The organism is Actinopolyspora mzabensis (assembly GCF_900101095.1).
GTDB lineage: Bacteria > Actinomycetota > Actinomycetes > Mycobacteriales > Pseudonocardiaceae > Actinopolyspora > Actinopolyspora mzabensis.
This window is the reverse complement of sequence record NZ_FNFM01000010.1, coordinates 1-57093: the sequence shown is the minus strand read 5'-3', so window position 1 is coordinate 57093 and position 57093 is coordinate 1. Positions and strand designations below refer to the sequence as shown.

At 68.8% G+C, this 57093-nt stretch carries 55 protein-coding genes and 1 rRNA gene (1 of these 56 only partly in view); 25 read left to right on the top strand and 31 right to left on the bottom strand.

The genetic code is table 11. The features are described 5' to 3' along the window. Positions 1-2617, top strand: partial view of an ABC transporter ATP-binding protein gene (locus BLR41_RS16995; RefSeq protein WP_092629803.1) — the 3' portion only. Its footprint begins 1292 nt before the window's first position; the window shows 2617 of its 3909 coding nt (coding positions 1293-3909); the start codon falls outside the window, past its left edge; its stop codon occupies positions 2615-2617. Positions 2618-3155: 538 nt separating this feature from the next. Next, positions 3156-6971, top strand: a complete 3816-nt coding sequence (locus tag BLR41_RS16990) for a multifunctional oxoglutarate decarboxylase/oxoglutarate dehydrogenase thiamine pyrophosphate-binding subunit/dihydrolipoyllysine-residue succinyltransferase subunit (RefSeq protein WP_092629800.1) — start codon at positions 3156-3158, stop codon at positions 6969-6971. A gap of 308 nt (positions 6972-7279) precedes the next feature. On the opposite strand, the gene BLR41_RS16985 is transcribed toward BLR41_RS16990, so the two are convergent. Beyond that, positions 7280-7723: a type II toxin-antitoxin system VapC family toxin gene (locus BLR41_RS16985; RefSeq protein WP_218120204.1), complete on the bottom strand. Its 444-nt coding sequence runs from the start codon at positions 7721-7723 to the stop codon at positions 7280-7282. Further along, entirely contained in the window at positions 7720-8007 is a 288-nt protein-coding gene (locus BLR41_RS16980; protein ID WP_092629796.1) for a FitA-like ribbon-helix-helix domain-containing protein, read from the bottom strand. Before BLR41_RS16980 ends, BLR41_RS16985 begins: the two co-directional genes overlap by 4 nt. A 261-nt stretch (positions 8008-8268) precedes the next feature. Between BLR41_RS16980 and BLR41_RS16975 the strand changes: the two genes are divergently transcribed. From BLR41_RS16975 to BLR41_RS16950, 6 genes are all read left to right on the top strand, one after another. Beyond that, positions 8269-8484 (top strand): DUF6104 family protein, encoded by a 216-nt coding sequence (locus tag BLR41_RS16975; protein WP_092629793.1) that lies wholly within the window; start codon positions 8269-8271, stop codon positions 8482-8484. A gap of 196 nt (positions 8485-8680) precedes the next feature. Further along, positions 8681-9712, top strand: a complete 1032-nt coding sequence (tdh, locus tag BLR41_RS16970; RefSeq protein ID WP_092629791.1) for an L-threonine 3-dehydrogenase — start codon at positions 8681-8683, stop codon at positions 9710-9712. A gap of 3 nt (positions 9713-9715) precedes the next feature. After that, positions 9716-10918, top strand: coding sequence for a glycine C-acetyltransferase (locus BLR41_RS16965; protein WP_092629789.1), 1203 nt, complete (start codon positions 9716-9718; stop codon positions 10916-10918). Beyond that, complete coding sequence (locus BLR41_RS16960; protein ID WP_092629788.1) at positions 10915-11823, top strand: LysR family transcriptional regulator; 909 nt, start codon at positions 10915-10917, stop codon at positions 11821-11823. Before BLR41_RS16965 ends, BLR41_RS16960 begins: the two co-directional genes overlap by 4 nt. Before the next feature lie 215 nt (positions 11824-12038). Then, the gene (locus BLR41_RS16955) at positions 12039-12512 is read left to right on the top strand and encodes an Asp23/Gls24 family envelope stress response protein (protein ID WP_092629786.1); all 474 of its coding nucleotides are present in this window, start codon (positions 12039-12041) and stop codon (positions 12510-12512) included. Positions 12513-12647: 135 nt separating this feature from the next. After that, positions 12648-14111 (top strand): aldehyde dehydrogenase family protein, encoded by a 1464-nt coding sequence (locus tag BLR41_RS16950; protein ID WP_092629785.1) that lies wholly within the window; start codon positions 12648-12650, stop codon positions 14109-14111. 49 nt (positions 14112-14160) lie between these two features. On the opposite strand, the gene hutI is transcribed toward BLR41_RS16950, so the two are convergent. The 5 genes from hutI to hutH form a co-directional block, all read right to left on the bottom strand. Then, positions 14161-15321 (bottom strand): imidazolonepropionase, encoded by a 1161-nt coding sequence (gene hutI / locus BLR41_RS16945; RefSeq protein WP_092629784.1) that lies wholly within the window; start codon positions 15319-15321, stop codon positions 14161-14163. Positions 15322-15367: 46 nt separating this feature from the next. After that, complete coding sequence (locus BLR41_RS16940) at positions 15368-16690, bottom strand: formimidoylglutamate deiminase (RefSeq protein ID WP_092630327.1); 1323 nt, start codon at positions 16688-16690, stop codon at positions 15368-15370. A gap of 85 nt (positions 16691-16775) precedes the next feature. After that, positions 16776-17990, bottom strand: coding sequence for an allantoate amidohydrolase (locus BLR41_RS16935; protein ID WP_092629782.1), 1215 nt, complete (start codon positions 17988-17990; stop codon positions 16776-16778). Between the two features lie 145 nt (positions 17991-18135). After that, complete coding sequence (hutU, locus tag BLR41_RS16930) at positions 18136-19791, bottom strand: urocanate hydratase (RefSeq protein ID WP_092629780.1); 1656 nt, start codon at positions 19789-19791, stop codon at positions 18136-18138. Further along, positions 19788-21395 (bottom strand): histidine ammonia-lyase, encoded by a 1608-nt coding sequence (gene hutH / locus BLR41_RS16925; RefSeq protein WP_092629777.1) that lies wholly within the window; start codon positions 21393-21395, stop codon positions 19788-19790. The genes hutU and hutH overlap by 4 nt, the downstream gene beginning before the upstream one ends. A 177-nt stretch (positions 21396-21572) precedes the next feature. Here hutH and BLR41_RS16920 point away from each other — a divergent pair, with 177 nt between their 5' ends. Continuing rightward, positions 21573-22400 (top strand): IclR family transcriptional regulator, encoded by an 828-nt coding sequence (locus BLR41_RS16920; protein WP_092630324.1) that lies wholly within the window; start codon positions 21573-21575, stop codon positions 22398-22400. 84 nt (positions 22401-22484) lie between these two features. Here BLR41_RS16920 and BLR41_RS16915 read toward each other — a convergent pair whose 3' ends face one another. The 5 genes from BLR41_RS16915 to BLR41_RS24035 form a co-directional block, all read right to left on the bottom strand. After that, complete coding sequence (locus tag BLR41_RS16915; protein WP_143013111.1) at positions 22485-22823, bottom strand: hypothetical protein; 339 nt, start codon at positions 22821-22823, stop codon at positions 22485-22487. Beyond that, positions 22820-23191 (bottom strand): hypothetical protein, encoded by a 372-nt coding sequence (locus tag BLR41_RS16910; protein ID WP_245694395.1) that lies wholly within the window; start codon positions 23189-23191, stop codon positions 22820-22822. Before BLR41_RS16910 ends, BLR41_RS16915 begins: the two co-directional genes overlap by 4 nt. Before the next feature lie 153 nt (positions 23192-23344). Further along, complete coding sequence (locus BLR41_RS16905; RefSeq protein WP_092629768.1) at positions 23345-23707, bottom strand: hypothetical protein; 363 nt, start codon at positions 23705-23707, stop codon at positions 23345-23347. 337 nt (positions 23708-24044) lie between these two features. Next, complete coding sequence (locus BLR41_RS16900) at positions 24045-24386, bottom strand: hypothetical protein (protein ID WP_092629765.1); 342 nt, start codon at positions 24384-24386, stop codon at positions 24045-24047. Further along, on the bottom strand, positions 24386-25021 hold the full coding sequence (locus BLR41_RS24035) for an MFS transporter (protein ID WP_092629762.1): 636 nt from the start codon (positions 25019-25021) through the stop codon (positions 24386-24388). Before BLR41_RS24035 ends, BLR41_RS16900 begins: the two co-directional genes overlap by 1 nt. A gap of 63 nt (positions 25022-25084) precedes the next feature. Here BLR41_RS24035 and BLR41_RS22930 point away from each other — a divergent pair, with 63 nt between their 5' ends. Further along, positions 25085-25255, top strand: a complete 171-nt coding sequence (locus BLR41_RS22930; RefSeq protein ID WP_218120203.1) for a hypothetical protein — start codon at positions 25085-25087, stop codon at positions 25253-25255. A gap of 193 nt (positions 25256-25448) precedes the next feature. Next, the gene (locus BLR41_RS16885; protein ID WP_092629756.1) at positions 25449-26300 is read left to right on the top strand and encodes a class I SAM-dependent methyltransferase; all 852 of its coding nucleotides are present in this window, start codon (positions 25449-25451) and stop codon (positions 26298-26300) included. A 141-nt stretch (positions 26301-26441) separates the two neighbouring features. On the opposite strand, the gene BLR41_RS16880 is transcribed toward BLR41_RS16885, so the two are convergent. Genes BLR41_RS16880 through BLR41_RS16865 form a run of 4 tightly spaced genes read right to left on the bottom strand, consistent with a single transcriptional unit; the run spans position 26442 to position 29795 of the window. After that, positions 26442-27323: an ABC transporter substrate-binding protein gene (locus BLR41_RS16880; protein WP_092629753.1), complete on the bottom strand. Its 882-nt coding sequence runs from the start codon at positions 27321-27323 to the stop codon at positions 26442-26444. Continuing rightward, positions 27320-28018: an ABC transporter permease gene (locus BLR41_RS16875; RefSeq protein ID WP_092629752.1), complete on the bottom strand. Its 699-nt coding sequence runs from the start codon at positions 28016-28018 to the stop codon at positions 27320-27322. The genes BLR41_RS16880 and BLR41_RS16875 overlap by 4 nt, the downstream gene beginning before the upstream one ends. Further along, positions 28015-28683, bottom strand: coding sequence for an ABC transporter permease (locus BLR41_RS16870; protein WP_176798045.1), 669 nt, complete (start codon positions 28681-28683; stop codon positions 28015-28017). Before BLR41_RS16870 ends, BLR41_RS16875 begins: the two co-directional genes overlap by 4 nt. Beyond that, positions 28683-29795 (bottom strand): ABC transporter ATP-binding protein, encoded by a 1113-nt coding sequence (locus BLR41_RS16865; protein WP_092630317.1) that lies wholly within the window; start codon positions 29793-29795, stop codon positions 28683-28685. The genes BLR41_RS16870 and BLR41_RS16865 overlap by 1 nt, the downstream gene beginning before the upstream one ends. A 285-nt stretch (positions 29796-30080) precedes the next feature. On the opposite strand from BLR41_RS16865, the gene BLR41_RS16860 reads away from it, so the two are divergent. Continuing rightward, positions 30081-31628, top strand: a complete 1548-nt coding sequence (locus BLR41_RS16860; protein WP_092629747.1) for a bis-aminopropyl spermidine synthase family protein — start codon at positions 30081-30083, stop codon at positions 31626-31628. 336 nt (positions 31629-31964) lie between these two features. Here the strand turns inward: BLR41_RS16860 and BLR41_RS16855 are convergent, their stop codons facing one another. After that, on the bottom strand, positions 31965-34502 hold the full coding sequence (locus tag BLR41_RS16855; RefSeq protein WP_092629746.1) for an EAL domain-containing protein: 2538 nt from the start codon (positions 34500-34502) through the stop codon (positions 31965-31967). 402 nt (positions 34503-34904) lie between these two features. Continuing rightward, entirely contained in the window at positions 34905-36128 is a 1224-nt protein-coding gene (locus BLR41_RS16850) for an NAD(P)-dependent malic enzyme (RefSeq protein WP_092629744.1), read from the bottom strand. A 365-nt stretch (positions 36129-36493) separates the two neighbouring features. On the opposite strand from BLR41_RS16850, the gene BLR41_RS16845 reads away from it, so the two are divergent. Further along, entirely contained in the window at positions 36494-37108 is a 615-nt protein-coding gene (locus BLR41_RS16845) for a dTDP-4-dehydrorhamnose 3,5-epimerase family protein (protein ID WP_218120202.1), read from the top strand. A 144-nt stretch (positions 37109-37252) separates the two neighbouring features. Here the strand turns inward: BLR41_RS16845 and sodX are convergent, their stop codons facing one another. Then, entirely contained in the window at positions 37253-37567 is a 315-nt protein-coding gene (gene sodX / locus BLR41_RS16840) for a nickel-type superoxide dismutase maturation protease (protein ID WP_092629740.1), read from the bottom strand. A gap of 84 nt (positions 37568-37651) precedes the next feature. Here sodX and sodN point away from each other — a divergent pair, with 84 nt between their 5' ends. Then, on the top strand, positions 37652-38059 hold the full coding sequence (gene sodN / locus BLR41_RS16835) for a superoxide dismutase, Ni (RefSeq protein WP_043576769.1): 408 nt from the start codon (positions 37652-37654) through the stop codon (positions 38057-38059). A gap of 178 nt (positions 38060-38237) precedes the next feature. Here the strand turns inward: sodN and BLR41_RS16830 are convergent, their stop codons facing one another. Both BLR41_RS16830 and BLR41_RS22605 read right to left on the bottom strand, forming a co-directional pair. After that, positions 38238-39215 (bottom strand): SRPBCC family protein, encoded by a 978-nt coding sequence (locus tag BLR41_RS16830; RefSeq protein WP_218120201.1) that lies wholly within the window; start codon positions 39213-39215, stop codon positions 38238-38240. After that, entirely contained in the window at positions 39208-39876 is a 669-nt protein-coding gene (locus BLR41_RS22605; RefSeq protein ID WP_143013110.1) for a hypothetical protein, read from the bottom strand. Before BLR41_RS22605 ends, BLR41_RS16830 begins: the two co-directional genes overlap by 8 nt. Before the next feature lie 450 nt (positions 39877-40326). On the opposite strand from BLR41_RS22605, the gene BLR41_RS22925 reads away from it, so the two are divergent. The 5 genes from BLR41_RS22925 (at position 40327) to BLR41_RS16795 (ending at position 43519) form a co-directional block, all read left to right on the top strand. Next, complete coding sequence (locus BLR41_RS22925; protein ID WP_176798029.1) at positions 40327-41301, top strand: hypothetical protein; 975 nt, start codon at positions 40327-40329, stop codon at positions 41299-41301. Beyond that, a complete protein-coding gene (locus tag BLR41_RS16815; RefSeq protein WP_092629734.1) occupies positions 41298-41573 on the top strand; it encodes a hypothetical protein in 276 nt (91 codons plus the stop codon). Before BLR41_RS22925 ends, BLR41_RS16815 begins: the two co-directional genes overlap by 4 nt. A 447-nt stretch (positions 41574-42020) precedes the next feature. Then, positions 42021-42524, top strand: a complete 504-nt coding sequence (locus tag BLR41_RS16805; RefSeq protein WP_092629729.1) for a GNAT family N-acetyltransferase — start codon at positions 42021-42023, stop codon at positions 42522-42524. Between the two features lie 81 nt (positions 42525-42605). After that, positions 42606-43115, top strand: coding sequence for a GNAT family N-acetyltransferase (locus tag BLR41_RS16800; protein ID WP_092629726.1), 510 nt, complete (start codon positions 42606-42608; stop codon positions 43113-43115). 71 nt (positions 43116-43186) lie between these two features. Then, complete coding sequence (locus BLR41_RS16795; RefSeq protein ID WP_092629723.1) at positions 43187-43519, top strand: hypothetical protein; 333 nt, start codon at positions 43187-43189, stop codon at positions 43517-43519. A gap of 132 nt (positions 43520-43651) precedes the next feature. On the opposite strand, the gene BLR41_RS16790 is transcribed toward BLR41_RS16795, so the two are convergent. Beyond that, positions 43652-44092: a hypothetical protein gene (locus tag BLR41_RS16790; protein WP_245694384.1), complete on the bottom strand. Its 441-nt coding sequence runs from the start codon at positions 44090-44092 to the stop codon at positions 43652-43654. Between the two features lie 364 nt (positions 44093-44456). On the opposite strand from BLR41_RS16790, the gene BLR41_RS16785 reads away from it, so the two are divergent. Then, positions 44457-45383 (top strand): diacylglycerol/lipid kinase family protein, encoded by a 927-nt coding sequence (locus BLR41_RS16785; protein ID WP_092629720.1) that lies wholly within the window; start codon positions 44457-44459, stop codon positions 45381-45383. 236 nt (positions 45384-45619) lie between these two features. Then, positions 45620-45877, top strand: a complete 258-nt coding sequence (locus tag BLR41_RS16780) for a WhiB family transcriptional regulator (protein ID WP_092629718.1) — start codon at positions 45620-45622, stop codon at positions 45875-45877. 267 nt (positions 45878-46144) lie between these two features. Here BLR41_RS16780 and BLR41_RS16775 read toward each other — a convergent pair whose 3' ends face one another. Together BLR41_RS16775 and BLR41_RS16770 are read right to left on the bottom strand one after the other, a co-directional pair. After that, positions 46145-47635, bottom strand: coding sequence for a sensor histidine kinase (locus BLR41_RS16775; protein WP_092630311.1), 1491 nt, complete (start codon positions 47633-47635; stop codon positions 46145-46147). A gap of 112 nt (positions 47636-47747) precedes the next feature. Continuing rightward, entirely contained in the window at positions 47748-47972 is a 225-nt protein-coding gene (locus tag BLR41_RS16770; RefSeq protein ID WP_092629715.1) for a biotin/lipoyl-binding carrier protein, read from the bottom strand. A gap of 140 nt (positions 47973-48112) precedes the next feature. Here BLR41_RS16770 and BLR41_RS24030 point away from each other — a divergent pair, with 140 nt between their 5' ends. Beyond that, entirely contained in the window at positions 48113-48193 is an 81-nt protein-coding gene (locus BLR41_RS24030; protein WP_033374540.1) for a 50S ribosomal protein bL37, read from the top strand. A 162-nt stretch (positions 48194-48355) separates the two neighbouring features. Here the strand turns inward: BLR41_RS24030 and rsrA are convergent, their stop codons facing one another. From rsrA to BLR41_RS16750, 4 genes are all read right to left on the bottom strand, one after another. Then, on the bottom strand, positions 48356-48691 hold the full coding sequence (gene rsrA, locus BLR41_RS16765) for a mycothiol system anti-sigma-R factor (protein WP_092629712.1): 336 nt from the start codon (positions 48689-48691) through the stop codon (positions 48356-48358). Further along, positions 48688-49389 (bottom strand): sigma-70 family RNA polymerase sigma factor, encoded by a 702-nt coding sequence (locus tag BLR41_RS16760; protein ID WP_092629709.1) that lies wholly within the window; start codon positions 49387-49389, stop codon positions 48688-48690. Before BLR41_RS16760 ends, rsrA begins: the two co-directional genes overlap by 4 nt. Positions 49390-49886: 497 nt before the next feature. Then, positions 49887-50498 (bottom strand): alpha/beta hydrolase family protein, encoded by a 612-nt coding sequence (locus BLR41_RS16755; RefSeq protein WP_092629707.1) that lies wholly within the window; start codon positions 50496-50498, stop codon positions 49887-49889. Beyond that, positions 50495-51238, bottom strand: coding sequence for an SOS response-associated peptidase (locus BLR41_RS16750; protein WP_092629705.1), 744 nt, complete (start codon positions 51236-51238; stop codon positions 50495-50497). The genes BLR41_RS16755 and BLR41_RS16750 overlap by 4 nt, the downstream gene beginning before the upstream one ends. 189 nt (positions 51239-51427) lie before the next feature. Between BLR41_RS16750 and aroA the strand changes: the two genes are divergently transcribed. Together aroA and rsgA are read left to right on the top strand one after the other, a co-directional pair. Next, entirely contained in the window at positions 51428-52696 is a 1269-nt protein-coding gene (gene aroA / locus BLR41_RS16745; RefSeq protein ID WP_092630308.1) for a 3-phosphoshikimate 1-carboxyvinyltransferase, read from the top strand. A gap of 16 nt (positions 52697-52712) precedes the next feature. Beyond that, entirely contained in the window at positions 52713-53723 is a 1011-nt protein-coding gene (rsgA, locus tag BLR41_RS16740; protein ID WP_092630305.1) for a ribosome small subunit-dependent GTPase A, read from the top strand. A 63-nt stretch (positions 53724-53786) separates the two neighbouring features. Here rsgA and BLR41_RS16735 read toward each other — a convergent pair whose 3' ends face one another. Both BLR41_RS16735 and BLR41_RS16730 read right to left on the bottom strand, forming a co-directional pair. After that, entirely contained in the window at positions 53787-54308 is a 522-nt protein-coding gene (locus BLR41_RS16735; protein WP_092629703.1) for a DUF6912 family protein, read from the bottom strand. Then, a complete protein-coding gene (locus BLR41_RS16730) occupies positions 54305-55726 on the bottom strand; it encodes a WS/DGAT/MGAT family O-acyltransferase (RefSeq protein WP_092629700.1) in 1422 nt (473 codons plus the stop codon). The genes BLR41_RS16735 and BLR41_RS16730 overlap by 4 nt, the downstream gene beginning before the upstream one ends. Before the next feature lie 154 nt (positions 55727-55880). Between BLR41_RS16730 and BLR41_RS16725 the strand changes: the two genes are divergently transcribed. Further along, positions 55881-56639 carry a TrmH family RNA methyltransferase gene (locus tag BLR41_RS16725; protein ID WP_092629699.1) on the top strand — a complete coding sequence of 253 codons (759 nt, stop codon included), beginning with the start codon at positions 55881-55883 and terminating at the stop codon, positions 56637-56639. A gap of 142 nt (positions 56640-56781) precedes the next feature. Here BLR41_RS16725 and rrf read toward each other — a convergent pair. Further along, positions 56782-56899: ribosomal RNA gene (gene rrf / locus BLR41_RS16720) — 5S ribosomal RNA — on the bottom strand. Positions 56900-57093: the final 194 nt, after the last annotated feature.

Genomic DNA, 57093 nt, shown 5'->3' with positions numbered 1-57093 from the left:
GGGGGTGGTGTTCGAGGAGGCGTTCCTGTTCTCCGACACCGTGCGCGGCAACATCGCCTACGGGCATCCGAACGCCTCGGAGGACGAGATCGTCGCCGCCGCCCGCGCCGCCGAGGCCCACGAGTTCATCACCGAGCTCTCGCAGGGCTACGACACCCTGGTGGGCGAACGCGGCCTCACCCTCTCGGGGGGCCAGCGACAGCGGATCGCGCTGGCCCGCGCGCTGCTGACCGACCCCCGCATCTTGGTGCTGGACGACGCCACCTCGGCGGTGGATCCGGCCACCGAGGCCGCCATCCACGCCACGCTGGACTCGGTCACCGCCGAGCGGACCACGCTGCTGGTGGCGCACCGCCGCTCCACGCTCGCCCTCGCGGACCGGGTCGCGCTGCTGGACGAGGGCGAGGTGGTCGACATCGGCACCCAGCGGGAGCTGGAGCGGCGCTCCGAGCTGTTCCGCGAACTGCTGCCGGACACCTCCGGGACGTCCGAGCAGTCCAGGCACCCGGTGTGCGAACCCGGCGAGGAACCCACCCCGCAGCTGTGGCCGGGTGAGGAGCGCGGACAGCGGCACGGCTACTGGACCGGGACCGCGACGAGCACCGAGAACTCGTTCGCGGCCGTGGGGGCGGCGAGCCGGGGCGCGGGCCCGGCGAAACCGGCTGCCGGAGCCCCGAGCGCGGGTGCGGGGCGCCCGAAGGGCTCGACCGTGGCCGCCACCCCGCCGAGCGAGGAGCTGAGCACCGCGATCGATCGGCTACCGCCCGCCCGGGACGAACCCGAGCTCAACGGGACCGATCCCACCGCACCGGATCCCGGCTTCCGGTTGGCGAAGCTGTTCCGCCCGATCCGGTGGGGCGTGGCGCTGACGGTGCTGCTGGTCGCGGCCACCGCGGCCGTGTCGGTGAGCATGCCGTCGCTGATCCGCTGGGGCGTGGACGGCGGGGTGGGAGCCGGCGATCCGGACGCGCTGTTCACCGCCACCGCCGTGGGGGCGGGCCTGGTGCTGATCGGCTGGGTGACCATGCGCTGGCAGACGGTGATCGCCGCGCGCACGGGCGAGACGCTGCTGTACCTGCTGCGGCTGCGCAGCTTCGCCCAGCTGCAGCGGCTGGGGCTGGACTACTACGAGCGCGAACGCGCGGGCCGGATCATGACCCGGATGACCACCGATGTGGACGCGCTGTCCTCGTTCCTGCAGACGGGGTTGGCCACGGCGGTGGTCAGCGTCTCCACCATCATCGGCGTGGCGGTGGCGCTGCTGATCACCGACCTGTCGCTGGCGCTGGTGGCGCTGTCGATGACGCCGCTGCTGGTGGTGGCGACGATGATCTTCCGCAGGGTCTCGTCGAGCGCCTACGCCGAGGCCAGGGAGCGGGTCAGCACCGTCAACGCCGAGATGCAGGAGAACGTCTCCGGGCTGCGCGTGGCGCAGGCCAACCGCAGGGAACAGCTGGCGGCCGAGAAGTTCGCGGCGCGCAGCGACGCCTACCGGCGTTCCAGGCTGCGGGCGCAGCGCTACATCGCGACCTACTTCCCGTTCGTGGCGCTGCTGTCCGAAGTGGCGCAGGCGGTGGTGCTCGGCGTCGGAGCGATGCGGGTGGCTCAGGGCGAGCTGACCGCGGGCGTGCTGGCGGCGTTCCTGCTGTACCTGGGGCTGTTCTTCAGCCCGGTGCAGCAGCTCTCCGGGGTGTTCGACGCCTACCAGCAGGCCAGGGTCGGGCTGCGCCGGATCGGGGAGCTGCTGCGTACCCGCACCTCGGTGCCGGAGACCGAGCGACCGGCCACGGTGCCGAGCGAGCTCGACGGCGAGGTGGAGCTGCGCTCGGTGTCGTTCAGCTACCCGGCCACCGACGAGCCCGCCCTGTCCGAGGTGTCGCTGCGCGTCGCTCCGGGCGAGACGGTCGCCCTGGTGGGCGCCACCGGCGCGGGCAAGTCGACCCTGGTCAAACTGCTGGCGCGGTTCTACGACGTCTCGGGTGGCTGCGTGCTGGTGGACGGGGTGGACGTGCGCGACTACCCGCTGGCCGAGTACCACTCCCATCTGGCCGTGGTTCCGCAGGAGGGGCACCTGTTCGCGGGTGACGTGGCGGACAACATCGCCTACGGCAGCCCGGGCGCCGGTCCGGCCGAGATCGAGCGCGCCGCACGCCGGGTGGGCGCGCTGCCCGGCATAGCGGCGCTGCCGGACGGATTCCGGCAGCAAACCGGCGAGGGCGGCAAGTCGCTGTCGGCCGGGCAGCGGCAGCTGGTGGCGCTGGCCCGCGCGGAGCTGGTGGACCCGGACGTCCTGCTGCTGGACGAGGCCACCGCCGCGCTGGACCCGGCGACCGAGGCGATGGTGGCCGCGGCACACGCCGAGCTGGCCCGGGACCGGACGACGTTCGTGGTGGCGCACCGGCTGGCCACGGCCGCCCGCGCGGACCGGATCGTGGTGCTGGGTGGCGGCAGGATCGTCGAACAGGGCGAGCACGGGGAACTGCTGGCCGCGGGCGGGGTGTACGCGCGGCTCTGGGCCAACGGTGGTTCCGCCGACGACGCGGACGTGGCTGTGCCCGGCGCGGGTGAGCTCGGGGCCGGGCAAGAGGAGCCCGACTCGGCTCCGGCCAACCGCTGAGCGGGTCGCCACGGCGGCGGGAGTGTTCGCGGTCGCAGGACTTCGCGAGGGCGCGGCCGAGGTCCCCTGTTTCGTCGTTCACCGGCTCGGTACCGGCCGCGCTCGCACCACATCCGCACGCCACTCGGAGCAGCGTCCGGCGACTCGGAGTAAAGTCGAGTTGTAACCGGGCTGACAACGGTGTGGGGCGCGTTGCTCGGGCACCGCGGAATTTCCCGTGATGTGGTCCGGTCGGCTCAGGATACGGGATCGTTCACTTTTGCGTGAAACCTCACATTCGGGTTCCGTTCCGACATCCCGAACCACCGGGGAAGCAAGATCACAAAAACCAAAACCCCACATACTACCGGAAACCGTGGAGATCTTCCGCCCGAAAACACGCCGGGAAAACAGCCGCGTTGCCGACCTGATCGATTCGGAACAGCACGGAACTCGATCGGAATGCACGGGACACACCCAACCGAACACCCCGGAAGCGTTAGCCTGGGTTGCGAGCGTTGAAAAACCACGAGCAGATGGATCGAGGCGAACGCCAGCCGTGTCCAGCAGCAGCCCTGCGTCACAGTTCGGCCCCAACGAGTGGTTGATCGAGGAAATGTACGAGCAGTACCTCAACGACCCCTCATCGGTAGACTCCGCCTGGCACGAGTTCTTCGCGGACTACCGTCCCTCGGGGCACTCGGCAACCGAGTCCGCCGCTGCGGCGACAGGCGCAACAACAGGCCAACAAACCGCGACCGCCACCAAGTCCGGTGAGCGAAATGGTCAGGTGCACGACGAGGGTGCCCGTACGACCACGACTCCACCGGCGAGTGAGGCGCAGCAGACCGGCACCCGACAGGGTGCGGACGGAGCCCAGCAGCGCACCACTCCCGGGAAGGCGGGAACGCAGCAGGACGGAGGCGGCCGTTCGGCCACTTCACAACCGTCCGGGTCGCAGCAGTCCGCCAAACCCTCCCCGCAGGAGGCCGCCAAGGCCGCTCCCGTCAAGGAGGAGTCCGGCGGCGAGGAGACCAAGACGCTGCGCGGGCCGGCCGCGGCGATCGCCAAGAACATGGAGCAGTCGCTGACCGTGCCGACCGCCACCAGCGTGCGCGCGGTCCCGGCCAAGCTGCTGTTCGACAACCGCATCGTGATCAACAATCACCTGAAGCGGAACAAGGGCGGCAAGATCTCGTTCACCCACCTGATCGGGTACGCCCTCGTTCGGGCACTGCGGGACTTCCCCGGCATGAACCGCCACTACGGCGAGGACGCCAAGGGCAAGCCCGCCGTGGTGACGCCGGAGCACGTCAACCTCGGGCTGGCCATCGACCTGCCCGGCAAGGACGGCTCCCGCAACCTGGTGGTCGCCTCCATCAAGGCCTGCGAGAACATGAACTTCTACCAGTTCTGGCAGGCCTACGAGGACATAATCCGCAAGGCGCGCAACAACGCGCTCACCGCCGAGGACTTCGCGGGCACCACGATCTCGCTGACCAACCCCGGCCCCAGCGGAACGAACCACTCGGTGCCGCGACTCACCCAGGGGCAGAGCGCCATCATCGGCGTCGGGGCGATGGAGTACCCGGCCGAGTTCCAGGGGGCCAGCGAGAAGGCCCTGACCGAGATGGGCATCAGCAAGATCGTCACGCTGACCTCCACCTACGACCACCGGGTCATCCAGGGCGCGGAGTCCGGCGAGTTCCTGCGCAAGGTGCACCAGCTGCTGCTGGGCGAGGACAACTTCTTCGACGACATCTTCTCCTCGCTGCGCATCCCCTACGAGCCGGTCCGCTGGTCGACCGACATCCCGGAGGGCGCGGTCGACAAGACCGCCCGGGTGCTGGAGCTCATCGACGCCTACCGCACCCGCGGTCACCTGATGGCCGACATCGACCCGCTGAACTACCGGCAGCGGCGCCACGAGGACCTCGACGTCCTCTCGCACAGCCTCACGCTGTGGGACCTGGACCGGGAGTTCCCGGTCGGCGGTTTCGCGGGCCAGGAGCACATGTCGCTGCGCGACGTGCTCGGAGTGCTGCGGGACTCCTACTGCCGCACGGTCGGCGTGGAGTACATGCACATCCTCGAACCGGACGAGCGCGAATGGCTGCAGCACCGGGTCGAGAAACCGCACGAGAAGCCGGACCAGTCCGAGCAGAAGTACATCCTGTCCAAGCTCAACGCCGCCGAGGCGTTCGAGACCTTCCTGCAGACCAAGTACGTCGGCCAGAAGCGGTTCTCGCTGGAGGGCGCCGAGACGGTGGTGCCGCTGCTGGACGCGGTGCTGGACTCCTCGGCGACCTCCGAGCTGGACGAGGTCGTCATCGGCATGCCGCACCGCGGCAGGCTCAACGTGCTGGCCAACATCGTCGGCAAACCGATCGCGCAGATCTTCCAGGAGTTCGAGGGCAATCTCGACCCGGGCCAGGCGCACGGCTCCGGTGACGTGAAGTACCACCTCGGTGCCGAGGGCAAGTACTTCCGCATGTTCGGCGACGGCGAGACCAGAGTGTCGCTGACCTCCAACCCCTCCCACCTGGAGGCGGTGGACCCGGTCCTGGAGGGCATCGTCCGCGCCAAGCAGGACATCCTGGACAAGGGCCAGGAGGGCTTCACCGTGCTGCCGGTGCTGCTGCACGGCGACGCCGCGTTCGCCGGGCAGGGCGTGGTCGCCGAAACGCTGAACCTGTCGCAACTGCGCGGCTACCGCACCGGCGGCACCGTGCACGTCGTCATCAACAACCAGGTCGGCTACACCACCACCCCCGAGTCGGGACGGTCGAGCAAGTACTCCACCGACGTGGCGAAGATGACCGGATCACCGGTGTTCCACGTCAACGGCGACGACCCCGAGGCGTGCGTGTGGGTCGCCAAGCTGGCCGTGGAGTACCGCAACACCTTCGGCAAGGACGTGGTCATCGACATGGTGTGCTACCGCCGCCGCGGGCACAACGAGGGTGACGACCCGTCGATGACGCAGCCGGAGATGTACGACGCGATCGACAAGATGCGCAGCGTCCGCAAGACCTACACCGAGTCGCTGATCGGGCGCGGCGACATCACCGTCGACGAGGCGGAGAAGGCGCTCAAGGACTACGCCAACCAGCTGGAGCACGTGTTCAACGAGGTGCGCGAGCTGGAGAACCACCCGCCCGAGCCGAGCCCCTCGGTGGAGTCGGAGCAGCAGATCCCGGCCAAGCTGGAAACCGGCATCTCCGAGGACGAGCTGCGCAGGATCGCCGACGCGCAGATCGACCTGCCGGAGGGCTTCACCCCCCACTCGCGCGTGAAGCCGGTGCTGGAACGGCGCGCCAAGATGGGCAAGGAAGGCGGCATCGACTGGGCGTTCGGCGAGCTGCTGGCGCTGGGCTCGCTGACCACCTCGGGCTACCCGGTGCGACTGACCGGGCAGGACACCAGGCGCGGAACGTTCGGCCAGCGGCACGCGGTGGTCATCGACCGCAAGACCGGTGCGGAGTACACCCCGCTGCAGCAGCTCTCCTCCGACCAGGCCAAGTTCCTGACCTACGACTCGGCGCTGTCCGAGTTCGCGGCGGTGGGCTTCGAGTACGGCTACTCGGTGGCGAACCAGGACGCCATGGTGCTGTGGGAGGCGCAGTTCGGCGACTTCTTCAACGGCGCCCAGTCGATCATCGACGAGTTCATCTCCTCCGGCGAGGCCAAGTGGGGCCAGCGCTCCGACGTGGTGATGCTGCTGCCGCACGGCCACGAGGGGCAGGGCCCGGACCACAGCTCGGCCCGCATCGAGCGGTGGCTGCAGTTGTGCGCCGAGGGCTCGATGACGGTGGCGATGCCCTCCACACCCGCGAACTACTTCCACCTGCTGCGCAGGCACGCGATGGACGGCATCGACCGGCCGCTGGTGGTGTTCACGCCCAAGTCGATGCTGCGGCTCAAGGAGGCCACCAGCCCGATCGAGCACTTCACCAACGGCAAGTTCGCCTCGGTGATCGACGATCCGACCGAGCCGGACCCGTCCGGGGTTCGCAAGCTCGTGTTGTGCACCGGCAAGCTGTACTACGAGCTGGCGGCAGAGCAGGCCAAGCGGGAGACGAAGGACACGGCCGTGGTCCGGCTGGAGCAGCTCTACCCGCTGCCGCACCGCAAGCTCGGCAGGCTGCTGGAGCGCTACCCCAACGTCGAGGAGATCCGCTGGACCCAGGAGGAGCCGCGCAACCAGGGTGCGTGGCCGTTCCTCGGGCTGGCGCTGCCGCGCGAGTTCGGCCCCGAGTTCGCGAGCAAGCTCAAGGTCGTCGGGCGCCGCCCGATGGCCGCACCGGCCACCGGGTTGAAGAAGGTGCACGACGTGGAGCAGGCGGAGGTGATCACCAACGCCTTCGCCGACTGACCGGGCGTTCCCGGTCGGGTTTCTCGGGTAGTCGCTTGGCGGAACCTCTCGCACGGCTCTCGCTGCGGGGGCCCCGACATCGGGTAGGTACTACACAACGTCGGGCCCGTCCTCGCGAGAGCCGCACGGGAGAACCCGCGGCGGTGCCGGTTGCGGGCGTGGTAGGAGTTCGGCTCGCGCGCCGAAGGGCCACAGCGACCGGTTTCGCAGCAGGTTTCCGCGGGCCGTCGATTCGTACGCGGATCGGCGGCCCGTTCTCCGTTCGCGCGAAGTCCGCAGCCACGGACCTGTGGAAGGAGCAGTGATGTTCAGCGGACGGAGAGTCCCTTCTCGGTCGCGACAGCGGCCTGCCCGGTGTCGCGCGTGACCATCACGAGATCGTCGCCCGCGGCCAGCGGAGCGGCCTGTTCGAGAGCCGCCGCGAGATGTATCGCATCCAGCGTGCGGATCGCGTAGCCGATCACCAGTTCCCTGGCTCTGGGCAGCAGCAGGGCCGAGTTCAGCCGCAGCGGGGTTATGGCTCCTTCCTCACCGCAGTCCCGGTCGAAGCGGTCGATCAAGTGCGCGGAGATCTCGACACGGTTGCCGCGCAGTGCGGCGGAGACGGCGGAAGCGAATTCGACCCTGGTCAACTCGCTGGTGACCACGGGGAGCTCGCCTTCCAGCAGCAGTTCACGGAATTCGGCGTGCTCGGCCTCGTCGGCGAGGTAGGCACGTATAAGACTGCTGGTATCGGCGTACAGCAGGGTCACCAATCCCCCCGATCGGCTTCCAGCGCCTCGCTTGCGCTACGACCGAGGCCCCGGGTCGCCGCTTCCAGTTCGTCCAGGCTCAACACGTTCTCGGGCGGCTGAACTTCCGCCAGCAGGCCGGAAGCACGAGCCCGCCGGCGTACCGTCCGATGGCCGGCCGGCCCGTCCACGACTTGCGAGAGCGCCTCCGTGACCAGCTCGTTCATACTGCGGTTCTCGCTGGCCGCTTTCGCTTTCAGCTGCCCGTGCAGCTCGTCGTCTATCCGCGTTATCAGCTGCCGCATGCAGTTATGATAGCAAAAAAGAAAGGTTTGATAGCACGGACTTCGAGGCGATATGCCGGGCACTCGTTCCGATCGGCGGCCCGTTCTCGTTACCGGTACCGCACACCGACAGGGCCGCTCACTCTCGCGGCGGGTGGGCCTTCCCCCTTCCGGCGGAATCCGTACGACCCCCGAGTGCCCCGTGGGGCCGAACCACATCGGGTTGCCTACGCTGCCGGAGAACCCCGAAATCGGGAACGCGAAGCGGTTAGGAGAGACGACGTGTATTTCACCGATCGTGGTCTCGAGGAGCTGGAGGAACAGCGCGGCGACGAGCGGGTGAACCTGGCATGGCTCGCCGACCGGATGCGCGCCTTCGTCGACACGAACCCGGAGTTCGAGGACGCGGTGGACCGGCTGGCCACCTTCCTCGCCAGGGACGAGGGCGACGAGGCCGATTCGGAGGAGGAAGAGGTCAGCGAGGCCGTGGAGAGCTGATCCCGCCTCACCTCCCGAACAGCGCTGTGCAGCCCCGCTTATCAGCCTGTGCGGAAAGTCCTGCTGGACCGCCGCCGAACACGGGGAGACAATCCGGATCGGCGATCCCGATGCGCTCACCGGCGCTTCGGCGGCAGACCGCGGCAAACCACGGGCCAAGAGCCCCCGCCGGATCGCCAGCGGAATTGGAGGAACCGTGCGAGCACTGGTGAAACCCACCGCCGGTCCGGGACTCGAGATGACCGATGTCCCCGACCCGAGGCCGGGCGCACGAGACGTGGTCCTCAAGGTGCTGCGCACCGGCATCTGCGGGACCGACCTGCACATCGACGGCTGGGACGACTGGGCCGCCGCGAACATCACCCCGCCGCTGATCGCGGGCCACGAGTTCGTGGGCGAGGTCGTCGAGATCGGGGCCGGGGTGCGGCAGGTGGAGGTCGGCGACCTGGTCAGCGGCGAGGGGCACGTGGTGTGCGGCCGGTGCCGCAACTGCCTGGCGGGCAGACGCCACCTGTGCGCCAACACCAAGGGACTGGGCGTGCACTACGACGGCGCGTTCGCCGAGTACGCCGTGCTGCCCGAGGCGAACTGCTGGGTGCACCACCAGCACATCGACCACGACGTCGCCGCGATCTTCGACCCGTTCGGCAACGCCGTGCACACGGCACTGAGCTTTCCCGTCGTGGGCGAGGACGTGCTCATCACCGGTGCGGGCCCCATCGGGCTGATGGCCGCGAGCGTGGCCCGGCACGCGGGCGCCCGGCACATCGTGATCACCGACGCCAGCGAGTACCGGCTGGACCTGGCGCGTCGGATCGGCGTCGACCTCGCCATGAACATCGCCGAGCACGACCTCACCGAGGTGCAGGAGCGGCTGGACATGGCCGAGGGCTTCGACGTCGGCATGGAGATGTGCGGGCAGCCCGTCGCGCTGCGCGACATGATCGCGAACATGGCCCACGGTGGTCACATCGCCATGCTCGGTCTGCCCGCCGAGGGCTTCGGGATCGACTGGAGCTCCGTGGTGCTGAAGATGCTGACCATCAAGGGCATCTACGGCAGGGAGATGTTCGAGACCTGGTACTCGATGTCGGTTCTGCTGGAATCGGGGTTGGACCTGAGTCCGGTGATCACGCACCGGTTCGCCAGCGGCGACTATCAGAAAGCCTTCGACACTGCCCGACAGGGCCAGTGCGGCAAGATCATCCTGGATTGGACGGTGGAGTAGCCGATGTTCGGCAAAGCTGCCGAGGAACTGCGTGGCAGGCTGGACGAGATCCGGTCGGCCGGGCTGTACAAGCGGGAACGCGTCCTCGAATCGCCGCAGCGGGCGCGCGTGGGGGTCGACTCGGAAGCGGGCAGCGGCGAGGTGCTCAACCTCTGCGCCAACAACTATCTCGGGCTGGCCGATCATCCGAAGCTGATCGAGGCCGCCAAGAACGCCCTGGACGAGTGGGGGCTGGGGATGGCCTCGGTGCGGTTCATCTGCGGCACCCAGGCCCCGCACAAGGAGTTGGAACGGCGGCTGTCGGACTTCCTGGGCACCGGCGACACCATTCTGTACAGCTCGTGCTTCGACGCCAACACCGGCCTGTTCGAGAGCCTGCTCGACGAGCAGGACGTGATCATCTCCGACGAGCTCAACCACGCGAGCATCATCGACGGTGTCCGGCTGTGCAAGGCGCGACGCGCGCGCTACGGCAACCGGGACACCGCCGACCTGGAACGCAAGCTGGTCGAGCACGCCGACGCGCGCTACCGGCTGATCGTCACCGACGGCGTGTTCTCCATGGACGGCTACCTGGCCCCGCTGGACGAGATCTGCGAGCTGGCCGAACGCCACGACGCGATGGTCATGGTCGACGACTCGCACGCGGTCGGCTTCCTCGGGCCCAACGGCGCGGGAACCCCCGAACTGTTCGGCGTCACCGACCGGGTGGACATCGTCACCGGCACGCTCGGCAAGGCACTGGGCGGCGCCAGCGGCGGCTACGTGGCGGCGTGGCCGGAGATCGTGGAGCTGCTGCGGCAGCGCTCCCGCCCCTACCTGTTCTCCAACTCGCTGGCCCCGCCGATCGTGGCCTCCGCGCTGGCAGCGCTGGACCTGGTGGCCTCGGAGCCGGGCATGCGGGAGCAGCTGCGCTCCAACAGCGAACTGTTCCGCCGCAGGATGACCGAGGCGGGCTTCGACCTGCTCCCCGGCGAACACCCGATCATCCCGGTAATGATCGGCGACGCGGCCGAGGCCAGCCGGATGGCGGATCTGCTGCTGGAGGAGGGCGTCTACGTGATCGGGTTCTCCTACCCGGTCGTGCCGCACGGCAAGGCGCGCATCCGCACCCAGATGTCCGCGGCGCTGACCTCGGAGGACGTGGAGAACGCCGTCACGGCGTTCATCCGTGCCCGGGAGAAGGCGGGTAAGCTGGCCGGGTGATTGACCCGCGTCGACTGACCGTGCTGCGCGCACTGGCCGACCACGGCACGGTGCGCGCGGCGGCCGAGACGCTGTATCTCACCCCGTCCGCGGTCTCGCAGCAACTCACCGCGCTGGAGCAGGAGGCTGGGCAGGCGCTGCTGATCCGCAGGGGCAGGCGGGTCGAGCTGACCGCGGCCGGGGAGCTGCTCGCCGAGCACGCGAAGGCCGTGCTGGCCGAGGTGGAACGTGCCGAGGCCAGCATGGCGGCCTGCGCCGCGGGCACCGTCGGGCGCGTCGAAGTGGCCTCGTTCGCCTCCGCCATCACGCGCGTGGTGGCGCCGTCCATCACCGCGCTGCGGGCCGCCGCGCCGGGGGTGACAGTGCTGGTGCGCGACGCCGAGGCGCACAACAGCCTGCTCATGCTGCTGGCGGGCGAAACCGACATCGCGATCTCGATGGAGTACGGCGCGACCGTCCGACCCGACGAGGACCGGCTCACCAGGTATCCGCTCTACGCCGAACCGTTCGACGCCGTGCTGCCACCGCACCATCCGCTCTGCGGGCGGGAGAGCCTGACGGTGAGCGAACTCGGCGAGTCCGACTGGATCGCGCCGCTGCCGGGCAACCCCTGCCGTGAGGTGGCGCAGACCTGTTTCGCAGACGCGGGATTCGCCCCACCCATCACCCACACCTCGGACGACTTCCAGGCGGTGGTGGCCCTGGTGGCCGCCGGGACGGGCATGGCACTGGTGCCACGCGGGGCCGTCCCGGCCGAACACGGCGCCGAGGTGCGGCCGCTGCGCGAGCGGGTCCCCACCAGGCGGGTCTTCGCGGCCGTGCGACGCGGCAGGGAGGAGCACCCGCTGCTGCGGCGAGTGCTGGAGTCACTTCTCACCTGCTCCGAAGAGCTCCAGAAGCAGTGACAGCTCGCCCAGGTGGCCGGGTGGCCGTCGCGTGACTCGGCGCCTTGGGAGCGTTGGGCACTCGGTGCGGTGCGGTTCGGCGCTGTCGGCGCGTGAGATGCGGCATACTCGCGGAACACCCGCGGGAACGGGGCCGTCCGACACACGCGGCGTCCGACGCACGGCGGGCCACGACGAGCAGCCGCGCAGCACGCCAGGCTCGAAAGGAAAGGCACATGGCACAGCAGGACAGCGAGCGGGCCGACAACGACTCCTCCGGGGCCCGGCAGCCCGTCCGGGCGAGCACCTCGGCCGAACCCTCGGAAGGCAAAACCAGCATCGCTGCCACGGTGGTGCAGAAGATCGCGGCGATCGCGACGCGCGAGGTCTCCGGGGTGCACGCGATGGGAGGCGGGGTTTCCCGCGCCTTCGGCGCGCTGCGGGAACGCATCCCCGGCGGCAGCGGCACCTCGACCGTCTCGGGGGTGCGGGTCGAGGTCGGCGAGAAGCAGACGGCGGTGGATCTGGACGTGGTGGTGGAGTACGGCCTGTCCATCGTGGATCTGACCAGGAGTGTGCGGCGGAACGTGATCGAGTCCGTGGAGCGCATGACCGGCCTGGAGGTCATCGAGGTCAACATCGACGTCAACGACATCCACCTGCCCTCCGAGGACGAGGAGGCGGAACCGGCGTCCTCCCGGGTGGAGTGAGTCGCGCACCCGGGTGAGCACGACCGGAGCGCGCACACCGTGCTGCGAATGGGGAGCGATACCGCGGCCGGGCATGCACGCGGCTGCCCACCGGTGGTGGGATGCGGTGGAAGGATTCGACGAAAGCGAGCGGCAATGGCGCCTGTGGAACGACAGCTGATCATCGGGGGTGACTTCCGGGAAGCGGTCGACGGTCGAAGGACGACCGACAACGACCCCCGGACGGGCGAGGTGTTCGCCACCGTCGCGGCGGCCTCGGTATCCGACGTCACCGAGGCGGTCGACGCCGCCGCGGCCGCGTTCGACGAGTGGTCGCGCACCGGACCGCTGCGGCGCAGGGAGATCCTGCTGCGGGCCGCTGACCTGCTGGGGCAGTACACCGAACAGGCCGTGGAGCTGATGGCCGGTGAGGTCGGCGGCACCCGGCCGTGGGCGATGTTCAACGTCGAGCTGGCCGCCGACATCCTGCGCGAGGCCGCCGCGTCCACCACCGGACCGCGCGGCGAGGTGCTCACCTCCTCCGATCCCGACGAGTGGAGTTTCGCGCTGCGGCAACCCGCCGGGGTGGTCGCCGCCTTCGCACCGTGGAACGCACCGCTGATCCTCGGCACCCGCGCGTTCGCCACCGCACTGGCCATGGGCAACACGGTGGTGCTCAAACCGAGCGAACAGGCGCCGCTGGCGGCCGGTCTCTGGCTGGCAGGGATCCTGCGGGAAGCCGGGCTGCCGGACGGCGTGCTCAACGTGATCACCAACGACGTCGCGGACGGCGCAGAGATCGGCAACGCCCTGATCGCCGACCGCAGGGTCCGGCGGGTCAACTTCACCGGATCCACCGAGGTCGGGCGTTCCATCGGGATCGAGGCCGCCCGCCACCTCAAACCCGCGGTGCTGGAACTGGGCGGCAAGAACTCGGTACTGGTGCTCGACGACGCCGACCTGGATTACGCGGTGGACGCGGTGGCCTTCGGCGCGTTCATGAACGCGGGCCAGATCTGCATGTCGGCCGACCGGGTGCTGGTGCCCGAGACGATGCGGGCGGAATTCGGCGAACGCCTGGGCAAGAAGGTAGCCGGGCTTCCCTTCGGCGATCCCCGGGACCCGGACACCGTGATCGGCCCGGTGATCGACGAACCTGCCGCGCGGCGGATCGCCTCGCTGGTCGACGACGCCCTGGCGCGGGGAGCCGTGGCGCACTGCGGCGGGCAACCACCGGAAGGGGCGATGTACCGGCCGACCATACTGAGCGAGGTCACCCCGGAACAGCGGATCCACTCGGAGGAGATATTCGGCCCGGTCACCACGGTGCTCGGGTACGACTCCGTCGAGGAGGCGATCGGGATCGTCAACGACACGCCGTACGGACTGACCGGTGGTGTGATCACCGCCGACACCCGGAAGGGCTGGGAGATCGCGCGGCGGGTCGAGACCGGCATCTTCCACATCAACGACCAGTCGGTCGGCGATCAGCCGCAGGCGCCGTTCGGCGGGGTCAAGGACTCCGGTTTCGGCCACTTCGGCGGGCGCAGCGGCGTCGAGGCGTTCACCGACACCCGATGGGTCACCTTCCGGGAGCGGCAGGCGCGGTACCCGTTCTGAGAACTCAGGGGAGAACGTCGCGTAGCTGTCGGGTCTCGGGCACGTCCGCTCAGCGAACCGGCCGCCCGGCCCGCCACACCCGGTGGGTCAGCGGAACACCGGGCCGGTAGGCCAGCCAGGACGCGGCGGGCGCGTCCAGCGCGTGCACATCGGCACGGGCGCCCGGTCGCAGCACGCCGAGCGCGCCCGCACCGGTGTCGCGGCGCAGTGCCCGGGCCCCTCCTCTCGTGGCCGCGTACACCGCCTCGGAGACGGTCATCCGCAGTTGCAGCACCGCAGTGGCGACGCAGAACGCCATGGACGAGGTGTAGGACGAGCCGGGGTTGCAGTTGGTGGCCAGCGCCACCGTGGCCCCGGCGTCGAGCAGTTCCCTGGCAGGCGGCAACGGCTGCCGCGTGGACAGGTCGCAGGCGGGCAGCAGGGTCGCCACGGTGTCCGACCCGGCGAGCGCGGCGATGTCGGCATCGGTGAGGTGCGTGCAGTGGTCCACACTGGCCGCTTCCAACTCCACCGCCAGCGCCACACCCGGACCCGGTTCCAGCTGGTTGCCGTGCACCCGCAGTCCCAGTCCGCGTTCCCGGGCGGCCAGCAGCACGCGGCGGGACCGCTCGGCGTCGAACGCGCCGCGTTCGCAGAACACGTCGCACCAGGACACGTGCTCTGCGACCGCGTCGAGCATCGGCCCGCACGCCAGGTCCAGGTACTCCTCGGCGTCCCGTTCGGGAGGTACGAGGTGGGCACCGAGGTAGGTGACCTCGTCCACCTCGGCAGCCGCGATGCGGGCGGCGCGCAGCTCGTCCTCGACGGTCAGCCCGTATCCGGTCTTGGTCTCCAGCGAGGTCGTGCCCTGCGCGACGGCCTCGGCGATGTGGGCGCGCAGGTTCGCGGCGAGCCGCTCGTCGTCGGCCGCGCGGGTGGCGCGCACCGTCTCGGCGATCCCGCCCGCGGTGTAGGGCTCTCCGGCCATGCGGGCGGTGAACTCGGCGGTGCGATCACCCGCGAAGACCAGGTGGGTGTGGCTGTCCACCCAGCCCGGCAGCACGGCGCGGCCTTCGAGGTCGACACGGTGATCGGCCAGCGGCGCGCGCTCGGCCGCACCGACCCAGGCCACCCGGTCCCCCTCGAACACCAGGGCCGCGTCGGTCGGCGTTCCCAGTTCCTCGTCGTTGGTGGTCAGCTCGGAGATTCCGGTGATAAGGGTGGACGTCATCGATCTTCCTCGCCACGTGGGTGAACTCGCGCGGAAACCTCGCCACTCACGAGTCCTCGACCAGTTCCCGAATGCTTTCGCGCAACGTGCCCGCCGCGTCCGGCACGAGCTGGTGGACGCCCTCGCGGACCACCCGTCTGCCGTCGACGACCACATCGGTCACTTCCCCCGCGGTCGCCGCGGTGACAGCGGCACGCGGCGGCACCCCGGCCATTCGCGGGCTGTCCAGGTCCAGGGTGACCAGATCCGCCAGCGAGCCGAGCTCGATGCTGCCCGCGTCGGGACGGCCCAGCGCACGATGGCCGGTGCCGGTGGCCATCATCGTGAGCTCGTCCGGGGAGAAGTGACCGCGCACCTCGCTGCGCAGCCGCATGCCGGACTCGACGGCACGTGCCTCGACGAAGGGATCGATCACCGAGTGCCCGTCACTGCCCAGCGACACTGGACAGCCCGCCACCGATAGCTCGTCGGCGGGACCCGTCCCGTCGGCCAGGTCCGCCTCGGTGGTGGGGCACAGGCACACCCCGGTACCGCTGCGTCCCAGCCTGGCGATGTCGCCCGCCGCCAGGTGCGTGGCGTGCACCGCCGTGGTGGCGGTTCGCAGCATCCCCTGCTCCTCCAACAGCTGGGTGGGGCTGCGCCCGTGCACCGCCAGACAGGCGTCGTTCTCGGCACGCTGCTCGGACAGGTGAACGTGCAGCGGCACCCCGCGGGTGCGGGCGAACTCGCGCACCACCGGCATGGCGGCTTTCGGCACGGCCCGCACGGAGTGCAGCGCGGCACCGAGGACGGCCCCGTCGTGTCGACCGTCGAAGTCGTGCAACCGCTGGGCCCACGCGTCCGCGGTCTCGTCGGAGAACCTGGTCTGCACCCCTTCCGGCGGGGAACCGAATCCACTGCTGAGGTAGCAGGTGTCCAGCAGGGTCAACCTGATTCCGGCCTCGCGGGCCGCTGCCACCAGCGCGGCGCTCATCGCGTTGGGATCGTCGTAGCGCTGCCCGCCCGGTGCGTGGTGCAGGTAGTGGAACTCACCAACGGCGGTGAATCCCGCCAGCAACATCTCCGCGTAGACCCCCAGGGCCAGCCGGTAGTAGGTGTCCGGATCCAGTCGCTGCGCCACGCGGTACATCCGGTCGCGCCAGGTCCAGAACGTGCCGCGCTGCTCCGCTCCTCTGCCGCGCAGCGCGCGGTGGAAGGCGTGCGAGTGCACGTTGGCGGCACCGGGCAGGGTCAGGCCGCGCAGTCGTGGGGTGTCCGGCGGTGGTTCGACCGCCGGGGTGACCCCGGTGATCCGCGCACCGTCGGTCTCGATCAGCACGTCACGGCCGGGGCCGTCCCGCAGCCAGGCCCACTCGCACCAGTAGGACATCCGTTCGGGCAGCTCCTCTCGTGTCACGGGCACCGCCGGTCATCGGGCCCCGCGGTCTCGGGTCTCGCGGTCTCGGGTCTCGCGGTCATCGGGTCCACCGCCGCAGCACCGTCGCGAGCGCTTCCGCACCGGCGTCGCAGTCGGCCGGTTCGGCGTACTCCTCCGGAGCGTGACTGATACCGGTTGGGTTGCGCACGAACAACATGCCGGTGGGCATCCGCGCGGCGAGCACCCCGGCGTCGTGCCCGGCACCGGTGGGCAGTTCGGGTGCGTCCAGCATCGCGGTGAGCTCGTCGCGCAGCGGGCCGTCGAAGGACACCGTGTCCGAATAGGACTCCTCGGACAGCCGAATCGAGCACCCCTCCTCGGCGGCCAACACGCCCGCCCGGCGGTGGAGTTCGTCGACCATCCCCCTGGTGTCGGCGTCGGTGTGCGCGCGGGCGTCCAACCATAGGTCTACCGAGGCGGCGATCACGTTGGTTCCCGAGGGCACCGGCTGGATACGTCCGACCGTGGCTCTGGCGTCCTCGTAGCCCGCGGCGACGCGACGGGCCTCGGCGACCAGCAGTGAGGCGGGCAGCATCGGGTCCCTGCGGTCGCCCAGCGGGGTGGCTCCGGCGTGGTTGCCCTGTCCGGTGAACCGGAACCGCCACCTGCCGTGGGCGAGCATCGTCGAGGCCACCCCCACGGGTCGCTGTCGGTGTACCAGTCCCCTGCCCTGTTCCACGTGCAGCTCCAGGAACCGGGACACCCGTGCCAGGTTGGACTCGTCCGGTCCGGTGTGGTCCGGGTTCTTCCCGGCGGCGCGCATCGCCTCGGCCAGTGTGGTTCCCGAGTCGTCACGCAGCCCGAGCACCCGCTCCGGCGCCACCGTCCCGGCCGCCAGCCTGGATCCCAGGCAGGGCAGCCCGAAACGTCCACCCTCCTCCTCGGCGAAGACCACCAGGGCCAACGGACGAGCGGGACGGAATCCCTCGGCACGCAACTTGTCCACCGCGGCCAGCGCACTGGCCACGCCCAGCGGCCCGTCGAACTCGCCGCCGCCGGGCACGGAGTCGAGATGACTGCCGGTCGCGACGGCCCCGTCGCCGGGCCCGGCCACTCCGGGACCGGACCACCAGGCCCAGAGGTTGCCGTTCCCGTCGGGCACCACCTCCAGTCCCCGTCGGGCGGCCTGTTCGACGAACCACTCGCGCAGCTCGTGCTCCGGGGTGTCGAAGACGTGCCGGGAGTACCCGCCACGGCCGTGGTCCTTGCCCACCCGTTCGATGTCGGCGAGCAGCTCACTCGGAGTGGACACCGTTCCCTCCGTTCCCTCGGTCCTCGGAGCTTCCTGCTTCCCGGTAACCGTTGCCGATTCCGTTCCCCCGGCGATTTCGCGAGAAATCGACGCTCCCGCGGGGTGTGGTGGTGTGGCCGGACGTCGATTTCGCGGGAAACTTCAATCAGCTGGTACGTGGAATTCGGACACCGCGTTCGTCGGCCACCTCGCGCGCCCTGTCGTAACCCGCGTCGACGTGGCGCATCACCCCCGTGCCGGGATCGTTGGTCAGCACCCGACGCAGCTTGCGCTCTGCCAGCTCACTGCCGTCGGCCACGATCACCTGACCCGCGTGCAGCGACTTGCCGATACCGACCCCACCCCCGTTGTGCACGGACACCCAGGTCGCACCGGATGCCGTGTTGACGAGGGCGTTGAGCAGCGGCCAGTCCGCGACCGCGTCGGAACCGTCGGCCATCGCCTCGGTCTCGCGGTAGGGCGAGGCCACCGAACCGGTGTCCAGATGGTCCCTGCCCAGCACGACCGGCGCACGCAGCTCGCCGGAGGCGACCATCTCGTTGAACCGCACCCCCGCCAGTTCGCGCTGTCCGTAACCGAGCCAGCAGATGCGGGCGGGCAGTCCCTGGAACGAGACCCGTTCGCCCGCCATCCGGATCCAGCGGGCCAGGTGCTCGTCCTCGCCGAACAACTCCAGGATGGCCCGGTCGGTGGCGGCGATGTCGGCCGGATCACCGGACAGCGCGGCCCACCGGAACGGCCCCTTGCCCTCGCAGAACTGCGGTCGGATGTAGGCGGGCACGAACCCCGGGTAGTCGAAGGCTCGCCCGTAACCGGCGGTGCGGGCCTCGCCGCGCAGCGAGTTGCCGTAGTCGAACACCTCTGCCCCGGCGTCGTGGAAGCCGACCATCGCCTCGACGTGCCGGGCCATGGACTCCCTGGCGCGCGCGGTGAACTCCTCCGGGGCGCTGCTCGCGTAATCGGCCCAGTCCCCGGTGGACACCCCGATGGGCAGGTAGGACAGCGGGTCGTGCGCGGAGGTCTGGTCCGTGACGACGTCCGCCTCGACACCGCGCCGCAGCAGTTCCGGCAACACCTCGGCCGCGTTGCCGATCACCGCCACCGAGCGGGCTTCGCGACGTTTCCTGGCCGACTCGACACGTTCGAGCGCGTCGTCGAGCCCCTCGGCCACCTCGTCCAGATAACCGTGCCCGACACGGCGGTGCGCCCGGTCCGCGTCGCACTCGACCACCAGCGCCACCCCCTCGTTCATGGTCACCGCGAGCGGCTGGGCACCGCCCATCCCGCCCAGTCCGGCGGTGACGGTGAGGGTTCCGGCCAGTGTCCCGCCGAAGCGTTTCGCGGCCACCGCGCCGAACGTCTCGTAGGTGCCCTGCAGAATCCCCTGCGTACCGATGTAGATCCAGGAACCGGCGGTCATCTGGCCGTACATGGTCAGGCCCAGCGAGTCGAGCCTGCGGAACTCCGGCCAGTTCGACCAGTCCCCGACCAGGTTCGCGTTGGCGATCAGCACCCGAGGCGCCCACTCGTGGGTGCGCAGCACCCCGACCGGCTTGCCCGACTGCACCAGCAGGGTCTCGTCCTCGGCGAGCTCAGTCAGCTCACGCACGATCGCGTCGTAGCTGGCCCAGTCCCGGGCGGCCTTGCCGGTGCCGCCGTAGACGACCAGGTCGTCCGGCCGTTCGGCCACCTCGGGGTCCAGGTTGTTGCGCAGCATGCGCAGCGGCGCTTCGGTGCTCCAGCTCCGCGCGGTCAGTTCGGTGCCGCGCGGGGCGCGCACGGTACGGCTCGCGGTTGTCACGTGTGGCCTCCGAGTACGGGATCGACGTGCTCGGCCGCCGCACGGTGCACCTCGCCGGAGGCGAGCAGCTGTTCGGCGGCCAGGATCTGGGGAGCGACGTGCTCGTCCGGTCCCGGACCGGACACGTGGGTGCGCAGCAGGTCGCGCACCGCGCCCGTGGCGGGCGCCGGCTGCAGCGGTGCCCGCAAATCGAGCGCGCGGGCGGCGGTCAGCAGCTCGACGGCCAGCACCTTGCGCAGCCCGGACACGGCGGTGCGCAGCTTGCGGGCTGCCGACCAGCCCATGGACACGTGGTCCTCCTGCATCGCGCTGGTCGGGATGGAATCGACCGATGCGGGATTCGCCGCGCGCTTGAGGTCGGTGACCACCCCCGCCTGGGTGTAGTGCGCGATCATGTAGCCCGAGTCCACCCCGGGGTCGTCCGCGAGGAAGGCGGGCAGGCCCTGCGACCTGGCGACGTCGAGCATCCGGTCGGTGCGGCGCTCGGCGATGCCCGCGACGTCGGCCAGCGGTATCGCGAGGAAGTCGAGCACGTGCGCCAGCGGCGCGCCGTGGAAGTTGCCGTTGGACTCCACGCGCCCGTCGTCGAGCACCACCGGGTTGTCGATCGCGGCGGCGAGCTCACGTTCGGCGACAGTGGTGGCGTACTCGATGGTGTCGCGCGCGGAGCCGTGCACCTGGGGTGAGCAGCGCATCGAATAGGCGTCCTGCACCCTGGTGCAGTCGGGGCCGCGGTGACTGGCCACCACGGGTGAGTCGGCGAGCAGCGCGCGCATCCGCGCCGCCGAGTGGGCCTGTCCCGGGTGCGGGCGCAGCGCCTGCAGGTCGGCCGCGAACGCGCGGTCGGTGCCCAGCAGCGCCTCCACGCTCATCGCGGCGGTGACGTCGGCGAGGTCGACCAGTTCGGACAGGTCGCGCAGCGCCAGCACCAGCATCCCCAGCATGCCGTCGGTGCCGTTGGTCAGTGCGAGACCTTCCTTCTCGGCCAGGGTCACCGGCTGGATTCCCGCCTCCGGCAGTGCCTCGGCGGCGGGTCTGCGCGCTCCGGCCGCGTCGAACACCTCGCCCTCGCCGGTCAGCGCCAGCGCCACGGCGGCCAGCGGCGCCAGGTCGCCGGAACAACCCAGCGAACCGTACTCGTGGACCACCGGGACGATGCCGGAGTTGAGCAGCTCGGCCAGCGCGTGCGCGGTCTCCGGGCGCACTCCGGTGCGGCCGGTGGCCACGGTGTGCAGCCGCAACAGCATCAGCGCGCGCACCACCTCCGGCTCCACCGGATCGCCCGCCCCTGCCGCGTGGGAGCGCACGAACGACGCCTGCAGCGCGGCCCTGCGCTCGGGCGGGATGTGGCGGATCGCCAGCGCACCGAATCCGGTGGATACCCCGTAGGTGGGTTGTTCGGCGGCGGCGAGGGTGTCGATGTGCTTGCGGGTGTCGCCGATGCCCTGCTCGGCCGATTCGGAGAGCCGCACGCTCGCCTGCCCTCGGGCCACCGCCATCACCTGTTCGACGGTGAGTGGTTCCGGCCCGACCTCGGTGGGCTCGGTGCCGGAGGCCCCCTGGACCGGGTACTGGGTGGCCGGATGCTCGACGTTGTACCGCATGGGTCCATCCCATCGCGGGGCGCGCCCGCCGGAAAGCCGGGATACGGTGTTCGTGTCTGGGATTTCAGACACCGGCCCGTTCCCGGGTGGGCGTACCGTTCCGGGGTGTCGGTCCACCGAGTGGGGCTCGGCGGGCTCGGTTCAGCGGGGTGGTCGGTCTCGTTCGAGGGAGAGCTCTTGGGATCCAGCAGTGAGGTGCCCGCGCTGCGACGCGGTCTCGCGGTGCTGCGAGTGCTGGCCGCGCGTCCCGGCCCGGTGTCGGCTGCGGTGATCGCGCGGGAGCTGGAGCTGCCCCGTTCCACGACGTACCACCTGCTGGCGGAGTTGACCGAGTCCGGTTTCGTTACCCACCTGCCCGAGGAGCGGCGCTACGGCCTGGGGGTGGCGAGTTTCGAACTGGGTTCGGCCTATCTGCGACACGAGCCGCTGGAACGGCTGGCGGGACCGCTGCTGCGGGACCTGGTGGACCGGGTGGGTTACAACGCCCACCTCGGCGTGCTGCACGGCAACGAACTGCTCTACCTGATCAAGGAGCGGCCGTCACGGCCCCAGACGCTGGTCACCGACGTGGGAGTGCGGCTGCCCGCGCAGTTGACCGCCTCGGGCAGGGCGATGCTGGCGCACCTGCCGCGCAACCAGGTCCGGGCGCTGTTCCCCCGCGGGGACAGCTTCGTGCTGCGCACCGAGCGGGGACCGCGGGATCTTCCCGAACTGCGGCGGCTGCTCACACGGGAGCACCGGATGGGGTGGTCGGTGGAGGACGGCCAGATCACCGAGGGGTTCGCCTCGGTAGCCTGTGCGGCGTTCGACCACGGTGGGCGCCCCACCGCCGCGATCAGCGTCACCATGCGGCACCACTGCGAGCCGCTCGGGACGGCCGCGGCGGAGAGCGGGCGACCCCGCGCCACGTGCGGGGAGAACTGGCCGGAACTCGCCCGGCTGGTGCGGGCGACCGCCGACGAGCTGACCAACCGGATAGGTGGACGGAGCGGCCGAGGTGATTGAGCCGCGACCCGTCGTCCACGCGGCCGGCCGAGACCGGCCGTGGTCAGCTGTCGAGTCCGGACCGCTCCGGAACTCGGTAGCGCACTACCGCCGGTCCGCGGCGAACCGGGACCTCATCGGAGGGGGTGGGCCGTACCGGTGGCGGTGCAGGATCAGCAGCGCGAAGAAGCCGAGGATACCCGCGAACGCGAGGATGCCCAGCGCCTTCGACCCCTGACCCGGCAGCATCAGGTTGGCACCGTTCAGCGAGATCATCAGCCCGAGCAGCACCTGGTTGCGCCCGGCGGCGCGACTCGCGGGCGTACCGCGATCCCAGGGACGTACCGCTATCCTGCCGGTCCAGCCAAGGGTCCCGAACAGCACGGCCACAGCACTGCCGGCGAATCCGACCGCCAGGGAAACGAGCAGGAACCAGTCCATCATCCCGCCAATCGTTTCGAGGAATACCGCTCTCCCGGCTGCGGCCGGGGACCGTACTTCCTGCGGTGCAGGATCGACAGGGCGAGGAATCCGGCGATCGCCACGAACGCGACGACGGTCAGCAGATCCGAGCCGATGCCCGACAACCGCACCGCGGCAGCGTTCGCCCCGATCATCAGACCGAACAGAATCACGTTGCGGCCACCGTCCCGGTTCGCCCGCGTCCCCCGCTCCCAGGAACCCGCCGTGACCCGACCCATCCAGGCGAGCGCACCACCGACCACTAGCACGAGGCCACCGAGCAGCTGGATCACGAGTAACGCGGTATCGAAGGAGTCCATGACTCCGGGGTACCAGAGAACGATCGCCACCGTGCCCGCGTCACCAAATCTCCACGACGGACTCACCCGGGCAGGCGAAAAATCCCCCACCGGGAAGCCCAACAGGAACAGGCCGGAAACCGGCCATCGTCACCGCCGAGCAGGCCAGCGGAATCGCGGATCCGACTGGCAGGAACCGAACCGTCACCCCGTGAGGCGCTTCCCCGCCAGCCGCTTCGCGGCGTACGGCGACTCCGAACCGGGCTGCGGCCGGGGACCGTACTTCCTGCGGTGCAGGATCGACAGGGCGGCGAACCCGAGCATGACCACGAAGGCGACCACGGTCAGCGGAGCCGAAGCAGGATAGGGCACGGCTGCCGCGATCCCGTTCGTTCCGATCAGCAGGCCGAGCAACATCTGGTTCCGGCCGCCCTCCCGGTTAGCCCGGGTCCAACGCGCCCATGAACTGGCGGAGACCTTACCCGCCCAGCCGAGCGCGCCGTAGACCATCATCGTCGTACCGCCGAGCGGTGCGATCACCAGCAACATGACATCGGACAGGTCCATGACTCCGCGATACCAAACATCGGGCCCCGGTGTCCGCCGCGTTACGAAATCTCCACAGCGAACTCACCCGAATACTCGAAAGTTCCGCTTCCGCACAGCGTTCCGAGCGCACAGCACTCCGAGCGCGGGAGCGGCCTGGAACCGATCCGCTATCCCACCGTGCGTTTCGAGGAATACCGTTCTCCGGGCCGCGGTGGCGGACCGTACCGCCCGCGGTGTCGGAGCCCCAGGACCAGATAACCGAGCGCGGCCACGAGAGCGACCACGGTCATCCGACCCGCCCCTCCGGAGTCACGGACCGGATGAGAGCCCACGGGTGCTCAGCGCGGCGACACCTTCACCGCCGGACCCGTTCCGAGGCGTACCGCGAGTCCAGCGGAGGCCGGGAACCGTACCTGCGACGATGCAGTATGGACAGCACGGTGTAGCCGACCAGCCCCAGGAACATGCCGAGCAGCGCGATCGTGGACACGGGACACGTCAACAGCAGATTGCCACCGTAGCAAAGCATCACCACCCCGAGCAGGATCTGGTTCCTGCCGCCCTCGCGGTTCGCGCGGGTCCACGAGGCCCAGCAGCCGACCGAAACTCTGCCCACGCTGCCGAGCGCGCCACGCACCACGAATACCACGCCGATGAGCAGTACTACCGCTGGAACAGCGATGTCCCATAAGTTCATCACCCTGCGGCACCCGGAAGATCGGCACCGTAATCCACCGGTTGCGGAAAAGTCCACAACGGACTCGGCCGGGAAGCGATCCGGCCCGCTGCTGGACGGTCGCGGGCCGGTGGCCGGGTGCAGCGGCGGTCTCCGCCGTGGCCACCGAGGCGGTGGTCATCGCCGTGGTCTCGGCCCGCGAGGTTTCCGACCGGGTGCCTCCCGTCTGGGTGCCTCCCGACTAAGTCTCCACCGGCTCGGCGCTCGCACGAGTGGGCGCGCCGTTCTCCCGGGCTTCGGAGCTCGCCCCCGCCTCGGCGTTGCGCTCGGTTCCCAGCGGCTTCTCCCCGTGGCACCAGGATGACCACGGTGAGCGCCACAGCGCCCAGCGGGATGTTGATGTGGAAGATCCAGCGCCAGTTCAGCTGCTCGGTGAAGCACCCGCCCAGCAGCGGCCAGAGCACGGTGCCGACACCGATCAGCGGCGCCAGCATGCTCAGGTAGCGCCCTCGGTAGCGGGGACTGGTGACCTCACCGATGATCGACCGGGCCCCGACCATCAACCCACCGGCACCGACGCTCCGGACGGCGCGGAAGGTGATGAAGGCGTTCGTCGACCGCGCGATTCCCGCCAGCACGGAGCCGAGCGGGAACATGCCGATGGAGCACAGGAAAACGGGTCTGCGGCCGAGCGGATCCTCAATGTGCCGTACGACGGCATGGTGACGACCCGGCCGAGCAGGCAGGCGGTGACCGTCCAGGAGACCCGGTCGAAACCGTCCGGATCACCGGCGATCGTGGGCAGTGCCGTGGCCACGATCGTCTGGTCCAGTGCCGCCAGCAGGATGCGCAGGATCAGACCGATGAGCATCAACCAGACGCGGCCCTGACTCAGCCGCGTTCCGTCCTCGGAAGGGGGGCATGCCTTCCTCGGTGGGTGAGGTGCTCGCGCCACGGGAGCCGCGGGCGCGCGAGGGCACCGCGTTCGGCAACGAAACTCCTCGTCATCAACGGGCGCTGCGGCATTTGCTTAATTGGCAAATTTATGTGCCAAATAAGCATGGAAGTTCTAGCGTCGGACCCATGAGCCACACACATCAGACCGAGGCGCACCACGACCACCAGCACGACCGGGACCAGGCGGAGATCCTCGAGCTGGACGCGGAAGTACTCGCCGAGCACATCGAGTCGATCGCCGCATGGCTGCCCGTCACGGCGCCCCCTCGCGAGATCGTGGACCTGGGCTGCGGAACGGGCACCGGAACGTTCGCCCTGCTCGACCACTTCCCCGAGGCGCACGTAACGGCGGTCGACTCCTCGCCGGGGCACCTCCAGCGGCTGCGCGAGAAGGCACAGGCAGCGGGGCTGGCGGAGCGCGTGCGAACAGTGCGGGCGGATCTCGACGCCGCCTGGCCCGAGCTCGGCACTCCGGATCTGGTGTGGGCGTCCGCATCGATGCACCACATGGTCGATCCCGACCGCGCGCTGCGCCGGATCAACGAGATCCTCGCCCCCGGTGGGCTGCTCGCCGTCGTCGAGCTGGCGGGCTTTCCCCGCTTCCTGCCCGAGAACGCCCCGGAGGAGCGCCCCGGCCTGGAGGAGCGTTGCCACGCCGCGAAAGAACGCTTCCACGCCGAACACGTGCCCCACCGCGGTGCCGACTGGGGGCCGAAACTTACCGCCGCGGGCTTCACCGTGGCGGGCGAGCGCGGCATCACCGTCGACATCGAGGGTTCCCGCGACGAGGCGGTCGGCAGGTACGCACTCGGCAGCCTGCGGCGTCTCCGCGGTGGTGTCGCCGAGACACTGGCGGCCGAGGACCTGAGCGCGCTCGACCGGCTGCTCGACACCGAGGGGCCGGACAGCATCCTGCGCCGCGACGATCTCGCGGTGCGCACCGAACGTACCGTCTGGGCCGCGCGCTCCGGGTCCTGACTTCCGCGCACCCGCTGTCCTGACTCAGCGCTGCGCGCTACCGAACGTTGCCGGGCACTCGCTCACGAGGCGGGGAGGTCCCGCCGAGCGAGTACCCGGCAACCGGGGCGGCAGCGCGCCGCGTCGGAGTTCGAGGCCGCGTCAGAGTTCGAGCTGGTTCACGAACTGCTTTGCCAGATCCTTCGGGTTGGCCTTGTCCACCGACATCTTCTTGTTCATGCGGGTGAGATCCGCCGTGGTCAGCTGTTCGGAAACCCTGTTGAGCACCCCGGCCTGCTTCTCGTCCAACGCTCCCCGGTGTGCCAGTGGCAGCACGTTCTGCGCCGGGAACATGTTCTGCGGGTCGTCCAGGGTCACCAGGTTGTCGCGGTCGATCGCGGCGGTGGTACTGAACAGGTTGGCCACCTGGATACGACCGTCGTTGAGCGCGTCCACCCGAACGCTGCCCGCCTCCAGATTCTTGATGTCGGCGAAGGTGCAGCCGTACACCTCGGAGATGCGCTGCTTCCAGCGGGGCGCCCATTCGGAGGGTGCTCCCAGCACCAGGTCACCACAGCGCGAGCCCAGATCCGACATGGAACGCAGCCCGCTCTCGGCGGTCCCGCTCGTCACCGTGAGCACGTCGGAGTTCTCTGCCGCGGAGTAGTCCAGCACCCGCAGACTGTCCGGCAGAGCTCCCTCGAGCTCCCGGTAGATCTTCTCGGAGCCGGTGGCCGAGGCATTCTCCTCGAAGTGCCGCAGCAGATTGCCCGTGTACTCCGGAATCACCGAGATCTCACCGTCGCGGACAGCGCCGACGTAGACCTCGCGAGCCCCGATGCGGCCCTTGGTGGTGACCTCGGCACCGGTGCCGCGCAGCGCCTCGGCGTAGATCTCCATCAACAGCTGGCTCTCGCTGAAGTTCGCCGAGCCCACCACGATCGGGCCGCCGGAGTCGGCTCCCGACTCGGTGGGATCGGCGCATCCGGACAGCAGTCCCATGGCGGCCACCAAGGCGACCACCGGTGCTACCAGCCGCTTCATCGTTGTTTCCTCCTGCCTCGGGGCCGTGCCCCGGTGTTCGCGGCGGTAAGCGTCACCCCGCGTGGTACGAGCAACCAGGTAAGCCCCGCCAGGGCCAGATCGACCAGCACGGCCAGCAGCGCTATCAGGATCGCGGCCGAGGCCATCTGGTCGTAGCGTCCGATCGTCTGCCCCTCGATCAGCAACTGCCCCAGACCGCCGAGGCCGACATAAGCCGCCACAGCCGTGGTCGCCATGACCTGCAGCATCGCGTTGCGCACGCCGCCCATCAGCAGGGTCAGCGCGTTGGGAAGCTCCACCTGCCACAACCGCTGCTTCGAGGTCATGCCCATGCCCTTGGCTGCGTCCACCGCCTGGGAAGGAACCGCACGCACCCCGGCGTAGGTACCGGACAGCACGGCGGGAAAAGCGAGCACCACCAGCGCGGCCAGCGCCACACTTCCCCGGAACAGCACCGCGATCCCGGTCACCAGCCCCAGCGTGGGCAGGGCGCGCATGGCGTTGCCGAACCCCACGACGAACACCGAACCCCGGCCGGTGTGTCCGATGTAGAGGCCGAGCGGAACCGCCACCAGAGCGGCGGCGCAGACCGCGAACACGCAGTAGAGCAGGTGCAGCCATGCCTGGCGCAGCACGCCCTCCTCGCCGGTCCAGTTGGCCGGGTCGAGCAGCCAGGCCGCTATGTCGGTGATCACGAAGCGATCACCGCCCGACCGGCGCGTTCCCAGGGGGTCAGCAGCCTGCAGCCGAGCACCAGCAGCAGATCGACCAGCAGCGCCAGCAGCACGGTGAGCACGATTCCGACCGGGATCTGCACCAGGTCCCGCTCGAAGCCGACCATGAACAACCGCCCCAACCCGCCGGTTCCCACCAGCGCGCCCACGCTGACCAGGCTGATGTTGCTCACGGAGGCCACCCGCACTCCCGAGGTCAGCGCCGGGATCGCCAGCGGCAGCTCCACCGCGAGGAACCGGCGGTGCGGGCGGTAGCCCATCGCGGTGGCGGCAACCGTGACGTGGGCGGGCACCGCCTCAAGGGCGTCGAGTACCGGGCGCACGAGCAGCGCCGTCGTGTAGAGCGTCAACGCGATGACGACGTTGAGCGAGGAGGTGAAGTCGGTACCGAGCAGGCTGGGCAGCAGCACGAACACCGCGAGGGACGGGATGGTGTAGACGATGCCCGCGCCCCCGAGCAGCGCCGCCCGCAACCAGCCGATCCGTTGCGCGATCCTGCCCAGCGGCAGCGCCAGCAGCACCCCGGCCACCAGCGGAACCAGCGAGAGGTAGACGTGTTGGCCGAGCTGCTCCAGCAGCACCTCGCGGTTGGACGGACTGGCGAAGTACCTGAGCAGTTCCTCCATCACTGGGTAGCACCCTCGGCGACCGCCGGATGTCGCCGCGATTCCAGGATGTCGAGTACCTGCCGGGCCGTGACCACGCCGAGGTGGACGCCGTCCTCGTCCACGACCACCCCCAGCCCGGAAGGAGCCGACAGGGCCGCGTCCAGCGCACCGCGCAGCGGGGCGCCGCTGGTGTACAGTGAGCCACCCGCGATCAGCTGGTCCTCGGTGAGCTGACCGTGGATGGGGGCTCCCGGGGGGAGCCAGCCGCGTGGCCGGTCGTGCGGGTCGAGCACCAGCACCCACTCGGCCCGGCTGGGAACATCCGCGCTGGTGTCGCCGATGCGAACGGTGTCCACGGAACCGGGGACGAGCCCGTCCGAAGCCACGAAGGACAGTCTGCGATAGCCGCGGTCCCGCCCCACGAACGAGGTCACGAAGTCGTCGGCGGGTTCCGCCAGCAGTTGTTCGGGAGGTGCGTACTGCGCGAGGTAGCCACCCTGCCGCAGCACCGCCACGTTCTCGCCGAGCTTGACCGCCTCGTCGATGTCGTGCGTGACGAACAGGACGGTCTTGCCCAGCTCGCCCTGCAACCGCAGCAGCTCGTCCTGCAGCCCCTCCCGCACCACGGGGTCGACGGCGCTGAACGGTTCGTCCATCAACAGCACGGGAGGATCGGCGGCCAACGCGCGGGCTACCCCCACCCGCTGCTGCTGCCCGCCGGAGAGCTGCACCGGATAGCGCTTGCGGAGCTCGGCGGGCAGGCCAACGCGTTCCAGCAGGCCCTCGGCCCGACGCCGCGCGTCGCGTCGGCTGTGCCCGAACAGCCGGGGCACGGTGGCGACGTTGTCGCGAACCGTGCGGTGCGGGAACAGTCCCGCCTGCTGGATCACGTAGCCGATACCCCTGCGCAGCCCGGCCGGCTCGGAGTCGCGAACGTCGTCGCCGTCGACCAGTACCGCCCCCGAGGAGGGTTCGATCATCCGGTTGACCATCCGCAGCAGTGTGGTCTTGCCACAGCCGGAGGGGCCGACCAGCACGGTTATCGTTCCCACGGGGACGGTCAGGCTCAACTCCTGCACTGCGACCGTGCCGTCGTCGTACTGCTTGCGCACGGACCGGAACTCGATCACCGAGCCCCCTCCCGGATCACCGACGGTCACTCGCCGACCGTCGCAAGCCTCGCCGAGCCTAACCCGATCAGCTGACTCACGCGATGTAATGAGACTTACGCGTAATCACTACTCCGTTCGGGCAGCGGAAATCATACGAACGTGCCCGGCGGCCCTCACACCGGTGACATCGACGAACACGTTTCGAATACGACGGGCGCCGGGGTGTGGGAGACCCGCCGATGTGCACAATTGGTTGCGCACCGCCGCACCGGACGAGTGCGCACACCGACAGCGGGACGGGACATGAGCACCCAGGCTGAAGTCGCCACCGACTCCGTGGGGGTCGAGGCGGTTCGCGAGCGACTCCACCACGAAGGCGTGCTCGCACGTCCGCTGCGACACGTATTCACCCTGCTGATTCGCCGAGCGCACACCCTGCCGGAACTGGTGCGGATCTGCCGCACACCGCGCAGAACGGTCGAGGAGCTGATTCGGCTGGCGGGTGAGGACGTCGAACACGGGCCGGAGGGCTACCGGCTGCGGGAGTCGGCTCACGAGCGCTATCGGGAACGGCTCCTGTTCGGTGAGACCGAGTCGCCCCGGGAGGACGAGGAGGTCGAGCGGCTCCTCCGCGAATTCATCGCAACCGGCCCGGCACCCTGCGCCGCGCTGGACCACGTGACTGCCACCCCCGAGACCGCGGTGCGCCGCGCGGCGTGGCTGCGCGACAACTACGAACTCCACCGAGCCCACCTGCTGCTGCTCGGTGACCACGACCTGACCTCACTGGCGAGCTGCCTGCTGGTTCCGGAACTGCGGGTCACCGTGGTCGACCTCGACGAGCGGATCCTCGCCCACATCGACGGAATCGCGGCCGAGCACCAGCTGCCGGTGCACACCGTGCACGCGGACCTGCGGTTCGGGCTGCCGACGGCGCTGGTGGACGGATTCGAGCTGGTCTTCAGCGACCCGCCCTACACCCCCGAGGGAATGGGGCTGTTCACCGCACGAGCCGCGGAGGCCATGGCCGACGGCAACAGCAGACTGCTGCTGGCCTACGGCTTCAGCCCGCGCACACCGGCGCTGGGGCACAAGGTGCAGCAGGAACTGCTGCGGCAGGGCATGGTCTTCGAGAACATCGTCACCGGCTTCCACGAGTACCACGGGGCGGAGGCCATCGGGAGCACGAGCGCGCTGTACGTGTGCCAGCCCACCGCGAAAGCCCACAGGTCGACGGGTGAACGGCAGGCTATCTACACCCACGGTCCGCAGTCGCTGGAAAGCGGCGAGGAAGCCCCCGGCGCCGATTTCCTGCGGGCGCTCGGCGGAGTGGTCGGCAGCGAAGTGGGGGAACTGCGTTCGCCCGGCTGGCAGCGTCCGCTGCGGACCGGTGGGGCGGTCCCGGTTTTCGATCTCCGGGCCGATCCCGGACCGTGGTTGCTGCGGATGCTGCTCGCCTGCAACGCCGACCGGGCGGGTTTCCTCGTCCCGAACCGGCATCCCGACATCACCAGCGAGCACGCGCAGAACTCGCTGTGGCACGTGGTGGGCGCCAAGTACGCGCTACGCTTCCAACGCGGCAAACCGGACGCCAACCACGCGGTCGTGGTCGCGGAGCGCCGAAAACAGGGCGGCGGGATCGCCGGGTACCTCTCGCACCGGGCACACGGCAAGATCGGCAACGTCTGGCGCGAGGCTCTGATCGCGAACTCCGAGACCACGCTGACCAAGCGTGCGGCGCGGGAGCACGTGGAGGCGCTCGTGGCCGACAGCGCCGATCTGGGACTGCGCCTGATCGACCTGCCCCGCCACCGGCTGAGTACATTGCTGCACACCGAAGCCGACGCGTGATCCGACACCGCGCGGCGTCGATTCCGGGGTAGCGTCGATTCCGGGGTAGCGTCGATTCCCCCGAGGCGGACGTCGATTTCTCGCGAAATCGCCGCGCCATTGCGGCGGCGCGGCCCCGAACCCCGTCGATTTCTCACGAAATTTACGCCCTTGGGACCGCCGTCGGGAAGTAACCGTGCGGGCCGCAGCGCGGGAGTCTCGAGCGCGGGAGTCGGATGCATCGCGAGGCCGGGCCGCTCGCCGCGCAGGTCGCTACTCAAGAGCCGGCCCAACACTCCCAAGGCGCCGACTCACGTGCCGCCTACCCGACCGGGTAACCAAGTTCTGCCACAGGTTCTAGTTCGGACCGCGTGCTCCGATCAGGGATCCTTCGACGAGCATGGCGTGGAACTCGCTGGCGGGAACCGGCGGCGAGAAGAACCAGCCCTGATGCTTGGTCACCCCCGCGCCGAGCAGGGTGTCGAACTGCTGCGCGTTCTCGACCCCCTCGGCGATGCAGGAACGCCCCATGGCGTCGGCCATGTCCACGACGGCCTTGGCCACCGCGAAGTCGCTGCGGTCGGAGTGGATGTCGGCCACGAACCGGCGGTCGACCTTGATGATCTGCGCGGGCAGTTCCTTGAGCCGCGCCAGCGACGAGAAGCCGGTGCCGAAGTCGTCCACGGCGAACCTGGCACCCCGGTCGACCAGTTCCGCCATGGCCGCCCGGGCGCGCGAGGGCAGATCGACCAGGGAACTCTCCACCAGTTCCAGCACGACCCTGTCCCAGGAGATACCCGCCTGGTTCACGCAGTCGGTGACGTAGTCGACGAAATCGTGATCACCGGGAACCATCCCGGCCAGGTTCACCGCCACCGACACCGCCGTCGCGCCGGATCCCGGCCATTCCGCCGCTTCGCGCAGCGAGGTGCGCAGCACCCAGCGGTCTATGTCGCGCATCAACCCGCCCTGTTCGGCAACCGGCAGGAAGATCCCGGGGGAGAGCAGGCCACGTTCCTGGTGCGGCCACCGCAGCAGCGCCTCGGCACTGACGATGGCTCCGTGGCGATCCACCACCGGCTGGTAGTACAACGTCAGTTGATCGTGGTGCAGCGCCTCCCGCAACTGCCCCTCCAGGTGGAGCTGGCTGTCCGCCGAGGCCATCAGCGACGGACCGGCCAACGAAACTCTGCCGGGGCCACCCCGCTTGGCCTCGAACATGGCGGCGTCGGCGAAGCGGAGCAGATCGGCACCGTCGTCGCTCCCGTCCGGCACGGAGGCACCGATGGAGGCCGACACCCGAACCAACTGCCCGTGTACCGGAACGGCGGTTCGCAACAGGCCGGCTACCCTCGTGGCCAGCGAGTCGGTACCGCCCACCTCGTGGACGTCGGCACAGATGACCACGAACTCGTCACCGGAGATACGAGCGGCTATGCAGCCGTCGGGCAGTCCTCCCTCCAGTCGCCGGGCCAGTGCCACGAGCATGTCGTCCCCGGCGTCGTGACCGAGTGAGTCGTTGATCCGCTTGAAGTTGTCGATGTCGCAGAACAACACCGCGATACGATCGGGGTCGCCCCCCGCGAGCATGTTGCCCAGCATTTCCTTGACCGCGGCCCGGTTGGGCAGTCCGGTCAGCTCGTCGTGGGTGGCCTGGAACCGCAGGGCCTCGGCGTTGCGACGACGTTCGGTGACGTCCTGGAAGACCACCAGCCAGGACTTCGTTCCGTCGTCGCGCACCGACAACGAACTGTGCAGCTCGCAGTAAACCGGACGACCGTCGGAGCGGGCCAGCATCCGCTGCAACGGTTCCTCGCGCCGATCGCTGGAGGCGTGGCGCAGCTCGGTTCCGCCGAGGCCATTCCAGGGGTCGTCGGGATGCGTTATCCCGCTGACCGTGTTACCCCGCAGGTCCTGCAACCGGTAACCGAGCAGCTCGCACATCGCGTCGTTGGCGTCGACCAACCGCTCGGTCTCGTCGAACAGCCCGATGCCGACCGGCACGACGCTGACCAGATCGGTGAAGCGCTGGCTGGAGCGCTCCATGCGGGTGACGGCGGTGCGCTGCTCGGTCACGTCCTGGGCGGTACCGACCAGCAGGGGGCGGTCGGCGACGTCGGTTATCACTGCTCCGTGGGCGAGCAGAATCCGCATCTCCCCGTCCGGACGGATATAGCGGTACTCGATCTCGAGGGGAACGTGGTTGTCGATCAGCTCCTGCCAACAGCGGTCGACCCGCGGGCTGTCCTCCGGATGAATGTGATCGAGGTAGTACTCGTACGTGGTCTCGGTACCGGGAGGGGTGCCGGTGATCTCCAGCAGCGTTTCGGACAACCGGAGTGTGTTGGTGTGCGGATTCCCCTCCCAGGTGCCCAAGCCGGCCACGCGCTGCGCGTCCTGCAACTTGCGGCGTTCGTTGGCCAACGTCCGCGCGCTGGGGGTCATCAGGTCGGAGACGTCGACGAGCAGGGTGACCGTCAACTTCGGGTTTCCGCGATTCGGCCAGCTCAGGACGCGGAACCAGACGTCCTCGGCACGCTCGCTCGGCTTGACGAACTCCCCCTCGACGGTCAGCAGCTCGTTAAGGGAACGCCCCGGCAGAGCACCACCGGAGCTCGCCCCCAGCAGGGTGGCTGCCTGGTCGGTGGCGCGGATGATCGTGCCGGACGGGCTGCTCAACAGTGCGGGCGCATCGGGCAACGGTTCCACCGCCGCGTCGAGATCGGCGGTCACACCGGAACCGACCGGATGGTATGTCTCCGGGGGATTTGGCTTCCCGCATCCCGCTCGCCGGTCCTGTCTGCTGCGTTCGGTCACGCACCAACCTCCGCATCGCACTGCGTTCGCGCTACGCCCCGCAACCGGCTGATCGCCCAGTAGTGGCATGTGCCACATCTGGGAATTCCCACCATACCGGCGTTCGGGTGAAAAGCCAGGGCGCTACGTCACCGTTACGGCTGACTTCTCTCAAGCTGGGACGTCCACCTGTCGACAGCGTGACGCGTTGTCGAGCAAATCACACAGTGATGTTCGGAACCGGCGGCCACGGAGCGGGCTCTCACCGGGAAGCCGCCGAGCTGCCCGGGCGCGCGACGCCTCACCCACCGGATCGTGCCGAAACGGCTCGGGGCCGGTCGAGGACAGAGCCTGTCTCGACCGGCCCCGCGTTCTCGTGCGGTTCCGGTGGCACGGCGGTGCCGGCGGGCCGATGCGGCCGGGTGCGCCCTTCCCCCGAGACACCCGAGTGACGCGCCGAGAGGGCGCGTCCTCGTGGGGTTCCGGCAGCGATTCCGCCGTTCAGGCCGTGGCCACCCCGTCCTGCCTGGCGGCCTCGGCGACCGCGTCGGCGACCTCCGGCGCGACCCTCGGGTCCAGCGGACTGGGCACGATGTGGTCGGCGGCCAGCTCCTCCGAGGCGACGGCGGCGATGGCCTCGGCGGCGGCGACCTTCATCCGGTCACTGATCATCCGGGAACCGGCGTGGAGTGCCCCCTTGAAGATGCCGGGGAACGCCAGCACGTTGTTGATCTGGTTCGGGAAGTCGCTACGACCGGTGGCGACCACGCTCGCGTGCCTGGCCGCGACCTCCGGATGAATCTCGGGATCGGGATTGGACAACGCGAACACGACGGCATCGTCGGCCATCGTCTTCACCAGCTCCTCCGGAATGGTGCCCGCTGAGACGCCGATGAGCACATCGGCACCACGCAGGGCTTCGGGCAGTCCGCCGGTGACGTGCCGGGGGTTCGTACGCTCGGCCAGTTCCGCCTTGATCGGGGTCAGGTTGTCCCTGCCGGGGTGAATCACACCCCGCGAGTCCGCCACGACGACCTCACCGACCCCTGCGGCCTCCAGGATCTCGGCACAGGCCACCCCCGCGGCTCCCGCGCCGGAGATCACCACGCGCAGCGAACCGAAGTCGCGTCCCGAGAGTCGGCAGGCATTGCGCAGCGCGGCGAGCGTCACGACCGCCGTGCCGTGCTGATCGTCGTGCATGACCGGACAGTCCAGGGCCTCGACCAGCCTGCGTTCGAGATCGAAACACCGCGGCGCGGCCACGTCCTCCAGATTGACCGCGCCGAACGAGGGGCGCAGCCGGACCAAAGTTTCCACGATCTCGTCGTTGTCGGTGGTGTCCAGCACCAACGGGATGGAGTCCAGACCGGCGAAATTCTTGAACAGCGCCGCCTTGCCCTCCATGACCGGCAGCGAAGCGCGGGGACCGATGTCGCCGAGCCCCAGCACGGCGGTGCCGTCACTGACGACCGCCACCAGTCCACTGGTCCAGGTGTAGCGGGAAGCCAGCGTCTGGTCCGCGTTGATCGCACGGCTGACCTTGGCCACACCCGGGGTGTAGGCGATGGACAGATCGCGTGGGCTCGTCAGCGCCGCGGTGGGGGCGATGGCCAGCTTTCCACCCTCGTGCGCTCCGAATATCTCTTCGTGGGTCAACTCCGCGTTCGGCGTGGCCTGCGCGGGTGCGGAGTCGGACGTGTTCTGATGATCACTAACGGTGGTCACGGCGTCCTCCTGTTGCCTTGACCTGGCCACCGGGAGCGTCTCCCGAGCGGCAGATGGGCGACGTCGCACGCCGTGTGGACTGGTGCCACTCGACGAGGCGTCTAGGGGCGACCGAGACCGACTGCCCAGGTCCGGGCAGCGGCTCGGCGGACGCTGCGGTTCGCCGAGTATGTCAGCCACCCCCGGGACTGTCTGCGACTAGGGTCACACCACACCAGCATCTTCAACAAATTGTCAACACTCGTTCCGGTGATCGCCCGCGCGGGGGAGAAACTCCTCTCGCCCCCTTCCCGTCGATGCTTCCCCACCGCTACTTTCCCCTCGCCACGAGCGGAGAACCCTGGTAATAGGCTGCCGGTGTGGACATGCGTCGACTGGGCATCAGCGGTGCCGTGGAATTCACCCCTCCGGTGTTCCCCGATCACCGGGGCCTGTTCGTGGCCCCCTTCCAGCAGGAGGCGTTCGCCGAAGCGATCGGACACCCACTGCCCCTCGCACAGCTCAACAACAGCGTCTCCCACCGCAACGTGGTGCGCGGTGTGCACTTCGCGGATGTCCCGCCGGGACAGGCCAAGTACGTCTACTGCCCACAGGGGAGCCTGCTCGACGTGGTGGTCGACGTGCGGCTCGGCTCACCCACCTTCGGGCGGTGGGAAGCCGTCCGGTTGGACTCGCGGAACTACAACGGGCTGTACCTGGCCGAGGGCCTCGGGCACGCTTTCGCGGCGCTCGCCGAGGACACGGTGATGATCTACCTCTGCTCGACGCCGTACAACCCGCCTGCCGAGCACGCGATCAACCCGCTGGACCCGGAGCTCGGACTACCGTGGGACGAGCTCGACGCGGAACCGGTGCTGTCCGAAAAGGATCGTTCCGCGCCCTCCCTGGCCGAGGCGAGGGAGGCGGGCCTCCTGCCGCGCCACGAGGACTGTCTGGCGCACTATGACCGGCTGCGCTCCGCCCAACGACAGACCGAGTGACGGGCCGAACCACGGGCGCCGCGCCACCACCGGAAATGCGGACACGAATCGTGACCAGCACGAACCCGAGTCGGAATCGTTTTTACCGCGACCGCGGGGCTCCCACGTCCGAACCGCGCCGGCCGGTTTCCAGCGGGGAGCTACTCAACGTATCCGCCCCGGGCGCGGCACCAGCCGCCAGCGCAGCACCCCCAGCACCTCGGCGGGGCCGAGCTCGCGGGAATCGGTGGAGGCCGCGGGGTGGTCCCCGGTGACGTGCCACCCTCCCTCGGCACGGCACACCGCCCGCTTCACCGAGAGCTGATTCGGTCTGGACGGCCACCTGACGAGCACGACGTCACCGGGCCTCGGTTCGGTGCGCAACCGCAGCAGCACGACGTCCCCGTCCCGCAACGTGGGAGCCATCGAGGGCCCACGCACACGCAGCCTGCGCCAACGCAGCCGACCGAGCGAACTCACACCTACCTCCGTAAGACAACGACGATCGTAACGGAGTAGGGTCGGCCCCGTCGGAGCATTCACTGTCACTTTCAGGGAGGAAGTATGCGACTCCTGTCGCGGCTTCTCGGCCCGCGTCTGGAAGCAACCGCCCACTGCGACCTGCCGTGCGGCGTGTACGACCCGGCGCAGGCACGGATCGAGGCCGAGTCCGTCAAGGCCATCCAGGAGAAGTACCAGAACAACGAGGACCCCGAGTTCCGCACTCGCGCGATCAACATCGCCGAGCAGCGCTCGGAGCTGGTCAAGCACCACCTGTGGGTACTGTGGACCGACTACTTCAAGCCTCCGCACTTCGAGAAGTACCCGCAGCTGCACGAACTGGTGAACAAGGCCACCAAGGCCGCCGGTGCGGCCGGCACCAAGGGCTCGATGGACCCGGCCACGGGTCAGGAGCTGCTGGACTACATCGCCGAGATCGACAAGATCTTCTGGGAGACCAAGAAGGGCTGAGCGCCCGCTAGGTCCGAACAAGACGCTGACCGACGACTTCCTCGTCGGTCAGCGTTTTTCGTCGGTCGGCGTTTTCCGCGTCCGGCTCACCGAGCACGGGTGTGAGCGTGCGGCCGGGCCGAGTCGTCCGCTCGGTCCGCGGCCCCCGCCCGCGTCGCTCGCGAGCGCCCTCCTCGTTTCACCCTTCCGCATCGGGCTCTTCGTCGTAGTAGTCTTCCCCGTCGTTCTGCTCTTCCTCCTGCTCCTGCTGGAGCGCCTCCTCGTGAGACCGGACGACCTCCGAGTCGCGGATCTCGCCGCGCCACCCCTCGACCTCGTCCTGTTCCAGGATCGTGCTGGTCATCATGTGGCGCTTGATCTGCTTGAGGTCCGCTCGCACGCGTCGTCCCTGCGCGCGCCAGAGGTTTCCCGTCTTCTCCAGGAACCCCTCGGGGTAGTACTCGAGTACGAGCAGAATCCTCGTCAGACTGGGTGCCAGGTCGTGGAACGTGACGGAGCCGTCCACGGAACCCTTGGTACCGGTGGAGCGCCACACGATCCTGGTGTCGGGAATCTGATCGATGATCGTGGACTCCCAGCTGCGGTGGGACCACATGATCCTCGCTCTCCAGTTGACCTTCTCATCGGACTCCTGGTCCACGTTTTCCACTTTGCGGGTGAATGTCGGGAAGTCCTCCAGTTCGGTCCACTGGTTGTAGGCGTCCCGCAGCGGCAGTCCGACGTCGAACTCCTCGATGATGTTGACGGCTTTCGTACCTCCACCACTGCTGCCGTCGCTACCGCTCCCACCGCCTGCTTCGCCACCGCCTCCCGCACCGACGGCCTGACCGACCGTCTTCGCCGCTGTGGCCGCACCACTGCTCAGTGTGGCCGCACCACTGCTCAGTCGGGAGGTCAAGCGGGTGAGAGCCCCGGAGCCCTCTCGGGCGCCGTTCTGCTTCTCCTTGCCCGTGATGGCGCGCACCAGGCCGGAACCGCCGCCTTCGGCGACAGCGCCGAGTCGCTCCGTCAGGTTCTCGACCCTACTGCTTACCGAACCGACCGCCCGCGAGAGCAAGGCCTGCACCAACTTCTGCGCGGCTTTGTTGAGCTGCCCCGTGGGAAGTTCATCGACCAGCCCCTGCCCCGGCCTGTTCTCCGAGTTGCTTTCAGCCATCCCCATCACCTCGCTTCCGACGGGGCGAGGAGGGTGTCTCCCGGGTTCTGGGAGTCCCCCGCGACTCGCTTCGGCTCGAGCTCCTCCCGGCGGAGCCGCTCTTGCGGCTCGAACGCCCTCGTGCGGCGCCGGATTGCTGGCTGGCATCACGCTGCTGCGTGGATCGGCGCCCCGATTCTTGGTCGCCATCGCCGGAATCCGCAGCTGATTCGTGTTCTTCCGTCGCCTCCTCCTGGGGCGGAGAACTGTCCTTCCGATCATCCCGTGCTTCCCGCTGGGAATCGTTCGCATCTCCGGCGGGGGGCTGCTCGTCCTCCGCAGCGGTTTCGGTCGAGGCCTCTTGGCCGGATGGGGGGTTTCGCACCTGTTCGGCTCGCTCCAGCAGACTCTCGCCGAGCGCATCGATCTTGTTGCTTGCCGTCGCCGTCGCGGCCGCCTTCGCCGCCTCCATCAGGCGCCCGCGTACGGTCTCGCTGAGCTTGCTCAGTTCCGGCGAGGACGCTGCCAGGGTGCCCGCCTTCTGCAGCAGCTGTTTCGGGTCCGTTTTCAGCTTGCGTCCCGCCAGGACACTGCCGACCATGATCGCGAATTTCATCCGCCGGGTGCGCCCGAGAACATAACCGATCGCCACCGCGGCGGCGACCCGAGGTCCCATTTTCATGATTCGACCTCCTACTGAAAAACCGACCCGAGGGAACACGTGGGCGCGAAATGATTCCCACGTTCGCCCGAACGTGCCGCCCAGCCCACGAGCCGAGCCCTCGCACCCCACAGTACCTGCACGACCTCACCTCGTCCTGCCGGACAAAAATCGACACGCACGCCTGTTTGATCCACGTTGGCCACCATTCGCGAAACTTCGCGTACCGGACGAAAAAATATTCGCCGAGATCGATCGACGTGATCACGAAAAGCGAATCGCTAAAATCCACGCCGAACCGGGAAGACTTCGCAATTACGTCATCATTCGGCTCGCATATTTCGCTCGGTCTCGGCACCATCGAAGGTACGGCAGCCAAACTCCCCTGCCGCTCCCGGGATTCGGAACAGCCCGGTACGCGGCGGCAGCGGTGGGAACCCTCGAGGCAGGAGCAGGGAAGGAGGTGCTCGCATGGCTTCAGCGGAGGCCGACGACCAGAACGAGGTGGAGTACGTCCCCGAATCGGGAGCAGCCCCCGAAACGAACTCGGACGAGACGGCCCAGCAGGAGCCCGACGTCCTCCTCGACGTGCCGAACCTCTCGGTCGACGAGATAAACCTGGAGGTCGAGAACCTACGTGCTCACGTGTCCCTGCAGGCCGAGGTACTCGATCTCGTCAAGCTCAACGTGGGTGCCGACGTCGACCTCGGACGGGTGTCGCTCGACATCACCGGCGTCAAGGCGGAGGCCCTGCTCAAGGTCCGGCTCGGCACCGTCGCCCGTATTCTCGACCGCGTACTGACCTCCATCGATCGCAACCCCCAGATTCTCGAGCAGGTCGTCCGCAGCGTCGAGCCCGCCGTGCAAGGTGTGGGACAGGCGGCAGCCGAACTCGGCAGCGGCGCCGGAGAGGCGGTCGAGCAGGCCGGCACAGGAGCCGGCGAAGCTGTCCGGCAGGTCGGCAGCGGCGCCGGAGAGGCGGTCGAGCAAACCGGCGCAGGAGCCGGCGAGGCCGTCCGGCAGGTCGGCAGCGGCGCGGGAGGTGCCGTCGACGAAGTGGGACGGGGCGCGGGAGAGACAGTACGGGAGGTCGGCGGTGAAGCGGGCGACGCGGTCTCGAACGTGGCGGACACGGCCACCGGCGCAGCGCAGGGTGTAACGGGGGCGGCAGCCGGGGCGGGCGACAACTCGGCGGAAGCCGCGCCGAAGGAGGCACCCGGTGAAAGGGGCGGCGAGCAGGACCGGGACACCGGAAGCGCCTCCGGGCAGGACGACACGGCGGAGTCCACTGAGGCCGCGGAGGAGCGTGATGACACTCCGAGGCGGGAACGACCCTCGGCCGGACGGCCCCGCGGCGCCGGGGAATCCGGCCGCTCGGAAACCCGGAGGCGGCCGCGGGAACGGCCACGTCCGGCGACGTCCCACCGCCGCAACCGGCAGTCGTGAACGACTCGGGTGAGAGCGACCTCGGTTTCACCAGCACACTCCGAGCCGAGGAACTGCGATTTCACGAGAAACCCTCGGTCGGGGTTCGGTTCCACGGCACGTCCGAGCACGAGTCCGCCTCCGAACGCACGAACTTCCCCGAACCGGTTGAACCACGGACCACCTACCGGGACGTCCGAATCGACTACCGCCTCACCGCCACGGCACAGGACCCCCACGAGGAGAACCAGGGGGAGTCGAGAACCAGGCGGAGTGACGAGGAGCGCTCGTAAGTAGGGCGACGAACAGGAGGCTGCCGGACGGATCGACGGGCGACTGTCCTACACGGATACGAAACCGGCCGACCGGACAACCGAGGGCGGAAGTCTCCAGCCCCGAGCACACCCGGCCGCGAACGTGGAGGTGTCACCCCGGAAGGGCGAGTAAACCGAAAACATCGGAACTCGGTGCCCCGAAGGGGCTCATGCCGATTCACGACACCCACACCGAAGTCGTGCGCGGCTTCATCGGGTGGGACCAGGAGCTGCTCGCACGGCTGGACATCGGTGTGGCACGAGGTCCCGCTTTCGTTTCACCACTCCGAGGGGTCGCCCGCCGCCGCGGCCGGATTCGCCACGCCCCGGGCTCCGGTCGCACGACGGAAAACGCGTTGCGCACGGACGGCCACACTGCCAGGCTCACTTCCGACCTCCACTCCCACCCTAGAAACGGAAACCGGTATGGGTGTGCGGATCCGCGTGGCGAAGCCGGGTGAGGAACAACGTCTGAAGTGGATCCAGCGGGAGGCGTGGTCTCCGGAAACGAGTCCGGCACCACCACAATCGTCGGGGAGGTCGATCTTCGACGGACCCGTCGAGGCGGGCAACGTGCTTGTCGCCGACGAGAACGGTCTCGTGGTGGGATTCTCGAAACTGGTCCCGCTGGCCACCTCGTATCCCGATCTCGCGAACGCCACGGCTCATGTGCAACAGCTCCACGGTTTCTCGGTGCTGCCCAATTACCGGGGACGGGGCATCGGAAGGATGATGTTGGACGCCGTGCGCACCGAATCGCTGCGGCGCGGCGCCACTCGCATCACGCTGCGCGTACTGGCCACCAACGAACGGGCGATGCGGTTGTATCGCGCCGCGGGTTACGAGATCGAGGGCAGGCTGCGCAACGAGTTCCGCATCGGGGACCGGTTCGTGGACGACGTGCTGATGGCGCTGGAACTGCCCGCGTAATCCCTTTCGGGGAGCGTCCGCGAGAACGTTCCGAAGGGGAGAAGATGATCACCCGAAACACGACTCGGTTAACCTGAACAGGTGTTGGAGCACGCCGGGAACAACCACACCGGGAACAACGGAGTACGACGAGTCACCGAGGCCGACCTGCCCGCCGTGGTGCGACTCGTGCACGAGCTCGCCGAGTACGAGAAAGCTCCCGAGCAGTGCGAACTCACCACGGAGCAACTGCGGCGGGCGTTGTTCGGCACGTCCCCTGCCCTGTACGGGCACGTCGCCGAGTTCGACGGGCGAGTCGTGGGCTTCGCGCTGTGGTTTCTCAACTTCTCCACCTGGCGAGGAACCCACGGCATCTACCTGGAGGACCTGTACGTGGAGCCGTCGTACCGACGGCACGGTCTGGGACGGGCGCTGCTGGCGGAACTGGCGCGGGAATGCGTCGAACACGGATACGCCCGCCTGGAATGGTGGGTGCTGAACTGGAACGAGCAGGCGATCGGCTTCTACGAGTCGCTGGGCGCGATTCCGATGGACGAGTGGACCGTCTTCCGATTGACCGGGGAGGCACTCGATCGAACAGCCCACGGTTGACGGATTTCCCACGGGCGAAAGCACGGTAATCTGCGAAACCGACACGCACCACACCAGCACGAGGTGTCACCATGCCCACTCGCCCGATCAGCCGATACTTCAACCACGGGCTCACGTTCCGCTGGGCACAGGGCGACCGGGAAATCGCGGTCAAACGCGGTTACGTCGTGGAGGGCAACCCGTTCATCGAAGTCACTCGACCGAAGCACTTCACGATCGCGGACAGACCCAACGAGGATCCGGCAAGGGACCGCGAGAACTGGATAGCGGCCATCCCGGTCAACCCGTCGGACTGGGACAAGCCCGGCGCCCTGGCACGGCTGGCCGAGGGCTGGGCAGCGGCCAATCCACGCAGCATCCCTTCGGAGAACCGCGGCGAGGGTGGCTCGAACCAACGTCGCTGACGCCACTCGCGACCTTCCGCCCAGCGGCCCAGGAGCAGGCGGCAGCGCTGGAAGCGCGTGCCGTTCCACGCGAGCTCCCGAGTCCCACGGAACCACCACGCGCCCGGGAACACGCCTCCCGGAAAACCTCGATCAGCCGGAACGGTTCTCGGGCTCGGCGTCGGGAGCGGCACTGGAGCGCAACCACCACTCCCGCCCCGCGCGGTTGAACAGGCACCACAGCACCAGGACGGCGGGTACGGCGAAGCCGAAGGCCACCAGCGGACTGTCCGAGGGGCCCATCGCGTACCAGGACACTCCGAGCAACAACAGTTGCAGCAACAGCACCGGTGTACGGGCCCAGTGTTTGCTCCGCAGCAGCCCGATGCCCGCGACGAGCACGCCGAGCGATATGAGGCCGAAATAACCGGCCTCGCCATAGGTGGAACTGCGGGTAAGCGATCCCACCGAACCGAGATCGGCCTGGCTGGCCCGAACCAGCAGGGCCACGACGAACATGATCCCGGCAACCGCCTGCAACACGGTCACCAACCCGGCCAGGCGCACGGTGCGGGGGGCTGTCGCTGCCGACACGAATGCCTCTTTCCTGGGTGAGGTATCAACGGTGACGCCACAGGGCTCGTGGGAGAACTCCCGGTCCGGCCCCGGCCGGGGTGCCGGAGGACACCGTCGTTCCGAACACCGGGGACGGGGGTCTGACCGGACAGCCGTTCGCGGGCGGAACTTTCCGCCGCAGGCACGTGCTCGCGCGATTCCCGGAGTGCGAGCCCTGAGCACCCTCTTCCGAGGATAGACCACTCATCCGCGCCACCGACACGATCCCGACACGGCGGTGCCGGGCCCGTCCGAGACACCGTGCCGCCGAAAACGCCGGGTAGCTCCGAGACGCGGACCGCACCACACGAAACCTCCCGCGAACTACAGCTAGGCTTCGGGTGTGCGTGCTGTTCTCGTAGTCAATCCGGAGGCGACCTCGACCAGTGCCGCGGGGAGGGACGTGCTGGCCCACGCGCTCGCCAGCGAGGTAAAGCTCGACGTGGTGCAAACGCGCTACCGCGGCCATGCCGCCGACGCCGCCGCACGCGCCACCCTCGAAGGGGCGGACCTGATCGTGGTGCACGGGGGCGACGGCACCGTCAACGAGGTCGTCAACGGGATGCTGCGCACGGAAGTGACCACACCCACCCCGCGTCCCTGCCTTTCGGTCATTCCCGGGGGGCTGGCCAACGTCTTCGCGGGCGCGCTCGGAGTGCCACGGGATCCGTTGGAAGCGACCCACCAGCTGTTGCAGGCCCTGGCCGAGCAGCGCAGTCGCTGGATCGGACTCGGCAAGGTGGACGAGCGGTGGTTCACCTTCAACGCCGGGGTGGGGCTCGACGCGGACGTGGTCGCCGAGGTGGAACGCCGCCGTGGCAAGGGGCGACGAGTGACGCCGTGGTTGTACACCAGTGCCGCGACCCGTTGTTATCTGGCCGGGGCCCGAAATAAGCCATTACTCACCGTGCAGGCTGACGACGAACCTCAGGTGACCGCGTTACACGCGGCCATGATTTCCAACGCGGATCCGTGGACCTACTTGGGCCGCAGGCCGGTGCACACCAACCCCGAGACCAGGTTCGAAACGGGTCTCGGCGTATTCGCACTCGGCAGCATGCTTCCTCACTCAGTGTTACGACATATAGCGCAAATGCTCAGCGATAGAGCTAAACCACAAGGAAAATCCCTTTTTAGGCGTGCGAACATCAGCCGGTTGCGAGTAGCCTGTGAGCGGCCGTTGCGAGTACAGGTCGACGGCGACTCCTTCGGCGAGCTTTCGGTGATCGATTTCGTGTCGGTTCCGAACGCTCTGTGCGTCGTTGGATAACTTGCCGCAACGGAGACACCACACAGGGTCGGCCGCACCGTCTCCGGTGGTCACCCAACCCCAGGTCAAGATCTGTCGATCTTTCGGGTGAGCTCACTCACTCGGTTGTGATCGTCCCCTTGACATTACGCGAGTTCGTGAAAGCATTCACAAGCGCACGGACTCCGTGAAAGCATTCACAAACACCCCGGAACAACGATCGGCGCGCATTGGCGTGCCTAGCTAGGAGCTAAACGATGGACTGGCGCGACCGTGCGGTTTGCCGTGACGAGGACCCCGAACTGTTCTTCCCCGTCGGGAACAGCGGTCCTGCCCTGCTGCAAATCGCCGAGGCCAAGGCTGTTTGCCGTCGTTGCCCCGTCACCTCCGAGTGCCTCGCGTGGGCCCTCGAGACCGGACAGGACGCAGGTGTATGGGGCGGTATGAGCGAGGACGAGCGTCGCGCGCTCAAGCGTCGTAACGCGCGGACCCGCACTCGCACCACCAACGCCTGAGCGCCCGACGGATCCGTCCCGGCCGGAACTCCGTGAGCGGAGACGGGCGAGCCCCGTACGGATTCCAGGGGACGTCGTAGTCGGACGCGCGAGAGCAATCGGGCGCGCGACAGCCGGAAAACCACACCAACTGCACAACACCATCGGTCGATCCGCGTCGATGTCGGTCGCGAACGCGCTCACCGCGTTCCACAGGGGGGCCGACAGGATCGATCGGAGCGCACTCCCCCGTGTGCACCCGCTATCGACGCACCCAGCGGCAGCGACTCAGCGACGGTATTTCAACGGGACTCGCAGCACCGCCTCGGTACCCCGCTGATCACGCCCGCGCAAACTCAACGACCCGCGGAGTTCCGACTCGACGAGGGTCCGCACAATCTGCAGGCCGAGACGTTCGGCGTGCTCGAGGGAGAAATCCTTCGGCAGGCCCTGACCGTCGTCGGAGATCACCGCGTCCAGCCAGCGCGCCGAACGCTCCGCCTGTACCACGACCTCGCCACCCTCGCCTTCGGCGAAGGCGTGTTCCAGGGCATTCTGAACCAGCTCGGTAAGGACCATCACCAGCGGAGTCGCCAGCTCCGCCGCGACCTCACCGAAACGCCCCTGCCTGCGTACGGTCACACCGCCGCCCGCGCTCGCGAGATCACTCATCATCGGAATGACCCGGTCGACGACGTCGTCGAGGTCCACCCGCTCGTCGACCGACATCGACAACGTCTCGTGCACCAGCGCGATGGAGGTCACCCGCCGCACCGACTCGTCCAGCGCCTGCCTCGCCGTGTTGTTGCCGGTCCGCCGGGACTGCAGCCGCAGCAACGCCGCCACGGTCTGCAGGTTGTTCTTGACCCGGTGGTGGATCTCGCGGATCGTGGCGTCCTTGGAGAGCAGCGCCCGGTCCCGACGTTTGACCTCGGTGACGTCCCGGACCAGCACCAGCGCCCCGGCATCCTGCCCACGCGGCTGCAACGGCAGCGCACGGAACAACACCGTGGCCCCCTTGGCCTCGGCCTCGATCCGCATCCCCGGTTGACCGTCCAACGCCTGGCGGATGCGTTGGGACACCTCGTCGGCGTCGAAGGGGTCGGACAGCAGCGAACGCGTCAACGAGGCCAGCGGGCCGCCCACGAGGTCCGCGGCATGGCCCATCCGGTGATACGCCGAGAGCGCGTTGGGACTGGCGAACACCACCGTCCCGGCACTGTCCAGTCGAATCAGACCGTCACCCACCCTGGGGCTGGTGTGCACGTCCGGGGAGGGTTCGGCGGTGGGAAAGCTACCGTCGGCGATCATCTGGCAGAGATCGGCGGCGCTACCGAGATACGAGATCTCCAGCGGACTGGGCACCCGGGGCACCGCGAGGTTGGTGTCCCGACTCAACACCGCGACCACCGAGTCGTCCAGACGAACCGGAATGGTCTCGCGCCGAACGGGGACCCCCATGTGCCACCTGGGATCCTCTTCCCGACAGATGCGTTTCTCCCGCACGGCCCGCTGCAACTGCGGATGATCGTGGGGGGTCACCGCCGTGCCCACCAGGTCCTCCGAGTGGGCCGTCGGCGCCGTCGTGGGACGCGCCTGCGCCACGCAGAGGAACCGGTTGTCCCCCGGATCGTCCTGCCCGACGGGCACCCACAGCAGGAAATCGGCGAAGGAGAGGTCGGAGAGCAGTTGCCACTCCGCGACGACGAGCTGCAGATGGTCGGCCACCGTTCCCGACAGACCGGTGTGCTCGGCCAACAGATCACTGAGAGTAGACACGATCAGCCCTTTCGACCGCCTGCGGACGAACCACGACCCGACGGCACCCACACTCCAGCGATCGCGGCGGTACCCGACAGCGCACTGGTGGCGGGCGAACCGGGAATCCCGGTCAGTTCGGGGTCTCGATCACGGCCAGCAGGTCCCCTTCCCGGACCACGTCGCCCGGGTTGACGGCGATCTCGTCGACCCGCCCCGGGCGCTCGGTGAGCACCGGTATCTCCATCTTCATGGACTCCAGCACCACCACCGAGTCCCCGTTGCCGACCTGATCGCCCGGGGTCACATCGACGGTCATGACGTTGGCAACCATCTCGGCGCGTATTTCGTGTGCCACCAGCTACCGCTTCCCTTCTGGAGCCCGTCCGGCTGACGCTCGACCACCAGGAAACCACGTGAGCAACCGCCCACGAACACCAGGTCACCTCGCATGTCAGACTGTGGGGGGTCGAATTCGAGTCGGATTAGGAGTGCCCAATGGCCAAGCGGGCCCGCAAGAAGAAGGCCGCGCGCAAGAACAACGCCAATCACGGCAAGCGTCCGCTGCGCGGCAAGTGAGGGTTTTTCGCGGACTACACGGCTCGCTCGCGCCACCGCGGCACCATGCCGCGTCCGCGGCCCACAACGAAGTGGCCCCGAACCGGCTGACCGGTTCGGGGCCATCTTTTCGTGTTGCCCGGCTTATCGTGTTGTCCGAAGAGCGGCTACGGCACAGCGGAGTCACTCCGTCGAAGAGCTGGATCTGCTCCGCACCTCCACCGAGGCGCCGTCGGGGCCGTCCTCGAAGGTCACCTCGGCCTGGCGCAGCACGTTCTCCCGGATCGAACTACGCAGCCTTTCGTGCAGCTCCGCGGGAGCGTGCTCCCCGCCGCACTTGCGGTGCAGCAGCTCCTTGAGGTGTTCTTCGATTCCGTAGTGCTCCAGGCAGGAGTTGCACTCGTCGAGGTGCTTGCGCAGGGCGGCACGCCGCTCCTGGTCACACTCGTTGTCCAGGAACAGCCACACCTCGGCGAGTACGTCCTCGCAGGAAGTCCGCGGGTCTTCGCAACAGCTCACGGCGTACTCACCTCCCGCTCCTCGTTTCGGAGGAAGCCGCGTTCACGCGCCACGTCGGTCAGCATCCCGCGCAGCTGCCTGCGGCCACGGTGCAGCCGGGACATGACCGTGCCGATCGGGGTTTCCATGATCTCGGCGATCTCCTTGTAGGCGAACCCCTCGACATCCGCCAGGTAAACCACCATGCGGAACTCTTCCGCGAGCTGCTGCAACGCGAATTTCACGTCGGTGTCCGGCAACCTGTCGAGCGCCTCCAACTCGGCGGAGCGCAGTCCGCTGGAGGTGTGGCTCTCGGCCTGCGCCAACTGCCAGTCGGCGATCTCGTCGGTGGGCTGCTGCTGGGGCTGCCGCTGACGCTTGCGGTAACCGTTGATGTAGGTGTTGGTAAGGATGCGATACAACCAGGCCTTGAGGTTGGTCCCCCTGGTGTAGGACTTGAACGCCGAATACGCCTTGAGGTAGGTCTCCTGTACGAGATCCTCGGCGTCGGCCGCATTGCGCGTCATCCGCAGGGCGGCACCGTAGAGCTGGTCCAGCAGCGGCATCGCGTCACGCTCGAAGCGGGCGACCCGTTGCTCGGCCGTCTCGGTCGCCTCGGAGTCCTCCGTCCGAGTGACCTCGTTCCGCTGCTGCTGCTCACCGGTTTCCGCCTGCTGCTCGTTCTCGGCAGTACTGGCCTGCCCATTGGTACCAGGCACCGGGCTCCTTCCCCGCCACCAAGACGAAAGTGGAGATGGTGACGCCCCCATGCCCTCACCGACATGAGTACTCTCCCAGGATACCCCGGTACCCTCACGTGCACGCTTCGCGGAATCCCGCGAAGCGCGTGACGACACGCACTCTTTCAAGCTGGGCTGCTGGCCGTCGGCGACGGCCGTACCACTCTGCTCGGTCAACACGTGTCGTGCAACGGTCGACGACGGCGTGCTATTCCACCCGCCGGCCGCGCTCCGAGCCACCGCTCGTACCGCACCCCCACGACTAGTGACGCCACGAGTAGTGACGCCCGCCAGTGGCCTTGGGCATGAGGCACCTCCCCGCCAGGGCGGCGTAAATTTCCCACGAAATCGCCGTGCCTCGGTGGGATGCCACACTCCCCCACTCCCCAGGCCGAACCCCGACCACCCTCGCGATCGGCACCGCCGCGGGAGGTTCCGCCGAGCGACCGGCTACGAAACCCGACCGAAAACCTCGATCAGTCGAGGAGGCGCAGAATCCTGCCGAGCCACTCGGCGACGGCACGCGAAACCGCTCCCGTGTCGGCCCGCAACGAGTGGTCCCCGGGAACCAGCACCACCTCACGGTTGGTGGACGGTTCCGGCTCGCCGAACGGATCGCTCTCGCCCTGCACCACCAGGGTCGGAACCTCGACCGCGAAGAGCTCGTCACCTCGGTCCTTGTCCGGTTTTCCCGGCGGGCGCAGCGGAAACGCCAGACACAGCACGGCCGAAGCTCCCCCGGCCTCGGCCGTGCGGCAGGCCACCCGCGCACCGGAGGAACGTCCGCCGAAGATCAACGGGAGTTCCGGGAACCACCGCTGCCCCAGGTCCTCGGCCACGGCCAGCCAGCAGGCGTCGAGCTGGCGGGCGGGCGCGGGCGCACGACGCCCGGCCACCCGGTAAGGCTGTTCGACCAGCGCGACGTGCACCCCCGAGGTGGTGGCGGTGCGCACCGCGCAGACCAGGTCCTCGGCCTCGAAACCCCCACCTGCGCCGTGCCCCAGCAGCAGTGCCGCGCGCCCCTCGGCGGCGCTGTGCAGTTCGGCACGGGCGGCGCCGTACGGGGTGTCCACCTCTACTCTTGTCATGATCCGAACAGCGCGTCCTTCTCGGGTACCGGTTCGGTCAGTCCCGGGCTGTTGTTGGCCACACTGTTGACCGCGCGCGAGACGGGACGCATCCGAAGGTGATCCACCAGTTCGGCCGAAGGCGGAACCAGCAGGTCCGTGACGTCCTGGTTGTCCGGATCCAGCCATTCCGCCCAGTCCCGGGACGGGAGCACCAGCGGCATGCGCTCGTGCACCTCGGCGAGCCCGCCCACCGCCTCGGTGGTAAGCACGGCACAGCTGACCAGCGGTTCGGCCTCCGGATCCGCCGGGTCGCGCCAGGTGGCCCAGATTCCCGCCATGCCGAGACTGGAGTCATCCGGATTGGTGACGTAGTAGGGCTGCTTGGGGCTGCTGTCCCGCTTCCACTCGTACCAGCCGTCGGCAGGCAGCAGGCAACGGTAATAACGAACAGCCCCCCGGAACGCCGGTTTGGTGGCCACGGTCTCGGAACGGGCGTTGATCATCCGGCTTCCCACCGAAGGGTCCTTGGCCCATTTCGGCACCAGCCCCCAACGCATCACCCGCACGGTGCGTTCGGAACGGTCGGGATCGGGACTGCCCTCGGCGTCCCGTGGGTGCCGCTGGACGATGCTGAACACCGGTTTGGTCGGAGCGACGTTGTAGTCGGGCTCCGGCGCCAGGGAACCGGTCTCGTCACGGGCGTCGAACTCGGCGGCGAGCTCGCTCGGCGCCTTCGAGGAGGCGTATCTACCGCACATCGCTTCGCACCTCCACTACCTCCACCCCGAAGCGGCAGGCCCCGAGAAACCGGAACCCACACTTACCGTCCACGTTGCGGTTATGCTGCCAGTTCCGCCGTGTGCTCGCGCAACCCGCACCCGACCGACGGGGCCGCCGACGCACACCCGAACTTCCGGGGCGAACGCAGCGTGCGGGACCATCGACACATGAGCGCACCCTGGTCCGCCCCACCGGCCCGAGAAGCGGTGCACGCCACCGTCGACGTCGCGGGGTCCAAGTCGATCACCAACCGGGCCCTCGTGCTGGCCGCACTGGCCACGGGTCCCTCCACGCTGCGGTCACCGCTGCGCAGCAGGGATACCGAGCTGATGGCAGCGGCGCTGCGCACGCTCGGTGTGGAGGTCGTGGACGGGCCCGGGGACGAGTGGCTGATCACCCCGGGCAAACCACACGGCCCGGCGACCGTGGACTGCGGGCTGGCCGGGACCGTCATGCGATTCCTGCCGCCGATGGCGTGCCTGGCCGAGGGCACGATCACCTTCGACGGAGACCCGCGGGCTCGGGAACGACCACTGGACACGGTGCTGCGAGCGCTGCGGAGACTGGGGGCTCGGGTGAGCGGCGACAGCCTACCCTTCACGATCGACGGCTCGGGCGGAATGGACGGTGGTGCGGTCACCATCGACGCGTCCGCCTCCTCGCAGTTCGTTTCCGGGCTGCTGCTCTCGGCCGCCCGGTACGAACGCGGCCTGACCGTGCACCACGACGGGGAGTCGGTGCCGTCGCTTCCGCACATCGCGATGACGGTGGAGATGCTGCGTGCACAGGGTGTGGAGGTGGACGACTCGGAACCCGACACCTGGACGGTGGCACCGGGCGGGATCGAACCGCTGGAGCTGCGGATCGAACCGGACCTGTCCAACGCCGCCCCGTTCCTCGCCGCCGCCGCGGTGACCGGTGGCGAACTCACCGTGCCGGGCTGGCCAGAGCGAACCACGCAGGCCGGTGATGCCATCCGGTGGATCCTGCGGGAGATGGGGGCCAGCACCAGGCTGGACGAGCGAGGGCTGACCGTCACCGGCCCGGAACGGCTGCGCGGCGTGGACGTGGACCTGCACGAGATCGGCGAGCTGACCCCGACGGTCGCCGCGCTGGCCGCACTGGCGCACGGCGAATCGCGGCTGCGGGGGATCGCGCATCTGCGCGGGCACGAAACCGACCGGTTGGCGGCGCTGCGAGCGGAACTGACCGGCCTGGGCGCGGAGGTCTCCGAGCATCCCGACGGGCTGACCGTCGTGCCCCGACCGATGCGAGGGGGGCAGTGGCACTCCTACGCCGACCACCGGATGGCCACGGCGGGGGCGATCCTGGGGCTGCGGGTTCCGGGGACGGTGATCGACGACATCACTACCACAAGTAAAACGCTGCCCGGCTTCGAAGAGATGTGGACGAAGATGCTGGGCGGCCGGCAGTGACGGGAGCGGAGCGGTGATGGCCAAGCGGGGGTGGCGAGACCTCGACGAGTCCGATGTCCGGGTGCGCCCGAACCGGCGCAACAGCAGACCCCGCAGCAAGCAACGTCCCGAGCACTCCGACGCGCTCGTGGGGATGGTGATCGCCGTCGACCGGGGCAGGTGGACTTGCGCCGTCGACGGTGATCCCCGGCACCGGGTGGTGGCCATGCGCGCCAAGGAACTGGGGCGAACCCCCATCGTGATCGGTGATCGCGTCCGGCTGGTGGGGGACACCTCCGGCGAGCCGGACACGCTGGCCCGGATCGTGCGAGTCGAGGAGCGAACCAGCGTGCTGCGGCGTACCGCCGATGACACCGATCCGTACGAACGAGTGGTGGTCGCCAACGCCGAACAGCTGGTGATCGTGAGCTCGCTGTCGGACCCACCACCCCGCTCCGGATTCATCGACCGCTGCCTGGTCGCCGCCTACGCCGGTGGGCTCACCCCGGTGCTGTGCCTGACCAAGGCGGATCTGGCGGCTCCGGAGGAATGGATCTCCGGTTACGCGGAGCTGGGAATCTCGGTGATCACCACCCGACTCGACGACGCGCCCACGGAACTGCACGCCGCGCTGCACGGCCGCGTCTCGGCGCTGGTCGGGCATTCCGGGGTGGGGAAATCGACGCTGGTCAATCGCCTCGTGCCCGATGCGGAACGGGCCATCGGGCGCGTCAGCGAGGTCGGCAAGGGCAGGCACACCTCGACCTCGGCGGTGGCGATGGCCCTACCCGAGGGCCTCGGCGGCTGGGTCGTGGACACTCCGGGGATACGGTCCTTCGGGCTGGCGCACGTGACCGCGAGCGACCTCGTGGACTCGTTCGAGGACCTCGCCGCGGCGGCGGAGGAGTGTCCGCCGAACTGCGGCCACCTGGGGAGTCCCGAGGATCCGGACTGCCACCTGGACACGTTCGTCGCCGAGGAGGGCCACGAAGCACAGCTGAACTCGCTGCGGAGACTGCTGCGCTCGCGCACGGGCCGTGATGAATGAATCGTATTCACAAATTTCGTCGTTCCGGGGTACGGCTCGTTGCTGAGCTCGCCCCGGGGACGGTCACATCAGTTCGAGCATGAACGGCACCTCCTGCGGAGCGAACCAGGCCAGCTCGTGGTCCTCGGCGTCCCCGAGAGCCAGCTCGGCCTTCTCGTCCCCGAGGTCCGCATCGTCGATGAGCGGAGCCGCCTGCCGAACCGCTTTCTCGGCCTCGGCGGTGTCCACGTGCACCGCGGCGATCTTCTTCCAGGGCACCGGGTTGGCCAGCCGCACCACCGCGTAGTCCAGATCCGGCCGCAGCGTGGCCTCCTCGTCCCGCACATCGGCCGAGATCACCACTCGTCGGGGCGGCTCCTCCGATTCGGCCTCCCCCGAGTCACCGAGCTCCGTCGAAATCAGCCGGAGCGAGGCTCGGGCCGCCTCCCGCATGGCCGCGTACTCCAGCTCCTCGGCATCCCCGCTGGAATACGACTCCCGCAGGGCGGGGGTCAGCGCGAAGGCCGTGCCACTCAACGGCCGCAGCTGCTGTTGTTCGAAGAACTCCCGCAGCATCCGCACGGTGGCCGGCAAATAGATCCTCATACCTCGACCGTTCCGATCATCTCTGTAACCGACTCCTCGATCATCGCAGCAAGGACATCCACGTCCGGCATGGCTGCCCTGTCGGCGTTGAGGCCGATGAACAGCCCGCCGTTGTAGGAAGTGATCCCGACGGCCAACGACTGGTTCTTCACCAACGGGACCACCGGAAATATCTCGGACATCGGCGCACCGGCCGCGTACAACGGTACCTGCGGACCGGGAACGTTGGTCACCAGCACGTTGAAGAGCCGGTTGGACAGCCCACTGGCGACCCGGGCCCCCAGCGCGTGCAGGGTCGGGGGAGCGAAGCCGGAAAGCCGCACCAGTGCGTCCGCTCCCACGGACTGCCCCGATTCGGCGTGGGCACGCATGGCGTGACTCACCTGGTGCAGCCTGATGCTCGGGCTGGGCTCCCCCACCGGCAGATCCACCAGGTACGAGGAGACCTCGTCGAACGGGAGGTCACCGAGTTCGGCACGTGCCACCGCGGCGGGGCCATCGGCTCGAACCGAGACCGGAACCATCGCGCGGACGGTGCTCCGGGTGGTGACGGCCTCTCCCCTGGAGAGCAACCAGTTGCGGAACGCCCCGGTGAGCACGGCCAACACCACGTCGTTGATCGTTCCGCCGTGCTGCCGCCGTACGTTCCGGAGATCCTCGAGCCGCGCCCGAGCCACGGCGAACCGCCGCTGCGACGAAGTGGTCCCGTTCAGCGGCGTTCCCGGCGGTGGCACAGCGGCGGTGCGCAGTGCGGAGTAAAGCCCCGCCACGGCTCCCGAGAACTTGCGCAGTGTTGCGGTGGCGTCGACGGTGGTGGCTCGAATGTTCTCCACCACTTCTCCAGGCCGCCGAACGGCCTCCGTGACCGCGTCGACGGCCAGTTGAACGGCACCCGGTTCGGGACGCGGCAGCCAACGGTCGGCGGGCTCCACCGGTGAGTCCGCGGGGGTGGTCTGCAGGATCAGCTGCCCGATGTCGATAGCTCCGATGCCGTCGATCATGGCCTGATGGGTCTTCGTGATCACCGCTGTTCGGTCATCGGAGAGCCCTTCGACCAGGTAGACTTCCCACAGCGGCCGAGTGGTGTCCAGTTTCCGCGACATCAACCGCTGGGTGAGGTCGTGCAGCTGCTCGTCGTTGCCGGGTTTGGGTAGCGCGGAACGGCGTACGTGGTAACTGATGTCGAAATTGCGGTCGTCCACCCAAACCGGCCTGGCGAGCCGACCGGGGATCTGCACGACTTTCTGGCGGTAGCGCGGCACCAGCGCGAGCTTACGTTCGATGAACGAAACCACGCTGTCGTAGTCGAATCCGGAGCTCGGCCGCCGGAAAACAGCCACACCCCCGACGTGCATGGGTGTGGTGTGGTCCTCCAGATACAGGAACGAGGCATCCAGTGCGGACAACCGATCGGACATGACCGCGATACTGACACACGACGGACGCCGAGCGAAGTGACGCCGAGCGACCGAGTACCGGGTTAACCCCGGCGAAGAAACCGAGCAACGGCGGGCCACTTCCTGCCCGCTCGTTCGACGAAGAACGAAACTCCCCGAGAGGAGCCTCGCAACAGTGCCCGAAACCTCACCACGCGACCGGTTCGTGACCGTCTACGGCCGTAAACCGGTGTTGGAAGCCCTGTCCGACCTCGAACTTCGCGTGGACAAGGTCGTTCTCGCCGAGGGAATCAGCGGCAACATCGTCCGCGAGATCAAGGAAGCGGCCGACGACCGCGCCGTACCGGTGCGGCGCGCCAGCGCGCATCGCGTGAAGGTACTCGCGGGAAACGGACGCCACGATCAGGGGGTGATAGCCGACGTAGTGGCCCGCAAGATGCGTCCGTTGGAGGACGCGCTGGCGGATCCGGCCACCGCTCCCCGCAGCATGCTGCTGCTGGACGGGTTGACCACCCCGGCCAATGTGGGAATGATCCTGCGCACCGCGACGGCTTCGGGCATGGACGGTATCGTGCTGCCGCACCGTGGGGTGGCCAATGTGGACCCGCTGGTAGTCAAGGCGTCGGCGGGAGTCGCCTTTCACGCTCCGATCCTGCGCACCCCGGACGCCGGAACGGCCGCCGAAGTGCTCTCCGAGGCCGGATATCCGTTGTACTCGCTGGATGCCCATAGCGGGGCGAATCTCTTCCGGGCGGAGTTCCCCAACCGGGCGGTGTTCGTGCTCGGCAGTGAGACGGCGGGCCTCTCGGAGGAAGTGGGGCAACGAATCACGGAGCGGCTCCGCATTCCGATGTACGGCGGGGTGGAGTCGTTGAACGTGGCTGCCGCTGCCGGTGTGATCTGCTACGAACTCACACGAAGGGCTTCCGACTGAGTCGAGTGGGGAGCATCCCGCAGCCGTGCCGCCTGCCCCGGCGATTTCGCGTGAAATTGTCGGGGCGCCTTGCGGGTGCTGGCTGGGGGTGCGGAGTAGTCCGGCCCCACCCGTGGTGGGTGGGGCCGGTGTGGGGGGAATGGGTCGGCGGTGTCCGTGTCTCCCACACCCGTGGGGGTGCAGTACCTGGGGCGCTGGAGGGCTTAGCTGCCGGGTTCGGGATGGATGCCGGGCGTGTCTCCTCCGCTGTGGCCACCGACCCAAAAACTGTGGGGGCCGACTGGGTCAGCCGGTATGTAGTTATCGGGGGTGGTGGCTGGGTTGGGAGCCGTATAGTGGTGGCGAGATCCGCGTGTGCTTGCGGGTGGTGCGTGTGTGGGCGATGGGGGGGTGTCGCCGTTCGGCGGGTTAGTACCCGTCCACTGAACACATTGCTGTGCGTACATGTCGGGCC

Excerpts from the sequence above, each read along its gene's own strand:
- BLR41_RS16870 (WP_176798045.1), bottom strand. The coding sequence starts at position 28,683 with ATGGAGGAACTGCTCAGGTACTTCGCCAGTCCGTCCAACCGCGAGGTG.
- BLR41_RS16830 (WP_218120201.1), bottom strand. The coding sequence starts at position 39,215 with ATGGCTGAAAGCAACTCGGAGAACAGGCCGGGGCAGGGGCTGGTCGAT.
- BLR41_RS22930 (WP_218120203.1), top strand. The coding sequence starts at position 25,085 with ATGGTGACGACCCGGCCGAGCAGGCAGGCGGTGACCGTCCAGGAGACC.
- hutH (WP_092629777.1), bottom strand. The coding sequence starts at position 21,395 with ATGCGGTACAACGTCGAGCATCCGGCCACCCAGTACCCGGTCCAGGGG.
- BLR41_RS16905 (WP_092629768.1), bottom strand. The coding sequence starts at position 23,707 with ATGGACCTGTCCGATGTCATGTTGCTGGTGATCGCACCGCTCGGCGGT.
- BLR41_RS16755 (WP_092629707.1), bottom strand. The coding sequence starts at position 50,498 with ATGACAAGAGTAGAGGTGGACACCCCGTACGGCGCCGCCCGTGCCGAA.
- BLR41_RS16950 (WP_092629785.1), top strand. The coding sequence starts at position 12,648 with ATGGCGCCTGTGGAACGACAGCTGATCATCGGGGGTGACTTCCGGGAA.
- BLR41_RS16845 (WP_218120202.1), top strand. The coding sequence starts at position 36,494 with ATGCGTCGACTGGGCATCAGCGGTGCCGTGGAATTCACCCCTCCGGTG.
- BLR41_RS16795 (WP_092629723.1), top strand. The coding sequence starts at position 43,187 with ATGCCCACTCGCCCGATCAGCCGATACTTCAACCACGGGCTCACGTTC.
- sodN (WP_043576769.1), top strand. The coding sequence starts at position 37,652 with ATGCGACTCCTGTCGCGGCTTCTCGGCCCGCGTCTGGAAGCAACCGCC.
- BLR41_RS16780 (WP_092629718.1), top strand. The coding sequence starts at position 45,620 with ATGGACTGGCGCGACCGTGCGGTTTGCCGTGACGAGGACCCCGAACTG.
- BLR41_RS16805 (WP_092629729.1), top strand. The coding sequence starts at position 42,021 with ATGGGTGTGCGGATCCGCGTGGCGAAGCCGGGTGAGGAACAACGTCTG.
- BLR41_RS16855 (WP_092629746.1), bottom strand. The coding sequence starts at position 34,502 with ATGTGGCACATGCCACTACTGGGCGATCAGCCGGTTGCGGGGCGTAGC.
- BLR41_RS16915 (WP_143013111.1), bottom strand. The coding sequence starts at position 22,823 with ATGATGGACTGGTTCCTGCTCGTTTCCCTGGCGGTCGGATTCGCCGGC.
- rsgA (WP_092630305.1), top strand. The coding sequence starts at position 52,713 with ATGGCCAAGCGGGGGTGGCGAGACCTCGACGAGTCCGATGTCCGGGTG.
- BLR41_RS16955 (WP_092629786.1), top strand. The coding sequence starts at position 12,039 with ATGGCACAGCAGGACAGCGAGCGGGCCGACAACGACTCCTCCGGGGCC.
- BLR41_RS24030 (WP_033374540.1), top strand. The coding sequence starts at position 48,113 with ATGGCCAAGCGGGCCCGCAAGAAGAAGGCCGCGCGCAAGAACAACGCC.
- BLR41_RS16735 (WP_092629703.1), bottom strand. The coding sequence starts at position 54,308 with ATGAGGATCTATTTGCCGGCCACCGTGCGGATGCTGCGGGAGTTCTTC.
- BLR41_RS16730 (WP_092629700.1), bottom strand. The coding sequence starts at position 55,726 with ATGTCCGATCGGTTGTCCGCACTGGATGCCTCGTTCCTGTATCTGGAG.
- BLR41_RS22925 (WP_176798029.1), top strand. The coding sequence starts at position 40,327 with ATGGCTTCAGCGGAGGCCGACGACCAGAACGAGGTGGAGTACGTCCCC.
- BLR41_RS16860 (WP_092629747.1), top strand. The coding sequence starts at position 30,081 with ATGAGCACCCAGGCTGAAGTCGCCACCGACTCCGTGGGGGTCGAGGCG.
- BLR41_RS16900 (WP_092629765.1), bottom strand. The coding sequence starts at position 24,386 with ATGAACTTATGGGACATCGCTGTTCCAGCGGTAGTACTGCTCATCGGC.
- BLR41_RS16980 (WP_092629796.1), bottom strand. The coding sequence starts at position 8,007 with ATGCGGCAGCTGATAACGCGGATAGACGACGAGCTGCACGGGCAGCTG.
- BLR41_RS16885 (WP_092629756.1), top strand. The coding sequence starts at position 25,449 with ATGAGCCACACACATCAGACCGAGGCGCACCACGACCACCAGCACGAC.
- BLR41_RS22605 (WP_143013110.1), bottom strand. The coding sequence starts at position 39,876 with ATGAAAATGGGACCTCGGGTCGCCGCCGCGGTGGCGATCGGTTATGTT.
- BLR41_RS16880 (WP_092629753.1), bottom strand. The coding sequence starts at position 27,323 with ATGAAGCGGCTGGTAGCACCGGTGGTCGCCTTGGTGGCCGCCATGGGA.
- aroA (WP_092630308.1), top strand. The coding sequence starts at position 51,428 with ATGAGCGCACCCTGGTCCGCCCCACCGGCCCGAGAAGCGGTGCACGCC.
- BLR41_RS16940 (WP_092630327.1), bottom strand. The coding sequence starts at position 16,690 with ATGTCCTACTGGTGCGAGTGGGCCTGGCTGCGGGACGGCCCCGGCCGT.
- BLR41_RS24035 (WP_092629762.1), bottom strand. The coding sequence starts at position 25,021 with ATGTTCCCGCTCGGCTCCGTGCTGGCGGGAATCGCGCGGTCGACGAAC.
- BLR41_RS16965 (WP_092629789.1), top strand. The coding sequence starts at position 9,716 with ATGTTCGGCAAAGCTGCCGAGGAACTGCGTGGCAGGCTGGACGAGATC.
- hutI (WP_092629784.1), bottom strand. The coding sequence starts at position 15,321 with ATGACGTCCACCCTTATCACCGGAATCTCCGAGCTGACCACCAACGAC.
- BLR41_RS16750 (WP_092629705.1), bottom strand. The coding sequence starts at position 51,238 with ATGTGCGGTAGATACGCCTCCTCGAAGGCGCCGAGCGAGCTCGCCGCC.